The sequence below is a fragment of the Bacillus sp. 166amftsu genome, from assembly GCF_900107445.1.
In the GTDB taxonomy this organism is placed as follows: Bacteria; Bacillota; Bacilli; order Bacillales; family Bacillaceae_G; genus Bacillus_A; species Bacillus_A arachidis.
In genome coordinates this window covers 1-57,671 of sequence record NZ_FNQA01000009.1, presented here as the reverse complement: position 1 = coordinate 57,671, position 57,671 = coordinate 1, and the positions used below count along the sequence as shown (strand labels likewise).

Here is a 57,671-nt window from a genome sequence, read left to right as displayed (position 1 = left end):
AAAAAACTTTTATTGAAATAGAGAGGATTATCATTATGGCAGTGCAAACAGTTGATATTTTAGGTGTCCCTTTTTCTACAATGACAATGGAAGAGACAATTCAATATATCATGAAGCAGTTAGAGGCGGAACGAACTCATACATTCCAAGTTGTAACAGCAAATCCGGAAATCGTAATGTGTGCGAAAAAAGACCCAAGTTTTTATCAAACACTTTTGAAAACAGATTTAATTACACCAGATGGTATCGGTGTTGTAAAAGCAAGTGGTATGCTAGGAACACCATTAAAAGAGCGAGTAGCAGGTTTTGATTTAATGAGTGATTTATTTGAAGCGTTGTCGAAAGAAAATAAACCTGTATCGGTTTTCTTACTTGGGGCAAAACCACATGTTGTGAAAGGTGCTGCTGATCATTTAACAAAAACATATTCAGCTGTATCTATTGTGGGGACCCAAGATGGATACTTTAAACAAGAAGAGGAAGAAGATATTATTTCTCGTATTCAAGAAGCAAAGCCTGATATTTTACTTGTAGCACTCGGATTCCCAAGACAAGAAAATTTTATTCAAAATAATAAGCATCGTTTGCAAGCAAAGGTAGCTGTTGGTGTAGGTGGCAGTTTAGACGTTTGGGCAGGGGAAGTAAAACGTGCGCCAAAATGGATTCAAGCCATTCATCTCGAATGGTTTTACCGGCTATGTAGCAATCCGACGCGTTGGCGTCGTCAGCTTGTATTAGCTGAATTTCTAAAAGAAGTAATGCGTTCGAAAAAGTAGCGAAATATCGCTGCTTTTTTGTTTGTAAAAATTTATCCCGCTATTTGCGGGTAGTAATACTCTCACCTCAAAATTGAGCGAAAGCATTGTCCAGTTCCAGTGGCTAGAATGTTCGGTGGCTTCGCTTCTTCCTGCGAGGTAAAAAAAGACTTCTACGTCAGAAACTCCATCCCCCTCACATTCTGGACGAGCAACTTCCACTTTATACAGTATTTTTCACTAATAAAGCCATCGTCTTATGGGAATTTTAAAATAAAACTTTACAGTAAGTGTAGAAATAAAAGTATTTTACTTATACAATACACATGTGTAAAATGATGTGTAAAGACACCTGTGTAAGGAGGGTTTTTAGTGGGGGATATAAAAGAAATTTCAAAGCGCAAGCTTCTTGGAATAGCGGGTCTTGGTTGGCTATTTGATGCAATGGATGTCGGCATGCTTTCATTTGTCATCGTTGCATTGCAAAAAGAATGGGGATTAAGTAGCCAAGAAATGGGATGGATTGGAAGTGTAAATTCTATCGGAATGGCAGTTGGAGCGCTTTTATTTGGAATATTAGCAGATAAGATGGGGCGTAAGTCCGTTTTTATTATGACATTATTATTATTTTCTATCTGTAGTGGCTTAACAGCATTAACAACAACATTAGCTATGTTTCTTATATTGCGTTTTTTAATCGGCATGGGACTTGGCGGAGAATTACCGGTTGCTTCGACACTTGTATCTGAAAGCGTCGAGGCGCATGAGCGTGGGAAAATTGTTGTGTTATTAGAAAGTTTTTGGGCTGGTGGCTGGTTAATTGCAGCTCTTATTTCTTATTTTGTAATTCCCAAGTATGGCTGGCAAGTAGCGATGGTATTAAGTGCAGTTCCAGCTTTTTATGCACTATATTTACGATGGAATTTACCAGATTCACCAAGGTTTGAGAGAGTCGGGAAACAACAATCTGTTATTACAAATATAAAAGCAGTTTGGTCTGGAGAATATCGAAAAGCAACAATTATGCTATGGATCTTATGGTTCTGTGTTGTCTTTTCTTATTATGGCATGTTTCTTTGGTTACCAAGTGTAATGGTATTAAAAGGATTTAGTTTAATAAAAAGTTTCCAGTACGTATTAATTATGACATTAGCGCAGCTGCCAGGATATTTTACTGCTGCATGGTTTATTGAACGACTTGGCCGTAAGTTTGTATTAGTTACGTATTTAATTGGTACAGCATGTAGTGCTTACGTCTTTGGAGTAGCTGAATCGCTTACGATATTGCTGGTGGCAGGAATGCTATTGTCCTTCTTTAATTTAGGAGCATGGGGAGCGTTATATGCATATACACCTGAGCAGTATCCGACAGTAATTCGCGGTACTGGGGCAGGTATGGCTGCCGCATTTGGTCGTATTGGCGGTATTCTCGGTCCGCTATTAGTAGGTTACCTTGTTGCCTCGCAAGCTTCTCTTTCTTTAATCTTTACAATCTTTTGCAGCTCCATTTTAATAGGGGTGCTTGCAGTGGTTGTGCTTGGACAGGAAACAAAGCAACAAGAATTAGTATAATAAAGGAAGGAAGTCCAAATGACTTCCTTCCTTTATTATTATTGAGAAAAAGAGTAGCATATTAAATAGAAAATATAGCTAGAAAAAGGGATTATTTCTTACTAAAGCGAATGTATACAACAAGACTTATGGACAAAACAATTAGGTGGTTGGGCAGATGAGGATTTTACTTATTATGGAAGATTCAGAATGTAGAAATCAATTAATTGAGACATTTACAGAAAATATGAGAAATGTAGAATGCTTTGAAGCAGGAACAGGAATGGAATCTTTACAGATAGCAAAAAAACATACTCCTGATTTCGTTTTTTTAGATACAAAGTTAAAAGATGGCACAGGATTTGAATTCTCTAGCTTATTACAACAGCTAAGTTGTAGTGCAAAATTTATTTTTGTAGGCAGGGATATAGAAGAGGCGATAACAGCTTTTCGATTCCAAGCATTTTATTACTTAATAAGACCTTTTCGTGAGGAAGATTTACAGTTTCTTTTGCATAGAATAGAGCAAGAAAAGGGAAAGAAAATAAAAAGCCATTTGCGCAAACTTCCGATTGAAAGTCATGAGGGAATTACATATATTTTTCCAGAGGATATTATATATATAAGTAAGAATAAGGAGAATAAAACAGTTTCGATTTATACAACAAATAATCAGTATATTTCAACGTATACACTTCAAGAACTAGAAAATAAATTAACAGCATATAATTTTTTGCGTGTTCATAAAAGTTATTTAATAAATGTTATGTATGTTCAAGAACTAAAGCCTTATTATAATGGAACCTATAATCTTTATTTGGAAAGGTATGATGAGCAGGCAATTCCCGTTAGTCGAAACTATGTAAAACGACTGCGAAATAAAATTGAACTATGACAAGTTGTAAGTGAATTTCAACATGTTAACATAAGAATCCTTCATAATAAGGAAGAATTAAATTAAATATTCAGAAAATTTAGTACAATTTCCACTAAGAAGTAGTATAGGGGGGGATTGTATGTGAAGGCGCTTAAGTCAATTTTACTTTGGGGTGTAATCGCAGCTTTAGGAGCAACCGGATTTGGTGTAATTGCCTTATCACAAGGTGAAACGATTAATGCTGTATGGCTATTAGTGGCAGCTGTTTCTGTATATGCTGTTGCTTATCGTTTCTATAGTAGATTTATTGCTAGGAAAGTATTTGAATTAGATAATAATCGGCGAACACCTGCTGAGACGCTAAATGATGGAAAGGATTATGTCCCAACAAATAAATGGGTATTATTTGGGCATCACTTTGCGGCAATTGCTGGAGCGGGTCCACTAGTAGGACCTATTTTAGCAGCTCAGATGGGATATCTGCCAGGAACAATTTGGATTATTGTTGGGGTTGTAATTGCTGGGGCAGTACAAGATTTTGTTATTTTATTTGCTTCAATGAGACGTAATGGAAAATCATTAGGTGAAATGATTAAAGATGAGATCGGTCCTGTAACAGGATTGATTGCGATGATTGGTATTTTAGGTATCATGATCATTTTATTAGCAGTCTTAGCTCTAGTAGTTGTGAAAGCGCTTGTTGGTAGTCCTTGGGGAATGTTTACGATCGCAGCGACAATTCCAATCGCTATTTTAATGGGTGTTTATATGCGTTACATTCGCCCAGGACGCATTGGAGAAGGATCGGTTATCGGTATTATTTTACTCCTTTTAGCTCTTGTGGGAGGGCAGTATGTAGCTGAGAATCCTACCCTTGCAAGCATGTTTACTTTTAGTGGTGAAACAATTGCAATTATGCTTATTGTATACGGTTTTATTGCGTCGGCATTACCAGTGTGGATGCTTCTTGCTCCACGTGATTATTTAAGTACATTTTTAAAAATCGGTACGATTGTTGGGCTAGCAATTGGTATTTTAATCGTAGCGCCAAACCTACAAATGCCGGCTGTGTCTAAGTTTATTGATGGAACAGGTCCTGTGTTTTCTGGGAACCTATTTCCGTTTTTATTTATTACAATTGCTTGCGGGGCAGTATCAGGATTCCATGCTTTAGTTTCCTCTGGTACTACTCCGAAAATGATTGAAAGAGAAGGTCATGCTCAGCCAATTGGCTACGGAGCGATGTTAATGGAATCGTTCGTTGCAGCGATGGCAATGATTGCAGCTTGTGTATTAACACCAGGAACATACTTTGCAATTAACAGTCCAGCAGCTCTTATCGGGACAGATGTATCGCAAGCAGCTCAAGTTATTTCTTCTTGGGGATTTGCGATTACACCAAACGACTTAAAGGACCTGGCTGTAAATGTTGGTGAACAAACAATTTTATCTCGCACAGGAGGAGCACCAACATTAGCAATTGGAATGGCCTACATCTTTTCACAAGTAATCGGTGGAACTGCGATGATGGCGTTCTGGTATCATTTTGCTATTTTATTTGAAGCACTATTTATTCTAACTACAATTGATGCTGGTACACGTGTAGGACGATTTATGATTCAAGATATTTTAGGACACATATATAAACCATTTGCGAAAACGGATTCTACACTAGCTAATGTTATTGCAACAACGCTATGCGTGTTAGGGTGGGGGTATTTCTTGTACCAAGGTGTAGTTGATCCACTCGGTGGGATTAATACACTATGGCCACTCTTTGGAATTGCGAATCAAATGTTAGCGGGTATTGCGTTATTACTCGGAACAACGATATTGTTCAAAATGGGGAAAAAGGCGTATGTTTGGGTTACACTTATTCCAACTGTCGGCCTGCTGATTGTGACGATGACAGCCGGCTACCAAAAATTATTCCATGATAACCCGAAAATTGGATTTTTATCCCATGCAAAAGTATTTCAAAATGCCTTAGATGAAGGGAAAATACTAGCACCGGCCAAAAATGTGGGACAAATGAAGCAAATTATTTTCAATGATTATATCGATGCTGCACTTTGTGGGATTTTCATGTTAGTTGTAATAGCGGTCCTTATTTCAGCTATTCGTATATGGATTAAGGTGCTGCAAAATAAAGCAACACCATTAAAAGAAGCACCCTATATTCCAAGAGATGAAAGTGAGTCGAGAAATTATGCTTAAAAAATTGGGGAAGGTGTGGAGGACAAGAAAGCAATTTATTAGTTTGCTTGTTGGAGTACCAAGTTATGAAACGTACGTTACTCATATGAAACAGCACCATCCAGAAGAAACGATTCTATGTCGAAAACAGTTCTTTGCAGAGGCGCAAGAAGCCAGATTCAATGCGAAAGGTGGAAAAATATCAAGGTGTTGCTGAAAAAAAAAGAGCGATTCGTCGCTCTTTTTTTACTTTGTTGTTGTTTCACGTGGAACAACAGGATTTTAAGTTTGTAGTTTTTAATAGTATGGAAATGTTAGAAATAAGCTAAGTTCAGCATCATAAAAAAACGGGCTATCTATAGATAGCCTGTTTTTTTATTTCTTATACAAGTTCTTTTCCAGTTGTAAATTTACGATATGCACCATGATGTGTTGGCCCGATGTATTCGTTTAATTTGAAAGAGTGACGAATCGCTGCTGTGATGAATTCTTTTGCGATTATTACAGCATCTTTTACAGATTTACCTTTTGCAAGTTCTGCCGTAATTGCTGCAGAGTATGTACAACCTGCACCGTGTGTATTTGTTGTATTAACTTTCTCTGATTCTAAAAGATCGAATGTTTCCCCATCATATAATACATCGATTGCAGTTTCCGTACCTAGTTTGCTACCACCTTTAATTAGTACATATTTTGCACCTAAAGCATGGATTTTTTTTGCGGCTTCTTTCATGTCCTCAAGGGAATTAATTTTCACACCACTTAGTTGATATGCTTCAAATAAATTTGGTGTCACAACTAATGCTTTTGGAACAAGTACATCGCGTAAGCAGTCATTTGTTTCAGGATGCAATGCTTCATCTGCCCCTTTGCAAACCATCACTGGATCTACTACTACATTTTGTAGATTATGCTTTTCAATTGTTTCAGCAACCATTTCAATGATTTCAACAGATCCAAGCATACCAGTTTTTAAAGCATCAACACCAACGCCTTCAATTGTTGTTTCTAATTGTGGTTTTAGTGTAGAAGCAGGGATAGGGAACACGTTATGTGCCCAACCGTTATGTGGGTCCATCGTTACAATTGTTGTAAGAGATGTCATTCCGTATACACCAAGTTCTTGGAACGTTTTTAAATCTGCTTGTATGCCGGCGCCACCGCTTGTGTCAGAACCAGCGATTGTAAGTGCTTTATTTAATGTCATTGAGAAAGCCCCCTTAGGTGATATAATGAAAACTACATTTTTATCCATTATATCAATGTTATGAATAAGTACAAAGTGAAAAAGTAGTTAGCTTGGTTGAAAAGATAATGAATTTGTTACAATAAGAAATGAAAATATCGTATATAGGAGACAATTTATGTTTCAAGGGAATCGTATAAGCGAATTAGCTATATTAAAAGAAATTGCAGAAACGTTAAATACATCTAATGATACATATCACATGTTGCAAGCGGTATTAGAAAAATTATTGCATGTAACAGGATTAACAACAGGATGGATTTTTCTGGCCGATGAAAATGGTAGATATACGAAATTAATTGATTATCATTTACCAGCAGCGCTCGCGTTTCAAAATAAACGACCGATGTGTGAAGGAGAATGCTGGTGTCTGCGTCGCTTTGTAGAAGGGAAATTAGAGCGAGCAGTTAATATTATTGAATGTAAGAGAATTAATAATGCAATTGAACATAATTGGGGCGATACAGAAGGAATTCTTCATCATGCAACAGTTCCCCTAAAAGCTGGCGGTGAAGAATTCGGTGTGCTAAATGTAGCAAGCCCAGGAAAAACACATTTTTCTGAAGAAGAACTTATGCTGCTGCAATCGGTTGCTTTGCAAATTGGAACAACTTTAAAACGGACAAAATTATATGAAAGTGAAAAAAGACGTGCTCATTATTATGTGAAATTAGAACGTTTCATTCAAGAGCTAAGAAAAATCCATAAGTTAAATACATTACCAGAAGAAGTTGTAAAACAAGTGGAGGATGTATTTCAGTGGGAGAAAGTTGCGTTTTTTATAAAGGAAGAAAAGAACTTATCTATGCGAGCTTGTTATAAGAAATATGTAATGGAAAGAGATAGGGAGTTAGAGAGTACTGCAAAAGAAGCGATAGAAAAAAATCAGCCTGTTTTGTTGAAAAGACGGTCTAATGGCTCTATCATTGTTGCTCTAATACAAATTCGAAATCAAGTGTTTGGTGTTTTATGCGTGAGTTCGAAGCATGGAGGATTTGATGAGAATACCGTAGATATCGTGCAAGCGTTAACGAATCATATTTCATTAATGATTGAAAATTTACGGTTAAATGAACAGCGACGTGAACTTGCTCGGATGGAAGAACGAAACCGTTTGGCACGGGATCTGCATGATTCAGTTTCACAAAAGTTATTTTCATTAACGTTTATGACGAAGGGGACAGAAGCTGTTTTAAAGGGACAAAATGAAACGGTAGATCAATCTCTTCATGAGATAAGGGAATTAGCACAAGGTGCTTTAAAAGAAATGCGAGCACTTATTTGGCAACTTCGTCCAGCAGGATTAGAAAAAGGATTGCTACCCGCTTTAAAGCAATATGGAGAGAACTTAGGGCTGAGCATTCGTGAGCAAGTTAAAGGTGTGCGTGAGTTACCACGTGTAGTGGAAGAAACATTATGGCGAATTGGACAAGAGGCTTTAAATAATGTGAGTAAACATGCGGGGGTAACAGAGGCGACAATTTATTTGAAAGTAACAGAGAAAGAAGTGTCCTTAGAGGTAGTTGATTATGGCCTCGGTTTTATAGAAAAAGATATAAAAGAGAAGAAATCGCTCGGTATGACAACAATGCGTGAACGCACAGAGTTAATTGGCGGATGGATTACGATTGTAAGTGAGAAAAAGCGAACAAGTATAAAAGTTATCGTACCATTATAATGCGATGTGAAAATGAGGGGAACTTGTGAAGATAAGAGTATTATTAGTTGACGATCATACAGTTGTTTTAAAAGGATTAGCCTTTTTTTTAAGCACACAAGAAGATCTTGAATTGGTTGGAGAGGCGAATAATGGGAAAGAAGCTTTGGTGAAGGTTCAAGAAGTGCGGCCAGATATAGTTTTGATGGACCTGTATATGCCAGAGATGGATGGGATCGAAGCGACAGCATGCATCAAAAAGGAATATCCAAATGTGAAAGTGCTCGTATTAACTAGTTTTTCTGATCAAGCGCATGTTTTGCCGGCTTTAAAAGCTGGGGCAAGCGGATATATTCTAAAAGATGTTGAGCCTGATCAACTTGTCGAAGCGATTCGTAGCGCATATAAAGGAAATATTCAGCTTCACCCTGATATAGCAAGCGCGCTTCTGTCTCAAACTTTGCCGCAAGAAGAGAAACAGGAGTCATCAAATATTCATGTAGATGTACTAACAGCAAGGGAAAATGAAGTGTTGCAGCTCTTGGCAAAAGGGATGAGTAATAAGGAAATTGCATCCGTGTTAGTGATTACAGAAAAAACAGTAAAAGCTCATGTAAGTAGTATTTTAGGCAAATTAAATTTATCTGATCGTACACAAGCAGCTTTATATGCAGTGAAAAGTGGGATCGTATAAGACAAAAGTCTTAGGACTTAGTTCGCCTTTAGGAGGCGGACTTTTTTTATGAAAAGATACGTCTATGTGAGGAAGAAATTGTTAGGATGAGAGGATAAAATGTATTTGTAAACAACAATAATTACAAGGGATCATCCCTTTTTAGCGAGTAGATAATAAACAACGTAAGAGTAAGCAATAGGAGGAAAAAAAGGCATGACAACAGTTTTATTTGTAAAAGCTAACAACCGTCCAGCAGACCAAGCAGTTAGCGTAAAATTATATGAAGCGTTTTTAGCAAGTTATAAAGAAGCACATCCAAATGATACAGTGGTAGAACTTGATTTATACAATGAAGAATTACCATATGTAGGAGTAGATATGATTAACGGTACATTTAAAACAAGTAGAGGATTTGATTTAACAGCAGAAGAAGCAAAAGCAGTAGCTGTTGCTGATAAATATTTAGATCAATTTCTTGCAGCTGATAAAGTAGTATTTGGTTTCCCGTTATGGAACTTAACAATTCCAGCTGTACTGCACACATATATCGATTACTTAAACCGTGCTGGTAAAACATTTAAATATACACCAGAAGGACCAGTAGGCCTTATTGGAGATAAGAAAATTGCGCTATTAAACGCACGCGGTGGTGTATATTCTGAAGGACCAGCAGCAGAAGTAGAAATGGCTGTTAAATATGTAGCAAGCATGATGGGATTCTTCGGTGCAAAAGATATGGAGACAGTTATTGTTGAAGGTCATAACCAATTCCCAGATAAAGCGGAAGAGATTATTGCAGAAGGCCTTGAGAAAGCTGTTAAAGTAGCAAGCACATTCTAATTAATACAATAATCGTCGCTCAATATGCAGTATCAGTACCTTTATGGTGTTGGTACTGCTTTTTTGTTTTTTAATAAATAGTCTAGCAGAAGAACTTACGGGGTTTCGTTCTGTTATTGCCGAGTGAGTTCATCTGCTAACTTTTGTAATTGCTCTTTGTCCTGTATGAAATACATTCTCCCTTCTTTTTTTAACCAATTTTGCTGACAAAACTGCTTTAATACAAATAAAAGATGGCGATAACTAACGTTTAAGTATTCAGAGGCTTCTGTATGCTTTTCAAGGTAACAATTATTTTGCTCGGTTAACAGAATGAACGCCGCTAATCGGTTTTCTAAAGCGTAGTTATGACTTTTTGCATATTGTTCAGTTCGAGTAATTGTTTTTTCTCCAATGAATTTGCACAACTGCTGTAAAAAATGGGCGTCTTGTAATAAGAGATGGCGACAATCTTTCAAGGGAAGAGCTAAACAGATACATGGTTCCATGGCTTCGATCCCTTTTGTTAACGTCTCTACTTCAATTAATCCTAATTCTCCCATGATTGATGGCGCTTTTACAAAATTAATTAAGGAAATCCTTCCATTCTTATGGCTCATATATATTTTTACTTTTCCGGAAATTAAGTAATAGAGATAGGGAAACTCCGCTCCTTCATTACAAATGGTTTCTTTCTTTTGAAACGAATGAATTTCTATATACGGAAAAATGTCAAAAGAAAAGAATGTTTGAAAATTGAATTGCTTTACATAATTATGAATCTCATATGAATCTTTTTTGATTTTCATTTTTTCACCTCTCATTTAGTATGAGATATCTCCTATTCTTTTTACAAGCGGGAGTGATACGATTTATTTAATGACAAAAGAAACAGCGTGTTTTTATAGAAGAAAGGAAGAGAAGCAACATGAAGAAATATCAAACATTACTATTTGATGTCGACAATACATTATTAGATTTTAAAGCAGCTGAAAGAAAAGCATTACATTTGCTTTTTGAGGAACAAAAAATTCCTTTAACTAATGAAATTGAGGCACATTATAAAAAAATAAACCAAGGTCTGTGGGAATCCTTTGAAGAAGGGAAAATTGCCCGAGATGAGGTAGTGAATACGCGATTTTCAATTTTATTCAGGGAATATGGCCAAGAAGTCGATGGACCATTGTTTGAAAAGAATTATCGTAGTTATTTAGAAGAAGGGAATCAGCTCATTCATGGGGCTTTTGAATTAATACAAGGTTTCCAAAGCGAATACGATTTATATATTGTTACAAACGGTGTTTCCAAAACGCAAGACAAGCGCCTACGTAATTCAGGATTACATTCATTCTTTAAGGGTATTTTTGTTTCAGAAGATACTGGTTACCAAAAACCAATGAAGGAATACTTCGATTATGTTTTTGCACGAATTTCTAATTTTTCTGTAGAGAAAGGATTAATTATCGGGGATTCTTTAAGTGCAGATATTAAGGGTGGGCAGCTAGCTGGATTAGACACATGTTGGTTTAATCCTGAAAAGAAGTTAAACGATAGCGGGATAGTTCCAACTTATGAAATTCAAACTTTTGATGAGCTGTATGGGATTTTAAAATGTTAGTTTTTTTGAGGTCTTAAATATTATTTTGCAATAGTCCATTTGTAGTGGCAATTTTATTTGTAAAAGTAAACATTCTTTACTCAAAAGGCAGTACCAACACTTTTATTGTGATGGTACTGCCTTTTATTTGTTCATTTTACTATTCGATATTTGCACCAGCTTCCTGTTTCTTCTCACTATGGTTAGGAAGTGGAAAAACATTACCAATCATTGCAGCTCCAATCATTGGTAACAATAAATTAATTGGGAAGAACATAAGTAATAATAATGTAATAGCGATTGGCTTTCGTATTGCATAGCTTGAAATGGCTGTCGTTATAATAGCTACAGAAGCAACTGGATCTAACGGTATGACAGTAGCTACAGCATATCCAATACTTGCACCAGCAAATATAATCGGGAAAATATGTCCACCACGCCAACCTGTATTTAAACAAACTGCCGTTATACATAATTTTAAAATTCCTGAAAGAAACAGGATCCAAAATGATAACTCTGTCCATTCAGTTACTAATTCTTTTAATTGGTGTTCTCCTGAAAACAGTGTATACGGAAGTAAAGTGCCTGCAATTCCTAGAAGAATACCGCCTATAATCGCTAATGTTAGTTTATACTTTTGAAAAGGATGTACTATTTTTTCTAATATATGTTCTATTTTGAAATAAAAATAGCCTGCACCGGCACCTATACAAATAAGGGGAAGAAAGGCCACCCATTCGCGGAGTGTAAAAGATCCTTCTCCAAAATTAACAATAAAAGATCCTCGATTATCAAACTGACTAAGCAATAAATATACAGAAAAACCAGCAAAAGTAGTAGCGAGATATACAATAGTCTTTTTCTCTTTAAAAGTTTCAGCAAGTTGTGTATCCTCATGCTCGCTTGGAGCTAAATAACCGAATAGCGGTGCATTAAAAATAACACTTAAGGCAGCGCCAATCCCAATTTCCGTTAGTTCGTGCATTCCTTTTAAAGTAAATTTAAAGCGATCACCAACCCATGTACAAAGTCCACCTATAATCCCAACAAGTGCTGCTTCTGGTCCTAAGCTTGCGCCAAATACTAAAACAATAATGGCTGTTAACGTAGCTTTATGTACAAATTGGTACTCAATTCTACCTGTCTTCTTATATTCACCCATTACTTCTGGCATTAAACGTGGGTATGTGCCGAAGTACTTCTGTGACAGTCCAACAAGAACACCGCCGATTATTGTTACACAAAGTGTGTAATAAGGTGGTAATCCCAATTCCTTAGGTAAATATCCCCAAATAAACTGAATTCCAGCATTTGTGACAACTAAAAATAACCAGACTGTAGCACCAACGATAGCACCTAGAAACATACCGTACACGGTGAGTAAATAGTGCAGATTTCTCCTAATAGTCAATTGTTATGCCTCCTCTATTTATACATTATTATGAAAAGTTAGAGATTCTGATACGAAGATAATTAAGTAATGAATTGAATATGCATATTATCTTTTTAAGAGAATTACTTATTCAAAATATATTACAAAAATCAGCAGTATTATTTTATGGGGTTCTGAAACATTCGTAAATGTAATCATATTTCTGTAAATATCTTGATGACCTGTATATAAAGTGTAACATGGTTAAAAATATTATGTTGCTTGTTACGATTAAATATAGCTCTATAATTTTACATAGTGAGTAGAGTTTTTAAAAGGTATTATTTTTCTTTAAAATAGGAGTATTTTCTTCAATTTCTTAAATTTTAATTTTGAGAATGAACAATTAAAGTAGCAATACAGTCTTTTGTAAATATTCAGAAAAATAATTGACATCAGGAAATTATTGCTATAAAATCAACGGTAATTACATAGTCTTATCAAGAAAAGGTGGAGGGACAGGCCCTATGAAACCTTGGCAACAGCCGCATAGCGGAATTGTGCCAAATCCTGCAGGTAATAAGCCCTGAGAGATAAGAAAGAGACTTTAGAGCGTGTTTTTAAACTGCTTCTTTCTTGTTAGGGAAAGAAGCAGTTTTTTTATTTTCTATAAAAGAAAGGAGAATGAGAGATGGGAGAATCATGGGGAAAAGGAACCATTTGTGTGCAAGGTGGCTATACACCGGAGAACGGTGAACCGCGTGTTTTACCGCTCTATCAAAGTACGACGTACAAATACGATACGTCCGATGATTTAGCGGCACTCTTTAATTTAGAAGCAGAAGGCTATATTTATACGCGTATTGGGAATCCGACACTAGCAGCATTTGAACAAAAATTAACAGAGTTAGAAGGTGGTGTTGGAGCTGTTGCAACAGCTTCTGGTCAAGCGGCTATTATGCTTGCTGTTCTAAATATTTGTAGCAGTGGTGACCATTTACTTTGTTCTTCAACCGTTTATGGGGGAACATTTAACTTATTTGGGGTAAGTCTACGTAAATTAGGGATTGAGGTTACATTCTTTAATCCAAGCTTATCTTCTGATGAAATTGTGGCACTTGCCAATCATAAAACAAAGCTTATTTATGCAGAGTCACTGGGGAATCCAGCGATGAATGTTCTGGATTTTAAAGAGTTTTCAGCTGCTGCGAAACAGTTAGAAGTACCATTTATTGTTGATAACACATTAGCAACACCGTATTTATGCCAAGCGTTTGAACATGGAGCAAATATTGTAGTGCATTCTACAACAAAATATATTGATGGTCACGCAAGCTCATTAGGCGGGATTGTCATTGACGGAGGAAACTTTGATTGGGCAAATGGAAAATACCCTGAGTTTGTCGAACCGGATCCAAGTTATCATGGTGTAAGTTATGTGCAGAAATTTGGGAAGGCAGCATATATTGTGAAAGCTCGTGTTCAATTATTAAGAGACTATGGAAACTGTATGAGCCCATTCAATGCGTATATTAGCAACATCGGTTTAGAAACTTTGCATTTACGAATGGAGCGTCATAGTGAAAGTGCTCTTGCAGTTGCGAAGTGGCTTGCTAGCCATGAACGTATTGAATGGGTAAATTATCCGGGTTTAGAAAGTAATGAGAATTATCAGCTAGTACAAAAGTACTTAGCAAAAGGAGCGAGTGGCGTTTTAACATTCGGCATTAAAGGAGGATTAGAATCTGCGAAAGAGTTCATTGCAAATGTGAAACTGGCAACGCTTGTGACGCACGTAGCAGATGCAAGAACATGTGTGATTCATCCTGCTAGTACAACGCACAGACAGTTAACTGAAGAAGAACAGCGTTTAGCAGGTGTTACATCTGATTTAATTCGCTTATCAGTCGGTATAGAAGATGTTTCTGATATTATTGCGGATTTAGAGGAAGCATTAGTTGGAGGCAAAGCACATGCCGATCATTGTTGATAAGGATTTACCGGCTCGTAAAGTATTGCAAAAAGAAAATATTTTTGTGATGACAAAAGAACGAGCTGAAACGCAAGATATACGTGCTTTAAAAATTGCAATTTTAAACCTAATGCCAACAAAGCAGGAAACAGAAGCGCAATTGCTCAGGTTACTTGGTAATACACCACTTCAATTAGATCTGCATTTGCTCCATATGGAGTCTCATATATCTCGTAATGTAGCGCAAGATCATTTAACAAGTTTTTATAAAACATTTCGTGATATTGAGGGAGAAAAGTTTGATGGTCTCATTATTACAGGAGCTCCAGTTGAAACACTTTCTTTTGAAGATGTAGATTATTGGGAAGAACTTGGGCGTATTATGGAATATTCAAAAACAAATGTAACATCTACATTGCATATTTGTTGGGGCGCACAAGCAGGCCTGTATTATCACTATGGAATTCCGAAATATCCGCTTGAAGAAAAGATGTTTGGTGTATTTGAACATGAAGTGCAAGAACAGCACGTGAAATTGTTACAAGGATTCGATGAGCTCTTCTTTGCACCACATTCACGTCATACGGAAGTACGCGCATCTGATATTGAAAAGGTACGAGAGTTGACGTTACTAGCAACATCAGAAGAAGCAGGTGTCCACCTTGTTATGGGGCAAGATGGAAAGCATATTTTTGTTCTTGGTCATAGCGAATATAGCTGCGATACCTTAAAAAAAGAATATGAACGCGATAAACAAAGAGGGTTAGATATTAAGATTCCGAAAAACTATTTTAAACATAATAATCCATCTGAAAAGCCACTCATAAGATGGCGGGGTCATGGAAACTTATTATTTTCAAATTGGTTAAATTATTATGTGTATCAGGAAACCCCTTATATTTTATAAGATGATCATTATATAACACGTGGCAACGCTTTCTTAGTAGGAATTATTTTATATTTTTCTAAATGTTCAAAATACATTGTTTTTCAGAATTTTAACTTATATAATGGCATCTAAATACAATTTTTTAGAGGGGTGGACAGTATTATGAATGAAATTCAAGTGGGTTTATTAGGCCTTGGAACAGTTGGCAGCGGTGTGGTTCGTATTATTACGGATCATCAAGATCGTCTTATACACCAAGTAGGTTGCCCAGTGAAAATAACAAAAGTATTAGTACAAAATATTGAAAAAGAGAGAGAGGTCCAAGTACCCTCTACCCTATTAACGAAAAATGCAAATGAAATTATAGATAATCCTGATATTGATGTTGTCATTGAAGTGATGGGCGGCATCGAGGAAGCGAAAGCATATATTTTACAAGCCCTAAAAAAGGGTAAACATGTTGTTACTGCTAATAAAGATTTAATGGCATTGCATGGGGCTGAACTTTTGACAGTAGCAAAGGCAAATCAAGCCGATTTATTTTACGAGGCAAGCGTAGCTGGAGGGATTCCAATTCTGCGCAGCATTGTAGAAGGGCTTTCCTCGGATCTTATTACGAAAGTGATGGGAATCGTGAACGGAACAACAAACTTTATTCTGACAAAAATGTCTGACGAAGGGAGAGCATATGACGACGTGTTAAAAGAAGCGCAACAGCTTGGATTTGCAGAGGCAGATCCAACATCAGACGTAGAAGGTTTAGATGCAGCAAGGAAAATGACGATTTTAGCTACTCTTGGTTTTTCTACAAATGTAGAGCTTGGAGATGTAAAGGTGAAAGGGATTACTTCTATTACGGCGGAAGATATTGCATATAGTAAAAGCCTAGGATATACAATTAAATTAATCGGACTCGCGAAGCGTGATGGTGAAAAGTTAGAGGTAACGGTTGAGCCAACATTACTTCCTAATACACACCCTCTTGCAGCTGTTCAAAATGAATATAACGCAGTATATGTGTATGGTGAAGCGGTAGGAGAAACAATGTTTTATGGACCTGGCGCAGGAAGTTTACCGACAGCGACAGCGGTTGTTTCTGACCTAGTTGCAGTAATGCAAAATGTACGCCTTGGTGTAACTGGAAATAGCGCAGTTTCTCCGCAGTACGAGAAGGTATTAAAGGCGTCTGATGAAATTTTTGTGAAAAAGTTTTTACGTCTACATGTAAAAGATGAAATTGGTGTGTTTGCAAAAATTACATCCCTATTCTCTGAACGAGGTGTTAGCTTTGAAAAAATTATTCAAATGCCACTTGGAGAGAAGGGGAAAGCTGAGATTGTTATCGTAACGCACCGTGCATCACTTGCAGACTATGAATATATCTTACATACACTTAGGTCATACGAAGAAGTAGATTGTGTGAAAGCAAACTATCGAATCGAAGGAGATGCTAAGTAATGTGGAAAGGTCTGCTTGCTGAGTATAAGGAGTTTTTACCTATTACGGAAAAGACACCATCCTTAACATTGCATGAAGGCAATACACCACTTGTTTTACTAGAAAACCTTTCAAAGCGGTGGGGTGTAACAATTTACGGAAAAATAGAAGGAGCAAATCCGACCGGATCTTTTAAAGATCGCGGCATGGTAATGGCGGTAGCAAAGGCAAAAGAGGCGGGAAGCGGAGCGATCATTTGTGCTTCTACAGGTAATACGTCTGCATCTGCAGCAGCATATGCAGCTAGGGCTGGGCTATCCTGTATTGTTATCATTCCAAATGGTAAGATTGCATACGGAAAGTTAGCGCAAGCCGTCATGTACGGAGCAGAAATTATAAGCATTGATGGGAATTTCGATCATGCTTTGCAAATTGTACGTAAGCTTAGTGGTTCATCGCCAATTACACTTGTGAATTCTGTTAACCCATATCGAATTGAAGGGCAAAAAACAGCCGCGTTTGAGATCTTGGAAAAGCGCCGGATATTCTAGCAATTCCAGTCGGTAATGCAGGCAATATTACAGCCTATTGGAAAGGTTTCAAAGAGTATCATGAAAGACTAGGTACGGGTTTGCCAAAGATGCACGGTTTTGAAGCGGAAGGAGCAGCAGCGATTGTGCGTGGGCATAAGGTTGAAGAGCCAGAAACAATCGCAACAGCGATTCGAATTGGAAATCCAGCAAGTTGGAAGCAAGCCGCACTCGCTGCGGAACATTCTCAAGGTAAAATTGATGAAGTAACAGATGCAGAAATTCTTGAAGCATATAAATGTTTAGCGAAATATGAAGGAATCTTTGCTGAGCCTGCTTCATGCGCTTCTCTTGCTGGCATTCATAAACAAGTAAAAAGCGGGGAAATTGCAAAGGGAAGTCAAATTGTAGCCATATTAACAGGTAACGGTTTGAAAGATCCTAATATTGCTCTTGATACGGAGAAAATTCAGCCCGTTGTGTTACCAAATGATGAGAGAGTTGTCTTTGATTATATTCAAGGAGCGGTCTTTCAGTGAAATAGATGAAAAAAAGCCTATTGTAGCGTTATTCGCTCAATAGGCTTTTTGTATGTGGAGAATTTTTGTTCCAATTTGAATAAACGCTTGAATAATCCAGCCTGTTGTAAAGGAAAGAATAATTGTTCCAAAGTAAATAGGTCCATCTAACAAGAAACTGAGTGTCAAAAATACTAAGGCTAATGAAATTTCTGTTCTGCGAAATGTCCACTTTTTCTTTTCAGACATGGTTAAGACGAATGCTTCCTGTGGTGCAGCACAAAGCTGTGTTGATACATAAATCCCAATTCCAGCGCCAACAAATAGATTTCCGCATATAAGTGTTATATATTTTGGAAGAGAGCGAATTGAATCCATAATGAAAGTAATAGAACCAATCCAATCAACAAAAACAGAAATAAGAACCATAGTAACAATTGTTCCAATTGTAATATGTTTTTTATTTAGAAAGAGCACAATAAGTGTAAAAGCAAAGTTAATCATAAAAATCCAAAAGCCAATACTTATTCCGAAGTTTTGATATAGTGCAATAAAGAATGAATCATAAGGACTAAGGCCAAAAGAAGTGATGGTTGTCATCATATTGATTCCGAGAGAAAGAATGAGTAAGCCACCAATAAAAAATATATAGTCTAGTTTAAAGCGTATCATATGTTTCAAATCCTTTCTAAACGTGTTTGCTAAGAAAGGATATATTGTGGAAAGCTTACCAGGTCAATAGAAAATTTTTAAATAAGATTTATTGATAATGAGAGAAGGGGGAAGAAAATAAGATGACAAATATAAAAAAGATTGCTGAAATTGCTGGTGTGTCAGTATCAACGGTTTCACGCGTATTAAATAACCATCCGTATGTAAGTGATAAAAAGAGGCAGGAAATTTTAGCAATCATTGAAGAGCTAAATTACACTCAAAATGTAAATGCGATTCATTTAGTAAAAGGAAAGACGAATGTGATAGGGGTTATTTTGCCGCATGTAAATGATCAATATTACAGTGCAATTATTGAGGGGATTTCTAAAGAAACGGCTAAAAAAAATTATAATATGATGCTCTGCCAGACGAACTATAGTGCCAAAAAAGAACTGGAAACTTTACATATGTTAAAAATGAAGAAACTTGATGGTGTAATTATATGTTCGAGAATGAATGATTGTAAAACGATAGAAGAATATACAAAGTTTGGGCCGATTGTGACTTGCGAAGAAATAGAATCACAGTCTATTTCTAGTGTACACATCGATCAATATAAGGTGTTTTCACAAGGAATGAAATACGTAATAGGAAATGGACATACTCGTATTGGATATTGTATTGGCAGAAGTAATAGTGTAAATAGTCAAAAGCGAAAGCAAGCATATTGTGAAGCATTGCAGAAGATTTCTATGAAGCCTCGAGAGAAATGGGAGTTTTCAGAGCGTTTTACAGTAGAGGATGGCCGTGAAGTGATAAGAGCGTGGATCGATATGTCTGTGAAACCAACTGCATTTCTCGTTTCTTGTAATCCAATCGCAGCAGGGATGGTAACGGAAGCGAAAAAACATGGAATTCGTATTCCTGAAGATCTTTCGATTATTGGATGCGATGATCAAGAGGTGGCTGATATATTAGGAATTACAACAATTGCGCACTCAAGTAAAGCAGTTGGTACGAAAGCTTTTGAAATGTTATATGAGAAGATAGAGGATGAAAAAATAGATGTGAAGAACATTGAACTTTTGCCGCAATTAACTCTTCGTGAAACCACATAATATACATGGATACAGAATAAAAACGACATGAAATTTTTTAGGAAGAAGAGAGTATAAGATTATGCATAGAAGTGGTCAGTGCCTTTTTTTAGCCCATGCCAAGTGAAAACAAAAAGAGACAGAGTGTAGATCTCCTTTTGTTTTCATGGCCACGAATTATATGTCGGAAAATCAATAGGGGTATATGTAGAAGAGATGAAAATCGCTTTTCAAATGGGCGTTTGGTATAATATGGACAATCTACGAGGCTAAAAGGGGTTTTGACATGAGATCCAAATTAGTAAAAGGAATTTTACTCATTACAATTGCATCTTTTTGTTTATTTGCATATGGCTTTATTTCGGGGGTTAATGATGTATTAAATCCGAAAGCTTCAAATTTAACTATGAAGACAGAGCAAAAACAAGTAGAGGGGAAAAAACATCCTGGGACATTACAAGTTGTCAGTTTAGGCGATTCTTTAACACGCGGCGTTGGAGATAAAGAAGGAATTGGCTATGTGGGCCGAGTGAAAGAAAGTTTGCAGAAGGATTACAAACAAAAAGTTGCGTTAACGAATTTGGCTGTTAGTGGCGCAAAAATGCCGGATTTGTTGAAACAAATAGAAAGCAGCGGTGCTCAGTATTCCATTAAACAGGCAGATTTAATTGTTTTAACTATTGGAGGAAATGATTTATTTCCAGGCTGGGAATCACTTGAGAAGATAGACATAGAGACATACCGTCCTGATACGCAAACGTTTCAAAATCAGGCGAAGCAAATTTTAGCCGAAATTCGAAAACTAAATTCAGATAGCCCGATTTTCTGGCTCGGTTTATACAATCCTTTTGAGGATGTAGAGGATTTAAAAGGTTCTTCATCCATTGTTGTAGATTGGAATGCATCTTTAGAGAAATTAGCAATAGATAATAAAAATGTATATATAACGCCAACGTTTGATCTGTTTCAAAACCGAGGGAAAGAATTATTATACTCAGATCATTTCCATCCAAACGAAACAGGATACTCATACATGGCAACTCGTTTACTACAAAATATTGTAAATAAGCTGCAGTTAGATGGAGGAGAGGCGAAATGACGATAATACTTTCGGTGCGGGATGTAAAAAAGGTAATTGGGAAAAAGACGCTTGTAGAGAACATATCGTTTGATGTGAACCAAGGAGAAGTGTTTGGATTTTTAGGTCCAAATGGGGCAGGGAAAACAACAACAATTCGGATGTTAGTTGGTCTTATTAAAGCGACTGAAGGTACGATTACTATTGGTGGGTATAATATTAAAGAGAATTTTCGAGAAGCAATGCGACAAATTGGGAGTATCGTTGAAAATCCAGAACTTTATACATACTTAACTGGATGGGAAAATTTAAAGCAATTTGCACGTATGCTGGGCGGTATATCGGATAAACGTATTTTAGAAATTGCGAAGATGGTCCATTTAGACGAACGTATTCACGATAAAGTGAAAACGTATTCTCTTGGTATGAAGCAACGCCTTGGAATCGCTCAGGCCCTTCTTGGAAATCCGAGACTCCTCATATTAGATGAACCGACGAATGGCCTAGATCCAGCTGGTATAAGGGAACTGAGAGAGTTTATACATACGCTTGTGAAAGAAGAAAATATGAGTGTTTTCATTTCGAGCCACTTACTAAGTGAGGTACAAATGATATGTGATCGTGTTGCTATTATTCATAAAGGAAAAGTGATTACAGTTGCACCTATTGAAGAGTTGATTAAAACTGCGAGCGATCGTGTGGAATGGATTGTCACTCCGATTTCAAAGGCGAAGAGCATATTAGAGGGAGCAAAGGAAGTAAGTGAAATTAGTGTAGATAACGATCGTTTATTATGCCGAATGGATATTGCAACAATTAGTGTTTGGAATAAACGCTTTGTAGAAAGCGGAATAGATGTACATAGCGTGAAGGAGCTTGTATTTACACTAGAAGATTTATTTATTGAACTCACAAGGAGTGAGCAACATGCGTGAATTTGCGAACCTTGTTTTAAATGAATCAGAAAAAATTTATCGAAAGAAACGTATTTTTGTTGTCGTGCTCATATTGGCGATCTTAATTCCTTTGTTTGTTTATGCACAGTACCGTGAAGTGCAGACAACGCAAAAGCGCCTTGGTACGAGTGATTGGAAAGTAGCACTTCAGCAGCAAATTGTTGATTCGCAAAATCGTTTAAATAATTCTAGATTACCAGAAGAATGGCGGGATTGGCTGAAGGTAAGGGTAGAGCAGCAACAATATTATCTAGATCATGATATTAATCCGACCGCACCAGGAGCACCAACGTTTGTACGAGCATTCATTGAACAAGGAATTACATTGTTTATTCCGCTGCTTGTAATGATTGTTGCAATTGACATTGTATCGGGAGAACGAAGTGAAGGAACAATGAAAATGCTTCTAACGCGTCCGATCCGACGCTTTAAAATCCTTCTCAGTAAATATGTGACGATGTTATTATTTATCTCGCTTATATTGCTCTTGGTGGGGATTTTTTCTTATGCATTATCAGGTATTGTTTTCGGATATGCCGGGTGGAGTTTACCGATCTTGACAGGATTTGGTATTGATAAAGAAACATTGAATACAAATTTTGTCCATCTTATTCCGCAGTGGCAGTATATTTTAATGGCATATGGATTAGCGTGGTTCGTTGCAATTGTTGTGGGAACAATATCTTTTATGGTTTCTGTATTAATTCGTAATACACCAGCTGGTATGGGGGTCATGCTGGCAGCATTAATTGCAGGTGGTATCTTAAATTCATTTGCAACGTCTTGGGAAGGCGCAAAGTACATTTTTAGCGTGAATTTATCACTGACAGATTACTTATCAGGGAAGTTACCAGCATTGCAAGGTCTATCGATGAGCTTTTCATTAATGAATTTAACGGTTTGGGCTGTAGCTTCTCTGATTATTTCATTTGTTGTATTTACGAAGCAAGATATGATCAATTAAGTGAATAGGAAGTGAAGAGATGGAACATATTTTAAAGAATGATTGGGAGTCTTTACTTGCACCAGAATTTGAGAAACCATATTATCAAAAACTAAGACAGTTTCTAAAAGAAGAGTATAGTACCCATGTAATATATCCGAATACTAATGATATTTTTAATGCATTGCACTATACAAGTTATGCGGATACGAAGGTTGTCATTTTAGGACAAGATCCATATCATGGACCAAATCAGGCGCACGGGTTAAGCTTTTCTGTACAACCAGGTGTAAGAACACCGCCATCATTGCAAAATATGTACAAAGAATTGCATGCAGACCTTGGTTGCGATATTCCGAATAACGGTTATTTAGTGAAATGGGCAGAGCAAGGTGTGTTGTTACTTAACGCAGTGTTAACTGTCAGACAAGGAGAAGCGAACTCACATAAAGGAAAAGGATGGGAGCATTTCACAGATCGTGTTATTGAACTTTTAAATGAACGTGAAAAACCGGTGATTTTTATATTATGGGGACGACATGCACAAGCGAAGAAAAAACTGATTACAAACTCAAATCATCATATTATTGAATCTGTACATCCAAGTCCTTTATCAGCAAGAAGAGGTTTCTTTGGTAGCAAGCCGTTCTCAAAAGTAAATAACTTTTTATCTAGCATGGGCGAAAAGGGGATTGATTGGCAAATTCTGGATCTGTAAAAAGAAAAGTAGCTAACATCTCAGCTGTTAGCTACTTTTTTTATTGTTGTTCGTTTTTTAATTTTGCATCTAGTACGAATGTACCAAATGGGATAACAGATGCAACCAAAGCACCTAGAGCCCATGAGATAGACTTACGATGTATAATTGTTACTTGAATCACTGCAAAGATGAATAATATAAATAGAACGCCGTGAGCCATACCTGTGATTTTAACGGCCGCTGCAAACCCCGCGAAATATTTTAACGGCATTGCTACGAATAATAGTAGTAGAAAGGAAATCCCCTCGACTAATCCAATTGCTCTTAATCTTCCGATTGGTGTAGATAACATGAAATTGCCTCCTTAAAAATGTGTGCTTGTATATAGTAAATTTATATTCTTTTTCAAAATAAAATCACCTATTTTGTTCCATTATATCTGAAAACAAAGTTTACACTACGGTAATGTTGTAAAGTTCGAAATATCTTCACAAAGCTACTTATATTTTAATAAAAACCCATTTGAAGTATTTGACTTCAAATGGGTTTTGTGAATGGGTGTATATTAAACAAGAACTTCTGTTTTTAGTACAAATTTCTCTACAACTTTAGCAACGCCGTCATTCATGTTTGTGTCTGTTACGTAGTTTGCAATTTCTTTAATATCATCTGGAGCATTTCCCATCGCAACACCAAGGCCAGCGAACTCAATCATTGCTTGATCGTTGTAGCTATCACCCATTGCGATTACTTCTTCACGCTTAATACCAAGCTTTTGAATTAATTGATTTAGGCTTGTGCCTTTTGTTACACCAGCTTCTGTGAATTCTAAGAAGTATGGTTTTGATCGCATTACGCTTAGTTTTCCTTCTAATTGTTTTTGAAGTTTCTTCTCTACTTCTACAAGACGTTCAGCCTCTTTGTTCATTAATACTTTTACAACAGGTTCTTGTACAGCAGTGATAAAACTGTCTACTTCAATAATTGGCATGCCTGTAAGGTTTCCTTCAATTTCTGTATATGGATTATTTTCTTCCGTTACAATATCATCACCCATGTACGTATGAATCCAAACATCTTCTTCTTTACTAATTTCATATAAGTTGTGAACGATTTCAGGAGATAGTGTACTGCTGAACAATTCTTCATCCGTTTCGCAATTAATAATTTTTGCGCCGTTAAATGATAGGATGAAGCTACCGTATTCTTCTAAACGAAGTTCCTTGGCAATATGGCGCATACCAAATGTCGGACGGCCAGAAGCAAGTACAACTTTTACCCCTTGTTCTTGAGCGGTCATTAGGGCCTGTTTTGTACGTTCTGAAATCGTATGGTCATCACGTAATAAAGTATCATCTAAATCTAAAACAATCATTTTATAAGACATATAGAAAATTCCTTTCTTTATTGAAGTATTACTAGAAATCAGTTCTAGTAACATGATGAGGAAAAATAGTAAGACATCGAACCTCTTTAAAGGTGGTGAAGTGGATTACCATATTGTTAATATATATTATCATGGGCATATTGCCCATGATAATTCTATTCTATCGTAACAACTCTGAAAGTAGAGTGCAATAATGGAAGTTTTCCAATTTACGATGGTTGTTCTTCCTTTGAACGGGAAAATAAAACTTCAAGTAAAATAGCCATGACAGAACCAAGTACAAGACCGTTGCTTAAGAAGGATGCTAGAAATGGCGGGAGACTCGAAAATGCTTGCGGTGGGACAAACATAACGCCAATGCCCGTAAAGAGTGAAAGCCCAGCGACGCGGAATAATCGCTCTTTATTTTGTACAGTATCATATTCCCGGAAGGCAAGACCAATCATACTTGCAAATACAGGATAAATGGCAGCATAACCAACAGCGACAGGAATAGCTGCAAAGAATGCAGTAATCTTTGGAAATATGCTAATTATGATAATAAAACTTGATCCTAAAATGAAAGGTAGCCGTTTATAAATATTCGTCGTTGCAATAAACCCAGCTGAACCTGAAATAGCGACCGGTCCAATTGCTGAGAAAAGACCACCTAGCAATTGATTTATTCCTGTTATGATACCGGCATGTTTAAATCGATTTTGAATTGGACCTTCTTCATATTTAGAGACAACCCTTTGTACAACACGAATGCTTGCTAACATGTTTGTTAAAAGTAAAAGTGTTACAAAGACAACGGTAATTGCCATATTCCATTCAATGCGGGGTGGTCCAAAAACGAATAGAGATGGCAGATGAATGATATCCGTCACGGGTGTAATTGGGTTGGATAAACCGAAACATGCAAATAAGGTCCAACCAAGGATAATGCTGAAAAGAACGGAGTATTGTCCAATAATAGGTAGCTTCATAATGAAAAAAGATAGTAAAATAACAATGAGTGAAAGAATAAATACGTTTGCTTGTACTTCAGTATGTTGTCCATCAAGACCGAACATTCCTTTTAAGAAGGAGCCACTCAGCTGAGCAACAAGAAGGAATAAATATGTCCCAATAACTGTTGGTGTAAAATAACGAACAAGCTTATCGATAAGTCCAAAAACACTAAGGATAATACAGATAATACCACTTAACAAAAATGCATATTGCAAGACGCGGAGTGTTTCATTATTTGATCCAAATAATACGACACCTAAACTCGCGTAAAGTGAGAAAATTCCCCACCAAAGACCAGCGGGTCCTTCCTGAATAGGTAGTCTATGACCAAATATGGATTGTAGGAGGCCAGCAAATCCAAGAACAAATAACGTTCGCTGTACAAAAGCAATAGCCTCAGCACCTTCAAGTCCATAACTGGCAGCGACACTAATTGGTACAATAAGGCTCCCAGCTAAGATAAATAAGGCCCACTGCAGGGCAGAAAAAAATGTTTTCATTTTATCAACCTCTTTCACAGATTCCGTTTCTAGTATATACGTATTTTGTTTCCTATGGCAAAGGTTGTAGATAGAGAAAAGAGTTGAAGAAGAATATGAATGCAAGAAGACAACTATGGATTGCAGTTATATGTATGTGTTTTGTTGTAATCCTTGGGACAATTGGATTTATGATAATAGAAGAGATTAGTTTATTCCAAGCTTTTTGGATGACAATGATTACAGTACTGACGGTTGGATATGGAGATGCAGTCCCATTGACACAGGCAGGGAAGATCTTTGCGCTTCTTATTATTCCTGTTGGGGTAGGGATTGTTACATATGCAATTGGGGTAGTAGCAGCAATGATTATTGAGGGGAATTTATTTCATGCAGTGCGGAGGAAGAAAATGGACAAACAAATAGCGGAGTTACAAGATCATATTATCGTATGTGGTTGTGGTAGAGTAGGACTTCAAGTTGTACGCGAATTACAGGGAAAGAAGATCCCATTTGTTGTTGTTGATAAAGAGGAATCTGTACTAGAGAAAGAAAAGCTTTTATATGTGCATGGTGATGCGACTGAAGAACAGGTGTTACATCAGGCAGGGATTACGAGAGCAACTGGTTTAGTGGCAATTGTTGCGAATGATGCTGAAAATGTATTCATTACATTAACAGCGAGAGGGCTAAATAGTACGATTAAAATTGTGGCTAGAGCTGAAAAAACAGAAACGGAAGGGAAATTACGGCGTGCTGGTGCTAGTAAAGTGATTAATCCATCTAGTATGGCTGGAATTCATATTGCAAAAGGAATCGCAAATCCATTAACGGTTCATTACATTGATACGGTGCTTTATGGAACTGAACAGGCTTTTGCAATAGAAGAAGTTGAAATTGGTGAGAAGTCTCTTTTAATTGGAAAAACGTTGATAGAAAGCAATGTAAGAAAGCAATTTGATGTTACAATTTTAGCGATTTTACGGGGTGGAAATATTATTCATAATCCAACAGGGCAGGAAAAACTACAAGAACATGATATGATAATAGTATTTGGTCCAGTAGAGAAGCTGGGACAATTTGAGAAAGAACTACAAAGTACGAGGTGACAAGGAATGCAAGTATCTAGCGATAAGATTTTAAATAAAATGGCAAATGAAATTGCGAAAGCAAAAAGTAGTGAAGGACAGAAATCGAAAGAACATCTTTTAGTTGTTCGTGCTTTATGTGATTTATTATTAGATGAACAGGTTGAAACTTCTGCATATGTGGAGCCAAAACTACAATCACAAGCTATAACATCGCATCCGATGACGATGGCTCAGCAGCAGGTTGCACCTATTTCTTCGGGAGAACCTGTATATATGAAAGAAGCTGATGCAAACGGTAATTCTTTATTTGATTTTTAAAGGCTAAATTGTTGGCTTATATGTGAAAATTTCTTATCATAAAGATAAAAAGGGGAATTCCAATGAAAATTTTCTTCTTATTAGGTTGTATTGCAGCTGGACTATCTGTAGCATTAGGCGCTCTCGGGGCACATTTTTTAGAAAATAAGATTTCCGCAAAAATGTTAGAGGTTTGGAAAACAGGTGTTACATATCAAATGTTTCATGCTGGGGGCTTATTCGTTGTTGCATTATTAATGGATAAGATCCAATCTTCCCTATTAAGTACAGCAGGTTGGTTTATGGTGGCTGGAATTATTATGTTCTCAGGAAGCTTGTATGCATTAAGTACGACAGGCATTAAGTTTTTTGGTCCGATTACCCCTCTTGGTGGGATAGCCTTTATTATTGGTTGGATTTTAGTAGGAACTGCAGTTGTAAAGGGGTTATAAAACACAACAAAAGCTGGCATTTGCCAGCTTTTGTTTTTATCTTGGAGCATAAGTTGCAGGTTGGCTAGGTAAATACGTAATTTCTCCAGGGAATTCTACATAATCTAAGTAAATCATAAGGAGTAAGTATCGTTTTCCAGATTTCGGGTCACTGATGACAATGTGATCACGTCCAGCTGCTTCAATAATCCCTGTATAAGATTGCGTGCCAAGTGAACTACCGCGCTCATATGTCATAACAATAGTTGCAGGTTTTCCTTTGTTTAAGCGGAGGATGTTTTCAATATACGATTGCTCTAGTGGGAGCATACCTTGGGATGCTGCAAGTTGTGCTTGTGTGGCCTGTTGTTGCATTGCCTGTTGTTGCGCCGCTTGCTGTTGCGGCGTCATTTGTTGTTGAGGTTGCATATATCCCCCTGAAGGTTGATAGAAACCTGTTCCATAGTATGGATTTTGTTGCTGTGCCATTCAAAAATCCCTCCTTATTTTCATTCCTCAATATACCCCTGGACAGTCCTCACCGGATGGTTGGAAGAAGCAATGTCTTTTAAATCGTCCAGAATTTTGTTGATTGTACCAAGTTGGTGGACAAGCACCTTCGGGCCTAAAGAACCATAAAGCAAAATTTGCAGGCCAAAAACGTTGTCCTTGAATTGTACGCCTTGCAAGGGCAATGTCCTGTTCACGTGCGCGTTGATAAAAATAACCTTTCTGAGTTGCTTCAAAACCACCAGGACTTTGAAAAACCATTTGTTGTAAATTACGTATGTTTTTAAAGTCTAAACAATTCCCTCGAACGCGGTTTACACCAACGTTTCCAACCATCAACATGCCTTGTTGACCTTCTCCTTCGGCTTCGGCACGCATGAGTCTAGCTAATAATTTTACATGTTCTTCTGTATAGTTGATAACGCCCATTATGTTTCACCCCTCTTTTTGAAATGCACTTGAGAAAGAGGTTTATTTCTAGATGAAGTGTGGAACAATTACTAGTTCATACGTATGAGGAAAAGGGCTCAGATATGACAACCAAACAAAGTTTTAGGGGGAGTAATTTTTAGTGTTAGAGGGAGAAATGCAATAAAAAAAGCTAGCAATGCTAGCTTTTTATTATCAAAATAATTTTGACCACATATTTGAGAAGAAGTCACCGATTGATCGCATTGTTAAAACGAACCAATTTGCTTTTTCTACTTCCTCTGTTGTTTTTGCAGTGATTTTCATTTTCTTGTTTCCGTCTAAAAATCCATGTTGATCAGTTGATTCTAAAATGAGTGAACCTACTTTTTCACCTTTTTTGATTGGTGCAACTAATTTTCCATCTTCGGCAAGTGACTTATCTGCCTCAGTAGAAATTTGATAAGGTGGTTTACTTCCTTTTTTTGTGATTACCGTTATCTCTTTTTCAGGTGTCACAGTTACATTATCTTCTTTTCCTTTTATAACAGAAATTGTATTGTTTTTATCTATTTTTAATTTCTGTTTTTCAAAGTTATTAAAACCATAATCAATTAACGCACGGGATTCTGTAAAACGTTCATCCATTGATTTTGTTTTAATAATAACGGAGATAAGACGTAAGTCCCCGCGTTTTGCAGTAATTGTAAACCCATACCCAGCTGTATCTGAACTTCCTGTCTTTAAACCATCTGTTCCTTCGTAAGCAAAAGCGGCACCTGGTAGCATCCAGTTCCAGTTTTCCATGCGAATTGGTTTTGGATGGTTATCCGGGAAGTTTCTAAATCTTTGTTTTGTATCTTCTAACATTTCTGGATACTTTGTAATAATTGCTTTTGATAGAATACCCATGTCACGAGCTGATAAGGAATTCTCTCCATTCGGATCTGTTCCTTCGGGACGTTTTCCTTTTAAATCAGCATTATTTAATCCAGTAGCATTTACAAATTTATATTTCTTTAACCCTAGTTTTTTTGCATGTTCATTTGCAAGATTTAAGAAGTTTTTTTCACTTCCTGCAAGCAGTTCAGCTAGCGCAATGCTAGATCCATTTGCAGAGAAGATAACAATAGAATGATACAATTCTTTAACTGTATATTGTCGGCCTTTTTCGAAAGGAACGTTGGAGAAATCATTATTACGGGAAATTTCATAAGCGTAATCAGAGATGTTTACTTTTGTATCCCAAGTGATTTTTCCTTCTTTAATAGCTTCTAAAACGGAGTAAATAACCATAAGTTTTGACATGCTAGCAACAGCTAGTAATTCATCGGGGTTTTGTTCGTGCAGTATTTTGCCTGTATCTGCATCAAAAAGAATAGCAGCGGCAGCTTCTATGTGTATTTTCTCTTCGGCATGGGAGGTTGTTACTCCTAAGGAAGAAAACGACAATAGAAACACTAGTAAAATAGATGAAATTTTCCTCATATACATTATCACCTTCGCATCGTTATTGGCATATAGCCCGTATTATTTTATCATAATTTTTAATATAACAATGTTATGATTTAATGGGAAATTTGAAGGATTTTTGTCTGATGTTGTGCAAATTTAGTGAAAATAGGGGTTTTTGAAGAGTTTTTGTTGGAGAATAAGAAAAAGGAACGGAATTCGTTCCTTTTTCTTATTATACGTATAAAAATTTTGCTACTTTTTCACTTGGTAAGATGTTACCAACGAAGAATGTTCCGAATTCACCATAGCGAGCACTCACTTCATCAAAGCGCATTTCATATACAAGCTTTTTGAATTGAAGAATGTCATCAGCAAATAGTGTTACACCCCACTCGTAATCATCGAAGCCAACAGAACCAGTAATGACTTGGCGCACTTTTCCTGCATATTGACGACCAATTTTCCCGTGGCTGTACATTAGTTTTTTACGTTCTTCCATCGGAAGCATGTACCAGTTATCATCACCTTGACGACGCTTGTCCATTGGATAGAAGCAAATATGATTTGCTTTTGGTAATTCAGGGTATAAGCGTGCTAGGATTTGCGGGTTTTGGTATGGATCTTCATCAGCTGGAAGGTAATTACTTAGTTCAACAACAGATACGTAAGAGTATGCAGGAATCATATATTCAGCTAATGTTGTTTTATTTAATTCTGTTTCAATTTCATTTAACTCTTCCATTGTTGGACGTAAAATCATAAACATAATATCAGCTTTTTGACCAACAACTGTATACATTGCATGGCTGCCTTGCTTTGCAGACGCAACTTTGTTCCATTTCTCAATGACGTTTAAAAATTCAAACATTGCTTGTCCACGTTCATCACTAGATAATGTTTTCCATGCTGCCCAGTCGATAGAGCGTAAATCATGTAAACAATACCAACCATCTAACGTTTTTGCTGCTTCACTCATTTCTTTCACCTCAGTTAATGATATTTTACACGTTAACTATAGCATATATAGTTTTAAAGTCACCCATGTAAAGCTTTGATGCATAAAATTGTCACAATTAATAATGCTAGCTAGCGGAGTATATAAATCCATTTTGTTTTCACTTGGCATAGGGCAAAAAGTCCTGATTGCTGCTATGCATAGACGGATGCTCTGTTCCATCTAAAAAGGAAGGTTTTCCATCAAAATAGAAATTTGACGAGGCTGAATTTTACGAAAATATAATCATTTTTGTTTTCCCTATTTTTTAGGCGCTATAAGTTTAAAATATAGATGAAAAGAAGTATTCTTAAAGATAGAGTTTTTTAACATTTGTAGGAGGGTTTATTCGTGAGCAATTTATTTACAACAGTAAAAGAAAAAGTTCAAGGAAAAGGCATTTCGATCGTACTTCCTGAAGGAACTGATGAAAGAATTTTAGGCGCTGCAGAGCGTTTAGCAAAAGAAGAATTAGTAAAACCAATCTTAGTTGGTAATAAAGAAGAAATTAGCGCAAAAGCTGCTAGTATGAACTTAACATTAGCAGGCGTTGATATTTACGACCCAGCTACATACGAAGAAATGGATGCAATGGTGGCATCTTTCGTGGAACGCCGTAAAGGTAAAGCAACAGAAGAAGCTGCTCGTGAAATCTTAAAAGACGAAAACTACTTTGGTACAATGCTTGTATACATGGGCAAAGCACACGGTTTAGTAAGTGGTGCAGCTCACTCTACAGCTGACACAGTTCGTCCAGCACTTCAAATTATTAAAACAAAACCAGGCGTTACAAAAACTTCAGGCGTATTCATCATGGTACGTGGAGATGAGAAGTATGTATTCGCTGATTGCGCAATCAACATTGCACCAAACAGCCAAGATTTAGCTGAAATTGGTATTGAAAGTGCGAAAACTGCTGAGTTATTTGGCATCGATCCACGTGTTGCAATGTTAAGCTTCTCTACAAAAGGTTCTGCGAAATCTCCAGAAACAGAAAAAGTTGTAGAAGCAACTCGTATTGCAAAAGAAATGGCTCCTGAATTAACATTAGACGGTGAGTTCCAATTTGACGCTGCGTTCGTACCATCTGTAGCTGAGAAAAAAGCACCGGGTTCTGTTATTAAAGGTGATGCTAACGTATTCGTATTCCCAAGCTTAGAAGCTGGTAATATCGGTTACAAAATTGCACAACGCTTAGGTAACTTCGAAGCAGTGGGACCAATCTTACAAGGCTTAAACATGCCGGTAAACGATTTATCTCGCGGATGTAACGAAGAAGAAGTGTACAAGCTAGCTCTAATTACAGCAGCTCAAGCACTATAATTGAAAAGCCCCGCTATCATAGCGGGGCTTTTCTTACTTTTCAAGACCAAGTGCTTTATTGTTACGATCAATGATACGTTGTAAATTCATTTCGTATAAAGGAATTTCATCTACTGCTAATTGCGATGGTGTTAATTTGGGTGCGAAATGTTGCAATGTTTTGAATAAACGCATCATTAAATCTTGAACTGTAATTGTTTCGCCAAGTAGTTCAGATAAAGAAGCCATTGTACTCGGTACAATTTCAGGATACGTGAATCTTGTTTCTTCTCCTTGAATTGCTAAGTTGTAAAAATCTCGAACAAGTGCCGCACGTTCAGAACCGCTTCCTGTAGCGCATAAGTAAATTTGTACAGCTACACCTCCACGAATGCGGCGCTGTGAAATACCTGCGAATTTTTGATCACGAATGCTTAAATCATAGCTGCCGGGACAATAAGAGCCAACAATTTCTTTTGCCTCGATATCAACATCGTAATCTTTTAACATTTCTTTAATTAAATGCCACATTGTATCGTATCCAAGGTCGATATCAATTCCTTTTTCCGTTTCTTGAAATAGAAGCGATACATTTAAAACCCCTTCATCAAGTACGACTGCAAGACCACCTGAATTACGAACAATGACATTGAAATCCTTCTGTTTTAAAAAAGAGATTCCTTCCTGTAAATGAGGAAGCCGAGAATCTTGAATACCAAGAACAATTGTATTGTGATGAACCCAAGAGCGCATTGTCGAAGCAGATGTACCATTTCCAATTGCTGTGCACAATGTATCGTCCATAGCGAATGATTGAAGTGCATGGAAGGTAGGTCCTAAACTAGACTGATCCACAATACGCCACTCTGGTTGAGATAAAATCGAACGGGAATTGCCCATATAACTAACCCCTTATTTATAAAATGACAATCTTTATTATAACAAAATAAAAAGGATGCGGTTAGCGCATCCTTTTTATTCTGCAATTTTTTCTAAATTGCCGTTTCGATCCATGCGAAACGAGGTTGGTGTGGGCTCTTCATCGTCCATTAATGCTAATTTACGAGCACGGTTCATAATGTTCATAAGCGTTTCGTAATCTTCTTGTACTGTATTAGATTGTTGCTCTAGTTTTTCTAGTTTCTTTTCTAATTCTTCATTGCGAAGTATTTGTGCTTTTATTTCTTGTTTTAATCTCGTATTCTCGTTTTCAAGCGCTGTTACTTTCATGTTTGAAGACCCAACTGTTTGTAAAAAGTAAATGACATCTTGCATTGTAATAGAAGTTTTAGAAACAGTTTGCTCTGGATATGGAGTAGCCGTTTGTATAGCAGGTTCCTCATCATGGGTAGGAATGGCTGCTGAAGCTGGTGGTGTATAAAGAAGGCGTTTTTTGGCCTGTTCACCACTAGCAGCACGCATTTTATCTTTTCGATGTCTTTTTGCTAGTTGCAGAGCTTGTTCATAGCTATAACGAACAACTGCATTCCAACGAAAACCACAAGCAGCTGAGGTGCGATTTAGCTGATCTCCAACTTCTTCAAAGGCATTTAATTGTGTGCTTCCTTCTCGAACATGACGCAGTACGGTTTCAGCAAGTAATAAATCATCTTCGTCTGTCCAAGCATCTTGTCTTACTTTCATAGATTCAACTCCCTTTCTTTTTATAAACTTCCTATTTTTATAATGGACAAAAGAAAATGCTTTTATACAAAGCTTTTAAAAATATGGTAGATTTCGATGGAAGTAAGAAATGGGTATACGAATGAAGGGCGTTCATAAAGGGAAAAATGAAGGAGGAAGTAAGGCTTTCTATTGTGGGAAATCATAGGAGAAAACTTGCATCAAGCCCCAAAGAACGGTAAAATACCATTTAGTGTTTATTGTTAAATGTACTTGTGAAAAGTTTAAAATAGAGGAAGTGTTATATCAAATGGGAAACGAATTTCGTGTGTGTGATGATTGTCAGGCGACGAACATTAAGACCTTGATACCAAAGCTCAAAAAAGTAGATTCATGTGCCAATATTGAGGTTGGATGTCAATCTTATTGTGGACCAGGTCGTAAAAAATCATTCGCTTTTGTGAATAATCGTCCAGTTGCAGCACCAAATGAAGATGAATTGATTAAGAAAATTGAGGCGAAATTAAATAAGTAAGAAGAAGAGTGAATATTTTACTCTTCTTTTTTTATTGTTAAAATTAAAAATTATTTTGGGATAACGAAATGAAATAAACATGTATGAATGAATAAATTTCATAGTATGGTATTGGTTTGATATTAATTACATTAGTTTTATATTGCAAAATAATGGTTGACAGCTTTTTATAACGGTAGGTAGAATAGAAAGTGTGATTATGAGAATCATTATCAGAATAGGTAGGTAACCCGATTTTCTTGTTTTGTTGTTTCTTGAGAATGAATTTCATTTTCTTAAATATATGTTGTTGGTTAGGGTGGTTGAGGGATGGAAGCAAGCGCGAGGAATTTTGAGCAACAAGAAGCAAATGTGAAAGAGATTAAGAGCAGACCGCTTATTGCTTCTATTATTTTAATAGCAGGAACAATTTTGTTAGCTTTAAGCATGGCAACCTCAATTTCATTTGGTGCAGCGGATATTAGTTTGAAAACTGTATGGCAAGCTGTCTTTCAGTTTGATGGTTCTTTGACGCATCATAATGTAATCTGGGAGTTGCGCATGCCTAGAGCAATTGGTGGTGTTGTTGCTGGTGCCTTTTTAGCTGTATCAGGTGCAATTATGCAAGGAATGACACGAAATCCACTCGCATCGCCATCATTAATGGGGATTACTGATGGAGCAGTATTTGGAATTGCAATTATGTATGCATTTTTTCCTAATTCACCGTATTTAATGTTTGTTATCGCTTCTTTTGTTGGAGCGGCATTTGGTGCAAGCATTGTATACGGAATTGGCGCTTCTTCACCAGGTGGACTAACACCTGTTAAGTTAGCGTTAGCCGGAGCGGCGATTAGTGCATTACTTGGGGCTATTTCATCTGGAATTGCGTTGTATTTCAATCTTGCTCAAGAAGTAAGCATGTGGAATGCAGGCGGCGTTGCTGGTGTGAAATGGCAGAGTATCGATATGCTACTGCCAATTGGACTTGTTTGTCTCATTATCGCGATTATGATGTCGAGATATATTACAATTTTAAGTTTCGGTGAAGAAATTGCGATTGGGCTTGGACAAAATACAACATTAATTAAATTTATCGGAACTGTGCTTGTTCTTGTGTTAACGGGTTCAGCGGTATCTATGGCAGGATCTGTTGGATTTGTTGGGCTTGTAATCCCTCATATGACACGTTTTCTTGTCGGTTCAGATTATAGATGGGTTATTCCATGTTCTGCTGTATTAGGCGGATTGTTAATTGAATGTGCGGATATGTTATCTCGTATTATTAATCCGCCGTTTGAAACACCAATTGGGGCGATTACAGCACTAATTGGGGTGCCATTCTTCCTCTACTTAGCGCGTAATGAAGGGAGAGGAAAAATGTGAAGACAACCGTCTTAACAAAAAAGAACATTTCAGTTTTAACAATTTTATCTTGTTTAATTATTTCAGTATTTCTTATTAGTTTAAATACAGGAACGTTTAAAATTCCGCCAATAGATGTATTAAAATCATTGGTTGGACTTGGTGCGGAAGATCAGTCAGTCATTTTATTCGAGTTTCGTATGCCGCGTATGGTTATTGCTATATTAGTTGGTTCAGCATTAGCTATGTCAGGTGCAATTATGCAAGGATTATCACGAAATCCACTTGCTGATCCTGGAATTATCGGTATTAATGCCGGAGCGGGATTGACAGTTGTCGTTTTCGTATATTTCTTTTTTGGAAAAGTAGGGACCGGTACTCTGTTGTCTGTATTCATTCTGCCATTTTTCGCATTAGTGGGTGCAATAGTAGCGGCAGTCATTATTTATGTATTAGCATGGAAGGACGGCGTTTCATCAACCCGTTTAATACTTGTTGGTATCGCAGTAGCAGCTGGTTTTAGTGCAGTTAGCTTAATTTTTTCAATGAAAATGACGTCGAATGATTTCCGTTTTGCAACGATTTGGTTAGCGGGAAGCTTATGGGGAACAGACTGGAAATTCGTATTAAGCGTACTTCCATGGATGCTTATCTTTTTACCAATTGCGATTCGTAAAGCACACGTATTAAATGTAATGAACCTAGGAGATGTAGCGGCGGTTGGGCTTGGTGTAGATGTCGAGAAAGAAAGACGTAAATTATTATTTATCGCTGTTTGTTTAGCCGGGGCATCCGTTGCTGTTGCGGGTGGAATTGGTTTTATCGGTTTAATGGCACCGCATTTAGCAAGGCGCCTCGTTGGTGGAAAGCACCAAATTATGTTGCCGACAGCGGCATTAATTGGAACATTCCTGTTGTTATTTGCAGATCTCATTTCACGAAGCGTATTAACAACATCAGAAATACCAGTCGGTCTTGTTATTTCTGTAATTGGTGCACCATATTTCATTTATTTACTTATGAGAACAAAATAAAGGGAGGCTTTTTGTATGGCAACTTTAGCGGTTGATTCGGTATCTGTTGGCTATAATGAAGGATTAATTATTGATGGATTATCAGTGGAAATTCCAGAAGGGAAAATTACAACAATTATTGGACCAAATGGGTGCGGGAAATCCACATTGTTAAAAACAGCTTCTCGTATTTTGAAAGCAAAGCGAGGTACTGTTTACCTAGATGGAAAAGCAATCGAAAAACAGCCAACAAAAGAAATCGCAAAGAAAATGGCGATTTTGCCACAAACTGCAGAAGTGCCAACTGGTCTTACTGTGTTTGAACTTGTTTCTTACGGCCGCTTTCCTCATCAAAAGGGATTTGGCACATTGAAGGAAGAGGATTACCGTTACATTCACTGGGCGCTTGAAGTGACAGGAATGACAGAATTTGCGAATCGTCCAGCAGAAGCTTTATCAGGTGGTCAACGTCAACGCGTTTGGATTGCAATGGCTCTTGCGCAAGGTACGGATTTACTCGTACTAGACGAACCAACAACATACTTGGATATGGCTCACCAACTTGAAGTACTAAATTTATTGAAAAAATTAAATCAAGAAGAAGGCAGAACGATTGTTATGGTTATTCATGATTTAAATCATGCATCTCGTTTTTCAGATCATATGATTGCACTCAAGGCTGGTAAGTTAATGAAACAAGGAACGCCAGATGAAGTAATGACAAGTGAGACACTGCGTAATGTGTTTGAAATTGAAGCGCAAATCGTCCCATGTCCTGTAAACTGTAAGCCGATTTGTTTAACATACGACTTAATGATGGTTAATAATCAGTTACGTAAGAAAGCATAGACGGAATCTTCCCCTCTTATTTTAATAGAGGGGAGGGATTCTAATGGACGTTGAGCTTCTCATTCAAGGTGGGAAGTTGAACGCCCGTTAGAACGGGTTATAAACAATGTTTAATAAGAATATATTAATTAATAGTTGTATATGGTTTCTTATAGTTATATGTAACTTATAAGAGAAATACATCCAGAAGGAGTGGAAATATGAAGAAATTCAAAGTGGCATTTCTAGCAATGGTACTAGTAGTTACTTCTGTACTATTTGCAGCTTGTTCCTCTGATAAGAAAGAAGAAAAGAAAGCAGATGCGAAGGTTGAAGAGCGCACTGTACAACATGCAAAAGGGGAAATTAAAATTCCTGCAAATCCAAAGAAAATTGCTGACCTTAGTGGTTCAACAGAAGAATTGTTAATCTTTGGTATGAAACCTATTATTACAGCGAATACATCTCAGGAAAAAATTGATGCACATATTGCAGATCAATTAAAAGGTGTAAAACCAGTTGGTTCTGCTTGGGGAGATAAAATTAATATCGAAGCAGTAGCTGCCGCAAAACCTGATTTAATTCTTGTGAACGATCGTCAAGAGAAAATTTATGATCAATTATCTAAAATTGCACCAACAGTTATGCTAAAAACTCCATTAGATCAATGGCGTCCAAAGTTTGAAGAGTTAGGTAAAATCTTCGGTAAAGAAAAAGAAACAACTGCATGGTTTAAGAAATATGATGATAAAGCAAGCGGATTACACGATAAAATCGTTGCAAAAACTGGCGATGCGACATTCATGAAGATGGCTGCATATCCAAATGCATTCCGCGTATACGGTGACTACGGTTACGGTAGTGTACTCTTTAAAGATTTAAAATTACCAGCAGTTAAAGGTACACCAACTGATAAGCCGCTCGTACAAGTACAAAAAGAAGCGCTAATTGATTACAATCCAGACTACTTATTCGTATTCACAACTGGCGATGGTTCTCAGCGCTTAAAAGAATTCCAAGAAGAAACAATTTGGAAAAACATGAATGCTGTTAAGAACAACCACGTATTCACAATTAAGAATGAAGACCTAAACAAAGGGTACTTCCCACTTGGTAAAGAAATGATCCTAGACGAAGTTGCTGAGTTTGTTTTAGGAAAATAATATATAAAGAAAATCACTTTTGCTTTTACGAAGGTGATTTTTCTTTATATAACAGCAAATTTATCATTTCAACAGAGAAAATCATCTTCTCTAAACAAAGTGAAGTAGGGGGAGTTCAATGATTTACACAGTCTTTCGTTTCTTTCTGTCTCCTATTTCGTTTATAATATAAAGTAAGAATGCAGTAAGGAAGGAGGGTGTCGATATTGGTATATTTAAACGACAAACTCAGCGAAACAAAAGTGTTTAAAGACCCAGTACATAAATATGTACATGTGCGCGATCGCGTCATTTGGGATTTAATCGGAACGAAGGAATTTCAACGTTTGCGCCGTATTAAACAACTTGGAACGACATTTTTTACATTTCATGGTGCGGAACATAGTCGCTTTACTCATTCATTAGGTGTATATGAGATTATTCGTCGTATGATTGATGATGTGTTTGATGGCAGACCAAATTGGAATGCAGAAGATAGATTGTTATGTTTATGTGCAGCACTCTTACATGATGTGGGACATGGCCCGTTTTCTCATTCATTTGAAAAGGTTTTTTCATTAGATCATGAGAAGTTTACACAAAAAATTATTGTTGGTGATACGGAAATCAATGATGTATTAAGCCGTGTAGATCAGGAGTTTCCGCAAAAAGTAGCAGATGTCATTGCAAAAACGTCTGATAATAAATTAGCGATTAGTATGATCTCTAGCCAAATTGATGCGGATCGTATGGATTATTTGTTAAGAGATGCCTATTTTACTGGCGTGAAGTACGGGAATTTTGATATGGAACGTATACTCCGTGTTATGCGCCCATACGGAAATCAAGTAGTGATTAAAAATAGTGGTATGCACGCTGTTGAGCATTATATTATGAGCCGTTATCAAATGTACTGGCAAGTATATTTCCATCCAGTAACGCGCAGTGCAGAAGTGATTTTAACAAAAATTTTACACCGTGCAAAAACATTGCATGAGCAGTATTACACATTTAAGTATCATCCTGTACATTTCTATTCTTTATTTGAAGAAGAAGTAACGGTAGAGGATTATTTAAAGCTAGATGAGAATGTAATGTGTTACTACTTCCAAGTATGGCAAGATGAGGAAGATCAAATTTTAAGTGATTTATGTCGCCGATTTATGAACCGAAATCTCTTTAAATATGTAGAATTTACAGAGAATCATGGTTTAGATAATTGGATGGAATTAAGTCGCTTATTTAAAAAGATTGGGCTCGATCCAGAGTACTATTTAGTTGTGGATTCAACATCGGACTTACCGTATGACTTTTACCGTGCTGGAGAAGAAGAAGAGCGGCTTCCAATCTTACTTCTTATGCCGAATGGAGATCTCAGGGAGCTTTCACGTGAATCTGATATTGTAGAAGCGATTACAGGTAAGAAGAGAACAGATCAAAAACTCTTCTATCCACATGATTTAATCTATGAAGATGGAAGAAAAGGAAAATATAAAGAAAAAATTATTGAGTTATTAGAAGGAAAGAAATAAGAAGCAGTCATAGGACCGCTTCTTATGAAAGAAACCTGAATTTATTTGTCGCTTAAGCGTTTTCCGCCAACTGCATAATGATTTTTAGACATTTCTTCGATGAAAACAACGATGTTTTCTTCTGGAGCACCAGTTGTTTCGCTTACTGCTGCTGTTACTTTCTCGGCAAGAGCTTTCTTTTGTTCTTCTGTGCGTCCTTCTAGCATTTTCACTGTTACGTATGGCATGTACAATCGCTCCTTTTATGTAAGTTACAATCTTATTATAACGGATTATGAAGAAGAACAATCAGAAAAACAAATATTTTCTTTTTTTGACATAATGAAGAGGAGATGAAGTATGGAGAATTTCTTTGTATATCCACTGCACCAAATACCATTGGTAGCAATGGCTATTATTATTGCATTGTCTGTGCATGAATTTGCGCATGCATATGTTGCATACAAGTTTGGAGACGATACGGCGAAAAGACAGGGACGTTTAACGTTGTCGCCAATGTCTCATTTGGACCCAATTGGGATGATTGCCATATTAATTATTGGATTTGGTTGGGCACGCCCAGTACCTGTTAATCCATATAACTTTAAAAAACCACGTCTTGCGGGTGTTTTAGTATCGATTGCAGGACCGATTAGTAACTTTATTTTAAGTGCTATAGGCTTAATTATTTGGTACAGCCTGATAAGATTTGGAGTGCTAAACGCTATTCCGTTTGCGGTGGCAGATACATTACGTCAATTCTTTCAAATTTTTATTACTCTTAATATTGTTCTACTTGTTTTCAACTTATTACCGATTCCACCGCTTGATGGATATCGTGTGATTGAAGATTTAGCACCAGCAAATATTCGTGCAAAAATGACGCAATATGAGAGATATGGAGCGATCGCTTTATTAATTCTTGTTATTACACCGCTTGATCGCTATACTATTCAGCCGATCTTCCAAGTGGTAATTCCGCACGTACTAGGTTTTTTAGAAAGTATAATTGCGCCTATATTCGGCCTTATATAGTAAATGAGTGAGGAGGAGTTTACATATGACAGAGAAGAAGAAAAAAATCGGTTTTAATATCGTGAAGAACGATTCGACAGATGGACATGGTGGTTTCGGTGTTGGAGCGCTGAGCTTAGAAAATATTTCACCTGTTTTTGTAGATGTAATGGAACAAAATGCATTTGTTGATATTGGTGCAATGCACGCGCGTAGTACTGTGGAAAAAGGGATTAAGTTTTTAACAAACAAAGATGAGGTTCCAAACGGCAAACCATATTGGCTTGTGTGGGTAACGATTGAGAGAACAGTAAAAGGTGCTTATTATGCAGGTGTAACAGCTTGTGAAATGACAGTTGACCGTGAAATTCGCCGTGGTTATAAATCACTTCCAGAGCACGTAAACAAGATGGATAAATCATTAAAACGTCACATCATGGTTGATCATATGGATGAGCCATCTAAAAAGGTGCTTGGAACATTCTTGAAAGAGCATAATGAAGCAATTTGGAACGAATCTAGTGAAGAATTGCGCCATGCATTATTAGGAGAATAAAGTTAAAGGCTACCAGAGGAATTCCTGGTAGCCTTTATTTTAATATTTTATGTTGTATATTGTTGGAACGTTGCTATGTTTTACCATGGAAAATATCTTTTCCACCAGCTTTCTTTTTTCTTCTCTTTACTAGCCTTCTCGAATTCTTCTTTGTCATCAACATGAGCCATGCAATATTCAGTCGGTTCGGTTCCTTTTGTAAAATACATTTTCACAGAAGCAGGACAGCCTTTCGTTGCGATTTTTCCATTTTCGGGATTGATATTTACAGCAACGACGTCACTTGGTTGTTTGAAATCTTTTTTAGGCTGACCGTCTAGCCCTTTTTCCATTGTATCGGCCCAAATCTTCTTGGCGTATCCTTGCTCTGCCGGATTTGAGATGGATTTAGGCTGATCGTACCCGACCCAAACACCGGTTACAATTTGCGGAGTAAAGCCAATCATCCAACTATCCGTTTCTGTGGATCCAGATTTCCCTGCGTATGTGCGCGATAGTTTTTGAAGAAGGGATTGTCCTGTAACGGAGGCATAGCCACTCAAATTTTTATTGAACATTCCCGTCATCATCTCTTCCATTACAAACGTATTGTTTTTATCGAGCACCTGTTTACTTTCTAAATGCGCATCATATAAAATGTTTCCTTCGTTATCGACAACGCGGCGAATAAGGGTGGGTTTAACTTGCTTCCCGCCGTTCGCAAACATGCTATACGCACTTACCATTTCAATTGGTTTTACAGGGGAAGTACCAAGTGCAAGAGATGGTACATCTTTTAGTGAACTTGTAATACCAAATTGTTTAGCGGTTTTCGCAAGGGAGTCTTCTCCTAAAAATAAATGTGTTTTCACGGCATATACGTTATCTGATACTGCAAGAGCTTGGGCCATCGTTACAAAATCATCGGCATAGTAGTCTTTATAATTTTTTGGTTTATATTTAGAAACACCGTCGCCTAATGTAAATACTGTATATTCACTTTTTAAGCGAGTTGCTGGTGTAAATCCTTTTTCAAGTGCAGCGTAATATAGAAACGGCTTAAAGGTGGATCCTGGTTGGCGAGATGCTTGAGTCGCTCGGTTAAATTGACTCTCTTTATAATCTTTTCCGCCCACAAGAGCTGCTACTTCTCCTGTTTTCGGATTCATTGAAATAAGAGCCGTTTGTATATTTGTCGTTTCCGGAATCGTATCTTTTACAGCTTGCTCCGCTATTGTTTGTAGCTTCTGATCAAGCGTGGTGTAAATACGAAGCCCACCACGGTGCAATGTTTGTTCATCTAGTCCAACGTCGTGAAGAAGCGAGTTTTGCACAGCGTCTTGGAAATAAGGGGCTATTTGTGCTACTTCTTTTGTTTCTAATGAAGCAAACGTAAGCTTCTCTTTTTTTGCAGAGGATGCTTGCCCCTTTGTAATATAACCTTGCTCTACCATTTCATCTAAAATGATTGATTGTCGTGTTTTTGCCCGTTCTTCCTTTAAGTAGGGAGAGTATACACTGGGACCTTTTGGGATACCAGCTAACATACTTGCCTCTGCTAATGTTAAGTCACTAGCAGATTTATTAAAGTAAAGACGAGAAGCGGCTTCAATACCATAAGCACCGTGTCCGTAATAAATCGTATTTAAATACCCTTCTAAAATATGATTCTTGTTGTAATTGACCTCAAGACGAATCGTATATATTGCTTCTAATGCTTTTCGTTTCCAAGTCTTATCATGATCTAAATATAGATTACGGGCGTATTGCTGCGTAATGGTACTAGCACCTTGAACTTTTGCCATTGCTTTTATATCGGCAATGATTGCGCCGATAATTCGTTTTATATCGAAGCCATGATGATCATAGAATCGTTGGTCTTCGATAGAAAGTGTCGCTTTTCTTATATAAGGAGAAATTTGATCAAGAGATACGCTATAGCGTTTTTGTATCCCATTACTTTGTCCCATTACAGTATCATCATTCGCATAAAAGGTGCTTGTTTGCGGAACGACGATGGGAGGTGGCCCCATAATCTTTGCTGCTATGATGATAATAAAAAAAGAAAAAACGAAAAAAAGTACGCATGAAAAAAGTGCGGTGAAGAAAAGACGTTTATATTTTTGAAGTTTTGGATTTACAGTTTGGCCCATCTTTTTCATCCCCCTCATCATATACTTTTACCTTGCTATTCAAGGGCAGGAATCCCTCGTCGATTAATACTAGTATTGAGGGTTTTTTCGTATTTTAAACACAAAACAAAAAAGAGCTCCTTTCTTAAGAAAGGAGCTCAAAAGCACGCATAGGCCAATCTGTAATAATAACATCTACGCCGTAATCAATCATAGTTTGTAAATCTTTATATTCATTGATTGTATAGGGGCGGAATACATAGCCTTGCTGCTGTGCAGTTTGCACAAATTCTTTTGTTAGTAGCTGAAAGTTAGGGTGTAATCCGGCTGCTTCTCTTTTCTTCGCTTCAGCAAGTGGATCGGCAATTGGTTCATCATATAAGATGGCTCTTGGAATTTCAGGTGCGAGTTCTGCAAGAGAAGAAACAGATTCATGATTAAAAGATGAGAATATAATTTGATTAGAAAGATGATATTCACGAACAAGATCCACAACTTTCTCCTCGATATTTGGATAGTGAATTACATCTGTTTTTAGTTCAATGTTTAACTGTAAATTTGTCGTAGATAACCAAATGAATACTTCACGTAAGGTTGGGATTTTCGCTTCGTGGAAAGAAGGATTTTTATGGCTACCCGCATCAAGAACTTGTAATTCTGCTACTGTTTTTTCAGAGACCAATCCAGTTCCATTTGTTGTACGATCAACAGTTTCATCGTGAATTACAACAAGCTCACCATCTTTCGAAAGGTGAATATCAAGTTCGATGCCGTGGGCACCAACGCGCTCCGCTTCTTGGAAAGCGATCATTGTATTCTCTGGATGTGTACCTTTAACTCCACGATGGGCAAAAATAAGTGGTTGTTTCATTTGAAAATCTCCTTATAAGTTCATTTCTTTCATTATGAAACTGTAGTGAATAAAATACAATCTATATGCCAAACATTTACAAAAACATAACAGTTGCATAAAAGTTAACGTTAACGTAAAATGTAATAATGTGATGGAAGGGGGAATATACATGTATAAGATCGATGAAGTAACAAAGCAAGTTGGTTTAACAAAACGTACACTTCGTTATTATGAGGAAATTGGTTTAATTCATCCACCGGAGCGCAGTGAAGGAAACATTCGCCTTTATACGGATGAGGATGTTGTCCGTATTAAAAAGATTGTAGAGGCGAAAGAAGTACTAGGAATCACACTTCAAGAAATGCAGCATTTCTTATCGTTAAAAGAGCGCATGGAGCAAAGACGAAATAGTGACAATCCACGTGATCGCGATGTGATTCGAGAAATTAAGAATATGCTCGAGAAACAAGTACAAACGCTAGATACAAAAATGAAACAAATGGAGCGCGTGAAAGCAGAATTAGAGAATAGTTTAGAGCGTGCAACTAGATTTTTGGATGAAACAAAAGGAGAGTAATGAATATGGAGAGCCAACAAAAATTCGGAAGATTAATTACAGTGTTGGCTACTTTTCTTGCCTTTTCAGGCATCGGAGTAGTCGATCCTATTTTGCCCATTATTGCTGAGAAGATAGGGGCAACACATTGGCAAGTGGAGATGTTATTTACAGCTTATATTTTAACGATGGCAATTATGATGCTGCCAGCTGGTTTATTCGCAGCGCGGTTTGGTGATAAGAGAATGATGACGATTGGTCTCGCAATTGTAACTGTGTTCGCTTTTATATGCGGTGTATCACAAACAATTACACAGTTATCTCTTTTCCGTGCAGGATGGGGATTAGGTAATGCAATGTTCTTCGCAACAGCGATGACATTATTAATTGCACTTAGTAAAGAAGTACATGAAGCGGTTGGTTTATATGAGGCGGCAATCGGTTTAGGGATGGCCGGTGGTCCATTATTAGGTGGTTTACTCGGCGGATATTCTTGGCGTTATCCATTTTTCGCGACAAGTCTTTTAATTTTACTAGCATTTATTCTTGTTTTCTTTTTTGTAAAAGAACCGGAGCGAAAAGTAAAGCGTAAAGCAGCTGGTGTAGGGGAATTACTTAACTTGATTAAATATAAACCGTTTATGCAAGGTGCTATTTCAGGTATGTTATATTATTATGGATTTTTCGTTGTGTTAGCATATTCACCACTTATTATGCATTTATCAGCAATTCAGCTCGGTTTTGTATTTTGTGGATGGGGTTTAGCGCTAGCATACGGATCTGCGATATTAGCACATAAACTGGAAGGTAAATATGAGCCGAAAGCATTGCTACGTTTTAGTTTATTTGTATTTGCGATTTTGTTAATTGCATTATTCTTTGTGAAAGTTATGTGGTTACAAATTGTTCTTATTGTATTATCAGGATTAGCATCTGGACTAAATAACGCTTTATATACAAGCTATGTCATGGATATTTCACCTTATGAAAGATCTATTACATCCGGCGTATACAATTTCGTTCGTTGGCTTGGCGGAGCAATTGCACCAATTTTATCAGGAATTATCGGTCATGCGATTTCACCGCAAAGTCCGTTTTTAGTTGGAGGAATTGTTGTTTTAGTTGGTTGTGTGATGATTTTACTTCCTGTTAAAGAAACTATAAACGCAGAGACAGAAACCCTTTCATAAGAAAGGGTTTTCTTTATTGTTAAATATAGTGTTTTTGCAATTTACGAACGAAAGTAATTTTACCAAAATATATTTTCGGTATTTTTGTACTTTTAACTATACATTTTGTATGTTTTGTTTTATTTTTGTTAGGGGACATTAATGATGTCCCTATTATAAATTTGCAATGAAAGGCGTGATTGTACGATGGAACTATGGTTCACTGAAAAACAAACAAAACATTTTGGAATTACGGCGCGTATTAACCGCACATTACATACGGAGCAAACAGAATTTCAAAAGCTTGATATGGTTGAAACTGAAGAATTTGGAAACATGCTTATTTTAGATGGTATGGTTATGACAACAGAGAAGGACGAGTTTGTGTATCATGAAATGGTAGCGCACGTACCTTTATTTACACATCCAAACCCTGAGAACGTATTAGTTGTTGGCGGTGGCGATGGCGGTGTAATCCGTGAAGTATTAAAGCACCCAAGTGTAAAGAAAGCAACACTTGTTGAAATCGACGGTAAAGTAATCGAGTACTCTAAACAGTACTTACCATCAATTGCAGGTGCTCTAGATAACGAACGTGTTGAAGTGAAAGTAGGAGACGGCTTTTTACACATCGCGGAAAGTGAAAATGAATATGACGTAATTATGGTTGACTCTACAGAGCCAGTAGGACCAGCAGTAAACTTATTTACAAAAGGATTCTATGCTGGAATCTCTAAAGCGTTAAAAGCAGACGGTATTTTCGTTGCTCAAACGGATAACCCTTGGTTTACACCAGAATTAATTTCAACTGTGTTTAAAGACGTTAAAGAAATCTTCCCAATTACACGTTTATACACAGCGAATATCCCAACATATCCAAGTGGAATGTGGACATTTACAATTGGATCTAAAGAGCACGATCCATTAGAAGTAAGCGAAGAGCGTTTCCACGAAATTGAAACGAAATATTACACAAAAGAACTGCATAAAGCAGCATTCGTATTACCGAAATTTGTTGGAGACTTACTTAAATAGAAAAGCGGAGGCGGCTTGTTCAGAATAGGAGGGGGATGGAGCTTCAGACGTAGAGGCGATTTTTGCCTCGTAGGAAGAAGCGAAGCCACCGAGTATTCTAGCCGCAGCAGCTGGACAAATAGAAAAGCGGAAGCAGCTCATTCAAGGTGTGCGATAGAACGGACATGCTAGCTGCTGACGCTATTATAATAAAATAATCTTCTATCGCTAAAAGAAGATTGAGGTAAATCGAGAAAGAGGAGTATAGCACTCCAAATTTGAGAAATAATGAAAGGTTGGGATACCTTAAGTTCCACATAAGGAGGAAAAGAATATGCGTTTTGATGAAGCTTATTCAGGTAAAGTATTTATTAAAAGTCATCCAAGTTTTGAAGATGCAGAGGCCGTAATTTATGGGATGCCAATGGATTGGACAGTAAGTTACCGTCCAGGCTCTCGTTTTGGTCCTGCACGTATTCGTGAAGTATCGATTGGACTAGAAGAGTACAGTCCATATTTAGATCGTGAACTAGAAGATGTAAAATATTTTGATGCTGGTGATATTCCGCTACCATTCGGAAATCCACAACGCAGTATAGACATGATTGAAGAATATGTAACAAAACTATTGGATGCCGGTAAGTTTCCACTAGGTCTTGGCGGTGAGCATCTAGTGTCTTGGCCAATTTTTAAGGCAATGGCAAAAAAATATCCGGATTTAGCAATCATTCATATGGATGCTCATACTGATTTGCGCGAGTCATATGAAGGAGAGCCTTTATCTCACTCTACACCAATTCGTAAAGTGTGCGATTTAATTGGTCCGGAAAACGTATATTCTTTCGGAATTCGTTCTGGAATGAAAGAAGAATTCGAATGGGCAAAAGAAGTGGGCATGAACCTATACAAATTTGACGTGTTAGAACCGTTGAAAGAAGTATTACCAAAGCTTGCAGGACGCCCAGTTTATGTCACAATTGACATCGACGTATTAGATCCAGCGCATGCTCCTGGAACAGGAACATTAGAAGCTGGTGGTATCACATCGAAAGAACTATTAGATTCCATCGTAGCAATTGCAAATTCAAATATAAAAGTAGTTGGAGCAGACTTAGTAGAAGTAGCTCCAGTCTATGATCATAGTGATCAAACACCAATCGCAGCAAGCAAATTCGTGCGGGAAATGCTTCTTGGTTGGGTAAAATAAAAGCGGAAACGGCTCGTTCAGAATGGAAGAAGCGAAGCCACCGAGCATTCTAGCCGATTTGCAGCATCGATATCGACGATTCGACACAACATATCGACCGTTCTTTAAAATTCGAAAACCAGCTGCAAACAATCTGTATTAAAAGAGGAGCTAGTCCCATTTAGTGGGGCTAGCTCCTCTTTTTTTATGCAACTTTTTCTTCTGTAGAGATTCCGCGAATTTCATCAGCGGAACGAATTGGGTACTTACGGAAAATAATAGTTCCGATGTAACCGATAATTGTGGTAACAATTCCACATAATATAGCTGCAATCGCTACTTTTATTCCATCGTTGAATCCAAAGAGAACAAGGAGTCCTGGAATTGGTGATGCCGTACCGGGTGCATTGTTTATAAGTTGGAATAGGGAGGTAATAATACCAGCAAGTGCACCACCAACAAAGTTTGTTGTATAAATTGGAATTGGATTCGCTGCGACAATATCAGCTTGTGTTAATGGTTCAATTGCGACAGCGATTGTATCTTTCTTTGAACAAATCTTTAAACGTTTAAAGAAAATAAAGTTCATTGGAGCAGAGGCTGCTACTGCAAGACTACCAATAGCCATTGGTAAACCTGTTAAACCAAGCATCGCAGTTAGAGCCATGGAGCTTAATGGAGATGTAGAGATAACTGTGATGAGCCCGCCGAGCATAATCCCCATAATAACCGGGCTTTCTGTAGTTGCAATTGAAATAATAGAACCAATTTTTCCAAGTGTTGCATTTACAACGGGATCCATGAGCATAGCCATTCCGCGTGAAAGAGGTGCTGCAATGAATAAAATTGCAAGGAATTCTACGCCAGCTGGCAATTTTTTCTCGAGAAATTTCACGACAAAGGCACAAATATAACCAGCAAAAAAGCCTGGTAAAATACCAAATCCACTTGTGGCAATACCGATTAAAACAGCATATACAGGAGATACACCAATTGCGAGTGCTACCAAAATTGCAGCTGCGACACCGCTCATACTACCAGAGGCCTGTCCAACTGATTGTAAAAAGCTGTTATGAAACATTTCTCCACCGATATAACGATGGAATGCTTCAATAAGAAAGCTTGCGATCGCAGCGTTGGCCAAAGCGCCCATTGCCTTCATTCCGTAAGGAGCACGGTAGCTAAACAGTGTGAAAAGAAAAAGTACAACGAGTAGTAGTGCTAAACCTTGTAAGATAGCCATTTGAAAACTGTCTCCTTTTTGATATTTATTATAAAAATTTGTATTATTCAATAATAATACAAAAGTTGTTTAAACGGAAAATTTTTTTATTAAGAACATACTACAAATATTTTTCCTTACAATTGTGTAAGGAAAGTGTAATACATTTCAATGGTGTATAGTATGTCCCATTCTGTATAATACAGATATCAATATGTGATTAATCAGAAGGATATATAAATAGGAGGCCATGTATGAAATTGGTAATAAAAGTGTTAGCTGTATTTGCCATTATTTTAGGTGGTACAGCGTATTATTTACAAACAAAAACAGAAGGTGTTCAGGCGTTTGTCGATAACTTCTTTTCAAATAAAGAAATACAAGATTATTATGCGGTTATAAATAAGGGCGAGAAGATAGACGATGAATATTTATATACATTAAATGGTTACTCAGAGAACGGGAAACAGCAAACAATTAAAAAGATGGTGAACCATCAATTGCACTCAGGTGATTTTATAAAAATTTACGCGAAAGGCATGCAGGGGAAAGGTTGGGCTGAAGTTTCAAAAGAAGAAATCCCAGAAAGGGCTTTAAAGAAATTACAGAAAGTGTAAAAGGAGCGAATTGTGCGCTCCTTTTTTAATGTGTTAAAACTGTAATAGATGTGTTTGTTTGACTTGAAATAATTTTTGCGCGCCCGCCAATTGGAAAAGTAAAAATTGGGGTTGTATGCCCAAAGTTAGCATTTGCAATTACAGGAATATGGGACAGTTCTTGTTTTGAATAAGTCATTTCTTGAATATCTTCTATGACAGCTTCAGAATCTTTTTGTAGTCTTCCAAGTACAATGCCTTTTATATGTTCAAAGTCTGTTTGTTGGATGAGAGAGTGTAGGTAACGATCGAAAGTTTTAACTGTAGCTTTTCCAGTTAAAGAGTCTTCTTCTAAAAATAATATTTTATCTCGTAAGCTTGGCATATATTTTGTGCCTTGCAACAAATTAAAGGTACTCATATTACCACCAATAATTTTTCCAACTGCTTCACCTTCATGCAAGGAGATATAACCTTCATTTTGGAAGAAAGTTCGATTTTCTTGATCCATATACCAAGGGTCATCGCTCCACGTTTCAGCAGGTTGTATTTCTATCGACTCTTCAGAAGTCATGCATTTTAAAAAGTAATCTATTGTATAATCAAGCCCTTTCTCCATTCCGAATGAAGAGAAGTGGGGACCCGAATATGTAATCAGACCAGTCTTTGCATAAATTGCATTACCTAAAGCAGTAATATCAGAATAACCACATAAAATTTTGGGATTGCTGCCAATTAAGTCGTAATTTAGATGGCTTAGTAGCCCGTTGGAATTATATCCTCCAAGTGTTGTCAAGATTGCTTTTACGCTTGGATCAGCGAAAGCTTCGTGAAGATCATGGATACGGGAAGAAACAGAGGAGGAAGTAAAACGGTCAATTTCTTCCGCATTTTTTGAAAATGTAACGCGAAATCCCATAGCTGCTAGTCGTTTCATAGCAAGCTTTCGGTTATAATCTGAAACAATACTTAAACTAGAAGACGGTGAAATAACTCGGATTTCATCTCCCTTTTTTAACTTTGGCGGTATCATTTTTCACATCTCCTTTTAATGAAAGAAAATTTAGATTTAAAAGATATTTTATCATAGGGGATAGATCTTTATAAATTGTTTTTTTGAAACAGGGTTTTCCTGATTTTTCAGCAGACAGACAGAGGTTTTTTTTGATATGATAGAAAAAGTGATTTATTATAAAGTTTATTTAATATCTATAACATGTTGAAAGGTGTGCAAGACGTGGAGAAACAACTTGCAGGCTTGCCAGTACACGTTCATTTCGTAACAGAAATCCGTGAAGGGGCACGAAAGGAGACCGTTGCTTTTGAGGCAAATGGTCAATACTATGTAAAAGGTCAAGGTACATACGTAACGTTTCAAGAGCCGAACGAACAAGGCGAAGTAAAGACAATCATTAAAATTCAAGGTGAACAAGTTCTTATTATGCGTTCAGGTGCTGTTTCGATGCGTCAGACGCATGTGAAAGGTGAATGGACAACTGGTACGTATACGAGTGAGCTTGGTACGTTTGCATTGCAAACGAAAACTGATAACGTTCTTTTTAAATGGTCGGACGAGAAGAAAAAAGGACAACTCTTTTTAACGTACGCATTGCTTCTGGGTGAACAAGAAGCTGGCCGATATACAATTACGATTAATTTGAAGGAGGCAAAATAATGAACTCTTTAGAACAAGTAAAAGAATTGATTAAAGAAGAAATTAAAGCTGCCGTATTGAAAGCAGAATTAGCAACAGAAGAACAAATTCCAAACGTTGTATTAGAATCTCCAAAAGATAAAACACATGGTGATTTCTCTACAAACATGGCGATGCAGCTTGCGCGCGTAGCAAAAAAAGCTCCTCGTATGATTGCAGAAGAATTAATTGCAAACTTCGATAAAGCAAAAGCTTCTATTGAAAAGATTGAAATTGCTGGTCCTGGTTTTATTAACTTCTACATGGATAACAGCTACTTAACAGATCTAATCTCAGCAATTGTTAATGCTGGTGAGGCTTATGGTGAGACGGATACTGGTAAGGGTGAAAAAGTACAAGTTGAGTTCGTATCTGCAAACCCAACAGGTGACCTTCACTTAGGACATGCACGTGGTGCGGCAGTAGGTGATACGTTATGTAACGTATTAGCTAAAGCAGGATATGATGTATCTCGTGAATACTACATCAACGACGCTGGTAACCAAATTCATAACTTAGCGCTTTCTGTTGAAGCTCGTTACATGCAAGCATTAGGTTTAGAAAAAGAAATGCCAGAAGACGGCTACCATGGTGCGGATATCATCGGAATCGGACAACGCTTAGCTGAAGAGTTTGGCGACCGTTATGCAAAAGCTGATGAGAAAGAAAGCTATGAATTCTACCGTGAGTACGGTTTGAAATACGAATTAGCAAAACTTCAAAAAGACTTAGAAAGCTTCCGTGTTAAGTTTGATGTATGGTTCTCTGAAACATCACTATACAAAAACGGAAAGATTGATCAAGCTCTTGCAGTATTAAAAGAGCGTGATGAAATATTTGAAGAAGATGGAGCAACTTGGTTCCGTTCTATGACTTATGGTGATGATAAAAACCGTGTATTAATTAAAAATGATGGTTCTTACACATACTTAACGCCAGATATCGCGTATCACCGTGATAAATTAGAGCGCGGATTTGATAAATTAATCAACATTTGGGGTGCTGACCACCACGGCTACATTCCTCGTATGAAAGCTGCAATTCAAGCGCTTGGTTACGATAAAGAGACGTTAGAAGTAGAAATCATCCAAATGGTACAACTATACCAAAATGGTGAAAAAGTAAAAATGAGTAAGCGTACAGGTAAAGCCGTTACACTTCGTGAGCTAATGGAAGAAGTAGGCGTGGACGCAATGCGTTACTTCTTTGCAATGCGCAGCGGTGACTCTCACTTAGACTTTGATATGGACTTAGCGGTATCAAAATCTAACGAAAACCCTGTATACTATGCACAATACGCTCATGCACGTGTATGCAGCATCCTTCGTCAAGGTGAAGAGCTTGGATTAACTACAGGCGGAGATGTAAACTACAAACTTGTTGCTTCTGAAAAAGAAGTAGACTTACTGAAAAAACTTGGTGAATTCCCAGCGGCAGTTGCCGAAGCAGCGCAGAAGCGCCTGCCACACCGCATTACAAACTATGCGTTTGAATTAGCAGCTACGCTTCATAGCTTCTACAATGCAGAAAAAGTATTAAACCAAGATAATTTAGAATTAAGTAAAGCTCGTTACGAATTAATGCGTGCAGTACGCATCACACTTCAAAATGCATTAGCATTAGTTGGTGTATCTGCGCCAGAGAAAATGTAATAGGAAAAAAGATACCTATTTTTGTTTATAAATGATATACAAGTTGATATAAAACGTCTGATCGGTCTATAGACCGATCAGACGTCAAAGAAAGAAACACACCGAAAAGTCATATAGGGAGAACCTCACGTATGGCTTAATAACAGGAAGCTGCAACAGAAAAAGAGATGGCAAAGCTATCTCTTTTTCTGTTGCAGTTTTTTACTCTAATGTATGTGACAAAAATATGTTGTGGTGATAAAAGGAAAATAGAAAATCACCAATTAACTATTGCTTTTTTAGAATGATTCTAGAATAATAGGTTGTTGGGGGGTAAATTCATCAAAAAGCCGTACATGTCGTATTAGTTGATGGAATGTTACCAGGAAATGGTGTAATCGTTGTGAATAACATTGTTACAACCATGCGAAATACTAAACTAACACTGCATCTAATCAAGTATCTACACAAATTAGTAATGAATCATGAAAACTTCCAACCTAGTCAAAAAACTAGGGATTTTATGTCTAAAATAGTACATATAGTCCAACTAAAGTTTTCATGATTTGATAAAAATAATGAAAGGATATAAATCTCTCGATTTTGATATTATCATCACTTATATATAAATTTCTCGATGTTAAAATGTAATGTCACCTTAGAAAAGCTAACGCTTCTTAGCGAGTAAGTGAAATGTATGTATAAGTTCATTTTAATTCTTCGACATAGTCATAGATCTATTAGGCAAATTACTTTTTCTCGACACTCATTTATAGACTCCAAAAATGAAAAGGCTGAATTTCATATTTCCGCACGATTCACATGTAATTATTTTCCAGTAAAACTCTTTTTTAGTTACCCCCAAAATTCGTTCCATTGTATTCAGATTTGGAGAATAGGACTTTTATCTTCATAGGTAAACAATACTTCGTTCGGAGCGTTTTTAATCATATAGCGCTTATATTGGAACGCTTCTTGTTTTTCTTGTCAGATTGTTTCGGTGTGTAGTTCAGTTGTGTAACGAAACATAAAATGTTTTAACATATGGCTAATTTTACTTCGACTCATGATGACAGAAAACGAAGACATATCTTCAATGACATCCTTTAGAGTACGAGTATCCTAGCACGTTTCACAGCTATAACATTCTTCGGCTGGTGTGCTAAATTCGATTGTACGCTGTACTTCTTGTCATTCTTCAGGAGGATAAGTATGGAAGGTGGCCAAATGCATATTTACTATGAAATAGTTTGCCCATACTTGCCCGCACTGAAAACTTTTACGTACTGAGCAATCGTTCCGCGATGGATATGGAGAAGTTTTGAAACCCCTACAGCATAATAAATAAGATGAATGATGGTCATGAGTTTTATCGTGAATGCTTGTTGAATTGTCTTCTCCTGACTTTGAGGTTATCCTATGACCTGTTCATGTGTTTTTGTAATTTGAATTCCTTTATCTATTTTTGGTAAGTAATATAGACCGGAAATAACACAGTTTAGACATGTCGGAGAAATTAGATGAATCGATATACAAAGCAAATTTCAAGTCTCTAAGTAATAGAAGAGTTGAAAAAAGAGAAAAAGATGATAATAGCTATCAAACATATTTAAGGAAAATGGCTTAATGACATTGAATAATAGAATCTTTGTCATAGTATGTTTGTATCAGGATTTATATGCATTCAATTTTATAGGGAGGAATCACACAAAGTATGTATTTAAAAAGAATAACTTCGATTTTTTCGATTATAATGATTTTGATGTTTACTATAGGTCAGAGTTTAATGCCTATAATCGCAAATGCACAAGAGTTAAATACATTAGGACTTGTGGATAGCTTTAAGATTGATAAGACAGATTTACAGAGCGGAGAACTGACCAAAGTAACTGTAAACTTCAGTGAAAAAGATGGAGTTAGGCTGAAACCTGGAGACACATTAACATTAACGCTGCCTCCAGAATTAAGCGGCATGAGTACAACGTTTAATTTAGGTGATTATGGTACTTGTAAAGTAACGTCAGGTACTGTGGTATGTACATTTAATGAAAAAGTAGATGCATATGAAAATATTACAGGGTATTTAAATTTTAGAGTGCAAGCTACTCAAGTAGGAACTGATGAAAAGAAAGAAATTGAAACAAATTTTGGTACAAATGTAGATAAACAAGCTGTAACAATTACCGGCCCAAAAGGTGGTGGTGGTGGTACAGAGCCTGGAGAGGGACCATTTTTTTATAAAACTGGTGATATGCTCTCAGGGGACGATGAAGTACGTTGGTTCTTGAATATAAACCTAAATAAAGAAAAGCTAAGTCGTGATATTGTTGTGTCTGATCGTTTGCAAGAAGGTCAAACACTTAATAAAGATAGTTTCAGGGTAGATATTAATAGTGATCTAGGCCGTCAAAATTTATCACTGCAAGAGTTTGAATCTCAAGGTTATGGAAAGATTACGTTTACTAGTGATACCACATTTAAAGTTTTGCTTTATAAGGATAAAGCAAATCTTACCTCCTTTTCGATTGCTTATACAGCTACTATAACGGAAGCCGGAAAGAAGCAAGAATTCTTTAAGAATGATTATACGATTGATTACCAAGTTCTAGACAAAGAACCAGTTACTGATTCAGGTAGTCACTCGGTCGAAAATATGGCAGCTGGTGGTGGTGCTGAAGGTAACCAGGTTCCAAAAGGAAAGCTAAAAATTGTTAAACATATTGAAGGAAATAAAGAAAAAGTAATCCCGAATGTTTCGTTTAAGTTGTATAAAGAGTCTGGTGAACAAGTTGGGGGCGAATATAAAACAAATGAAAAAGGGATAGTTGAAACTCCTAAATTATCACCAGGTAAATATTATGTGCAAGAAGTTTCGGCTCCAGACTATATTGATTTCGATCCTCAGAAAAAAGTAGAGTTTGAAATAAAATCAGATGCTGAAAATGGAGTCGAACTGGATATTCCAAATAAAGTGAAAACTATATCTGTTTCAGGAACGAAGATATGGAATGACAACAACAACAAGTTTGGCAAACGCCCAGAAAGCATCACGGTTCAATTGCTTCAAAATGGAACAGAGTTGAAAACACAAGAAGTGAAAGCTGACCAAGCTGGTAACTGGAACTTCGATTTCAAAGATCTACCAAAGTACGATGAACAAGGAAACGAGTACAAGTACACAGTAGGTGAAGTAAAAGTAGACGGCTA

At 37.0% G+C, this 57,671-nt stretch carries 56 protein-coding genes, 1 pseudogene and 1 riboswitch (1 of these 58 running past the window's edge); of the genes and pseudogenes, 39 read left to right on the top strand and 18 right to left on the bottom strand.

Annotation, left to right across the window (positions count from 1 at the left end; all coding sequences use genetic code 11):
- From BLV40_RS18745 to BLV40_RS18710, 6 genes are all read left to right on the top strand, one after another.
- Positions 1 to 21, top strand: partial view of a glycosyltransferase family 4 protein gene (locus BLV40_RS18745; RefSeq protein ID WP_090692753.1) — the 3' end only. The gene continues 1,083 nt to the left of window position 1, outside the view; only the last 21 of its 1,104 coding nucleotides appear in the window; its start codon lies off the left edge, out of view; its stop codon occupies positions 19 to 21.
- 14 nt (positions 22 to 35) lie between these two features.
- Positions 36 to 776: a WecB/TagA/CpsF family glycosyltransferase gene (locus BLV40_RS18740; RefSeq protein WP_026592111.1), complete on the top strand. Its 741-nt coding sequence runs from the start codon at positions 36 to 38 to the stop codon at positions 774 to 776.
- Positions 777 to 1,127: 351 nt separating this feature from the next.
- A complete protein-coding gene (locus tag BLV40_RS18725; RefSeq protein WP_090692749.1) occupies positions 1,128 to 2,327 on the top strand; it encodes an MFS transporter in 1,200 nt (399 codons plus the stop codon).
- 157 nt (positions 2,328 to 2,484) lie between these two features.
- A complete protein-coding gene (locus tag BLV40_RS18720) occupies positions 2,485 to 3,201 on the top strand; it encodes a LytR/AlgR family response regulator transcription factor (protein WP_090692745.1) in 717 nt (238 codons plus the stop codon).
- 123 nt (positions 3,202 to 3,324) lie between these two features.
- Positions 3,325 to 5,400, top strand: coding sequence for a carbon starvation protein CstA (cstA, locus tag BLV40_RS18715; protein ID WP_090692741.1), 2,076 nt, complete (start codon positions 3,325 to 3,327; stop codon positions 5,398 to 5,400).
- Positions 5,393 to 5,596, top strand: coding sequence for a YbdD/YjiX family protein (locus BLV40_RS18710; RefSeq protein WP_026592107.1), 204 nt, complete (start codon positions 5,393 to 5,395; stop codon positions 5,594 to 5,596). Before cstA ends, BLV40_RS18710 begins: the two co-directional genes overlap by 8 nt.
- Before the next feature lie 165 nt (positions 5,597 to 5,761).
- Here BLV40_RS18710 and pdxK read toward each other — a convergent pair whose 3' ends face one another.
- Positions 5,762 to 6,586 (bottom strand): pyridoxine/pyridoxal/pyridoxamine kinase, encoded by an 825-nt coding sequence (gene pdxK / locus BLV40_RS18705; RefSeq protein ID WP_090692739.1) that lies wholly within the window; start codon positions 6,584 to 6,586, stop codon positions 5,762 to 5,764.
- Positions 6,587 to 6,743: 157 nt separating this feature from the next.
- Between pdxK and BLV40_RS18700 the strand changes: the two genes are divergently transcribed.
- The 3 genes from BLV40_RS18700 (at position 6,744) to BLV40_RS18690 (ending at position 9,798) form a co-directional block, all read left to right on the top strand.
- A complete protein-coding gene (locus BLV40_RS18700) occupies positions 6,744 to 8,303 on the top strand; it encodes a sensor histidine kinase (protein ID WP_090692735.1) in 1,560 nt (519 codons plus the stop codon).
- 25 nt (positions 8,304 to 8,328) lie between these two features.
- Positions 8,329 to 8,976 carry a response regulator gene (locus BLV40_RS18695; RefSeq protein ID WP_026592104.1) on the top strand — a complete coding sequence of 216 codons (648 nt, stop codon included), beginning with the start codon at positions 8,329 to 8,331 and terminating at the stop codon, positions 8,974 to 8,976.
- A gap of 195 nt (positions 8,977 to 9,171) precedes the next feature.
- Complete coding sequence (locus BLV40_RS18690; RefSeq protein ID WP_026592103.1) at positions 9,172 to 9,798, top strand: FMN-dependent NADH-azoreductase; 627 nt, start codon at positions 9,172 to 9,174, stop codon at positions 9,796 to 9,798.
- A gap of 113 nt (positions 9,799 to 9,911) precedes the next feature.
- On the opposite strand, the gene yeiL is transcribed toward BLV40_RS18690, so the two are convergent.
- Positions 9,912 to 10,586 (bottom strand): transcriptional regulator YeiL, encoded by a 675-nt coding sequence (gene yeiL, locus BLV40_RS18685; protein WP_090692841.1) that lies wholly within the window; start codon positions 10,584 to 10,586, stop codon positions 9,912 to 9,914.
- Positions 10,587 to 10,705: 119 nt separating this feature from the next.
- Between yeiL and BLV40_RS18680 the strand changes: the two genes are divergently transcribed.
- Positions 10,706 to 11,395 (top strand): YjjG family noncanonical pyrimidine nucleotidase, encoded by a 690-nt coding sequence (locus BLV40_RS18680; protein WP_090692732.1) that lies wholly within the window; start codon positions 10,706 to 10,708, stop codon positions 11,393 to 11,395.
- Positions 11,396 to 11,534: 139 nt separating this feature from the next.
- On the opposite strand, the gene BLV40_RS18675 is transcribed toward BLV40_RS18680, so the two are convergent.
- Positions 11,535 to 12,785 carry a chloride channel protein gene (locus BLV40_RS18675; protein ID WP_090692727.1) on the bottom strand — a complete coding sequence of 417 codons (1,251 nt, stop codon included), beginning with the start codon at positions 12,783 to 12,785 and terminating at the stop codon, positions 11,535 to 11,537.
- Positions 12,786 to 13,240: 455 nt separating this feature from the next.
- Positions 13,241 to 13,346, top strand: a riboswitch (SAM riboswitch).
- A 91-nt stretch (positions 13,347 to 13,437) separates the two neighbouring features.
- On the opposite strand from BLV40_RS18675, the gene BLV40_RS18670 reads away from it, so the two are divergent.
- The 4 genes and pseudogenes from BLV40_RS18670 (at position 13,438) to thrC (ending at position 18,113) form a co-directional block, all read left to right on the top strand.
- Positions 13,438 to 14,736 carry a bifunctional O-acetylhomoserine aminocarboxypropyltransferase/cysteine synthase gene (locus tag BLV40_RS18670; protein ID WP_090692724.1) on the top strand — a complete coding sequence of 433 codons (1,299 nt, stop codon included), beginning with the start codon at positions 13,438 to 13,440 and terminating at the stop codon, positions 14,734 to 14,736.
- Positions 14,720 to 15,625: a homoserine O-acetyltransferase MetA gene (metA, locus tag BLV40_RS18665; RefSeq protein ID WP_026592098.1), complete on the top strand. Its 906-nt coding sequence runs from the start codon at positions 14,720 to 14,722 to the stop codon at positions 15,623 to 15,625. The genes BLV40_RS18670 and metA overlap by 17 nt, the downstream gene beginning before the upstream one ends.
- Before the next feature lie 144 nt (positions 15,626 to 15,769).
- Entirely contained in the window at positions 15,770 to 17,065 is a 1,296-nt protein-coding gene (locus BLV40_RS18660; protein ID WP_090692721.1) for a homoserine dehydrogenase, read from the top strand.
- Positions 17,065 to 18,113, top strand: a pseudogene (gene thrC, locus BLV40_RS18655) (threonine synthase). The gene BLV40_RS18660 and the pseudogene thrC overlap by 1 nt, the downstream one beginning before the upstream one ends.
- A 36-nt stretch (positions 18,114 to 18,149) precedes the next feature.
- Here the strand turns inward: thrC and BLV40_RS18650 are convergent.
- Positions 18,150 to 18,764 carry a YczE/YyaS/YitT family protein gene (locus BLV40_RS18650; RefSeq protein ID WP_090692718.1) on the bottom strand — a complete coding sequence of 205 codons (615 nt, stop codon included), beginning with the start codon at positions 18,762 to 18,764 and terminating at the stop codon, positions 18,150 to 18,152.
- Positions 18,765 to 18,886: 122 nt separating this feature from the next.
- Between BLV40_RS18650 and BLV40_RS18645 the strand changes: the two genes are divergently transcribed.
- From BLV40_RS18645 to BLV40_RS18625, 5 genes are all read left to right on the top strand, one after another.
- Entirely contained in the window at positions 18,887 to 19,864 is a 978-nt protein-coding gene (locus BLV40_RS18645; protein WP_090692714.1) for a LacI family DNA-binding transcriptional regulator, read from the top strand.
- Between the two features lie 265 nt (positions 19,865 to 20,129).
- Positions 20,130 to 20,942, top strand: coding sequence for an SGNH/GDSL hydrolase family protein (locus tag BLV40_RS18640; RefSeq protein ID WP_090692710.1), 813 nt, complete (start codon positions 20,130 to 20,132; stop codon positions 20,940 to 20,942).
- Entirely contained in the window at positions 20,939 to 21,856 is a 918-nt protein-coding gene (locus BLV40_RS18635; protein ID WP_026592092.1) for an ABC transporter ATP-binding protein, read from the top strand. Before BLV40_RS18640 ends, BLV40_RS18635 begins: the two co-directional genes overlap by 4 nt.
- Positions 21,849 to 22,841: an ABC transporter permease subunit gene (locus BLV40_RS18630; RefSeq protein ID WP_090692705.1), complete on the top strand. Its 993-nt coding sequence runs from the start codon at positions 21,849 to 21,851 to the stop codon at positions 22,839 to 22,841. The genes BLV40_RS18635 and BLV40_RS18630 overlap by 8 nt, the downstream gene beginning before the upstream one ends.
- Positions 22,842 to 22,860: 19 nt before the next feature.
- Positions 22,861 to 23,538, top strand: coding sequence for a uracil-DNA glycosylase (locus BLV40_RS18625; protein WP_090692702.1), 678 nt, complete (start codon positions 22,861 to 22,863; stop codon positions 23,536 to 23,538).
- A 40-nt stretch (positions 23,539 to 23,578) separates the two neighbouring features.
- Here BLV40_RS18625 and BLV40_RS18620 read toward each other — a convergent pair whose 3' ends face one another.
- The 3 genes from BLV40_RS18620 to BLV40_RS18610 form a co-directional block, all read right to left on the bottom strand.
- On the bottom strand, positions 23,579 to 23,872 hold the full coding sequence (locus tag BLV40_RS18620) for a DUF3817 domain-containing protein (RefSeq protein WP_026592089.1): 294 nt from the start codon (positions 23,870 to 23,872) through the stop codon (positions 23,579 to 23,581).
- Between the two features lie 213 nt (positions 23,873 to 24,085).
- Positions 24,086 to 24,907, bottom strand: a complete 822-nt coding sequence (locus BLV40_RS18615; RefSeq protein ID WP_090692839.1) for a Cof-type HAD-IIB family hydrolase — start codon at positions 24,905 to 24,907, stop codon at positions 24,086 to 24,088.
- Between the two features lie 209 nt (positions 24,908 to 25,116).
- On the bottom strand, positions 25,117 to 26,400 hold the full coding sequence (locus BLV40_RS18610; RefSeq protein ID WP_139265570.1) for a purine/pyrimidine permease: 1,284 nt from the start codon (positions 26,398 to 26,400) through the stop codon (positions 25,117 to 25,119).
- Between the two features lie 95 nt (positions 26,401 to 26,495).
- Between BLV40_RS18610 and BLV40_RS18605 the strand changes: the two genes are divergently transcribed.
- From BLV40_RS18605 to BLV40_RS18595, 3 genes are all read left to right on the top strand, one after another.
- Complete coding sequence (locus tag BLV40_RS18605; protein ID WP_139265569.1) at positions 26,496 to 27,488, top strand: potassium channel family protein; 993 nt, start codon at positions 26,496 to 26,498, stop codon at positions 27,486 to 27,488.
- Positions 27,489 to 27,494: 6 nt separating this feature from the next.
- The gene (locus BLV40_RS18600) at positions 27,495 to 27,788 is read left to right on the top strand and encodes a YwdI family protein (RefSeq protein ID WP_090692693.1); all 294 of its coding nucleotides are present in this window, start codon (positions 27,495 to 27,497) and stop codon (positions 27,786 to 27,788) included.
- 62 nt (positions 27,789 to 27,850) lie between these two features.
- The gene (locus BLV40_RS18595) at positions 27,851 to 28,219 is read left to right on the top strand and encodes a DUF423 domain-containing protein (protein ID WP_090692691.1); all 369 of its coding nucleotides are present in this window, start codon (positions 27,851 to 27,853) and stop codon (positions 28,217 to 28,219) included.
- Between the two features lie 36 nt (positions 28,220 to 28,255).
- Here the strand turns inward: BLV40_RS18595 and gerQ are convergent, their stop codons facing one another.
- From gerQ to hemQ, 4 genes are all read right to left on the bottom strand, one after another.
- Positions 28,256 to 28,687 carry a spore coat protein GerQ gene (gene gerQ / locus BLV40_RS18590; RefSeq protein ID WP_026592083.1) on the bottom strand — a complete coding sequence of 144 codons (432 nt, stop codon included), beginning with the start codon at positions 28,685 to 28,687 and terminating at the stop codon, positions 28,256 to 28,258.
- Between the two features lie 27 nt (positions 28,688 to 28,714).
- Entirely contained in the window at positions 28,715 to 29,137 is a 423-nt protein-coding gene (locus BLV40_RS18585) for a cell wall hydrolase (RefSeq protein ID WP_026592082.1), read from the bottom strand.
- Between the two features lie 195 nt (positions 29,138 to 29,332).
- Entirely contained in the window at positions 29,333 to 30,610 is a 1,278-nt protein-coding gene (locus BLV40_RS18580) for a serine hydrolase (RefSeq protein WP_139265568.1), read from the bottom strand.
- Between the two features lie 193 nt (positions 30,611 to 30,803).
- Positions 30,804 to 31,547 carry a hydrogen peroxide-dependent heme synthase gene (hemQ, locus tag BLV40_RS18575; protein WP_026592080.1) on the bottom strand — a complete coding sequence of 248 codons (744 nt, stop codon included), beginning with the start codon at positions 31,545 to 31,547 and terminating at the stop codon, positions 30,804 to 30,806.
- 369 nt (positions 31,548 to 31,916) lie between these two features.
- Here hemQ and pta point away from each other — a divergent pair, with 369 nt between their 5' ends.
- The gene (pta, locus tag BLV40_RS18570; protein WP_090692686.1) at positions 31,917 to 32,888 is read left to right on the top strand and encodes a phosphate acetyltransferase; all 972 of its coding nucleotides are present in this window, start codon (positions 31,917 to 31,919) and stop codon (positions 32,886 to 32,888) included.
- 33 nt (positions 32,889 to 32,921) lie between these two features.
- Here pta and BLV40_RS18565 read toward each other — a convergent pair whose 3' ends face one another.
- Together BLV40_RS18565 and BLV40_RS18560 are read right to left on the bottom strand one after the other, a co-directional pair.
- Entirely contained in the window at positions 32,922 to 33,767 is an 846-nt protein-coding gene (locus BLV40_RS18565; RefSeq protein ID WP_090692684.1) for an octanoyl-[GcvH]:protein N-octanoyltransferase, read from the bottom strand.
- A gap of 75 nt (positions 33,768 to 33,842) precedes the next feature.
- Positions 33,843 to 34,511 carry an RsfA family transcriptional regulator gene (locus tag BLV40_RS18560; RefSeq protein WP_026592077.1) on the bottom strand — a complete coding sequence of 223 codons (669 nt, stop codon included), beginning with the start codon at positions 34,509 to 34,511 and terminating at the stop codon, positions 33,843 to 33,845.
- Positions 34,512 to 34,800: 289 nt separating this feature from the next.
- Here BLV40_RS18560 and BLV40_RS18555 point away from each other — a divergent pair, with 289 nt between their 5' ends.
- From BLV40_RS18555 to BLV40_RS18530, 6 genes are all read left to right on the top strand, one after another.
- Entirely contained in the window at positions 34,801 to 35,025 is a 225-nt protein-coding gene (locus BLV40_RS18555; protein ID WP_017153617.1) for a YuzB family protein, read from the top strand.
- 309 nt (positions 35,026 to 35,334) lie between these two features.
- The gene (locus BLV40_RS18550; RefSeq protein WP_090692682.1) at positions 35,335 to 36,390 is read left to right on the top strand and encodes a FecCD family ABC transporter permease; all 1,056 of its coding nucleotides are present in this window, start codon (positions 35,335 to 35,337) and stop codon (positions 36,388 to 36,390) included.
- Complete coding sequence (locus BLV40_RS18545) at positions 36,387 to 37,403, top strand: FecCD family ABC transporter permease (RefSeq protein ID WP_090692679.1); 1,017 nt, start codon at positions 36,387 to 36,389, stop codon at positions 37,401 to 37,403. The genes BLV40_RS18550 and BLV40_RS18545 overlap by 4 nt, the downstream gene beginning before the upstream one ends.
- A 15-nt stretch (positions 37,404 to 37,418) precedes the next feature.
- On the top strand, positions 37,419 to 38,231 hold the full coding sequence (locus tag BLV40_RS18540; RefSeq protein ID WP_026592074.1) for an ABC transporter ATP-binding protein: 813 nt from the start codon (positions 37,419 to 37,421) through the stop codon (positions 38,229 to 38,231).
- Positions 38,232 to 38,431: 200 nt separating this feature from the next.
- On the top strand, positions 38,432 to 39,373 hold the full coding sequence (locus BLV40_RS18535; RefSeq protein ID WP_026592073.1) for an ABC transporter substrate-binding protein: 942 nt from the start codon (positions 38,432 to 38,434) through the stop codon (positions 39,371 to 39,373).
- A gap of 206 nt (positions 39,374 to 39,579) precedes the next feature.
- Positions 39,580 to 40,884 carry an HD domain-containing protein gene (locus BLV40_RS18530; RefSeq protein WP_026592072.1) on the top strand — a complete coding sequence of 435 codons (1,305 nt, stop codon included), beginning with the start codon at positions 39,580 to 39,582 and terminating at the stop codon, positions 40,882 to 40,884.
- Positions 40,885 to 40,925: 41 nt separating this feature from the next.
- Here the strand turns inward: BLV40_RS18530 and BLV40_RS18525 are convergent, their stop codons facing one another.
- Positions 40,926 to 41,111 carry a 2-hydroxymuconate tautomerase gene (locus tag BLV40_RS18525; protein ID WP_001147171.1) on the bottom strand — a complete coding sequence of 62 codons (186 nt, stop codon included), beginning with the start codon at positions 41,109 to 41,111 and terminating at the stop codon, positions 40,926 to 40,928.
- A gap of 112 nt (positions 41,112 to 41,223) precedes the next feature.
- Between BLV40_RS18525 and BLV40_RS18520 the strand changes: the two genes are divergently transcribed.
- Positions 41,224 to 41,898, top strand: a complete 675-nt coding sequence (locus BLV40_RS18520) for a site-2 protease family protein (RefSeq protein WP_026592071.1) — start codon at positions 41,224 to 41,226, stop codon at positions 41,896 to 41,898.
- A gap of 25 nt (positions 41,899 to 41,923) precedes the next feature.
- A complete protein-coding gene (locus tag BLV40_RS18515) occupies positions 41,924 to 42,433 on the top strand; it encodes a YwhD family protein (protein WP_026592070.1) in 510 nt (169 codons plus the stop codon).
- Between the two features lie 80 nt (positions 42,434 to 42,513).
- On the opposite strand, the gene BLV40_RS18510 is transcribed toward BLV40_RS18515, so the two are convergent.
- Together BLV40_RS18510 and BLV40_RS18505 are read right to left on the bottom strand one after the other, a co-directional pair.
- Positions 42,514 to 44,565, bottom strand: a complete 2,052-nt coding sequence (locus BLV40_RS18510; RefSeq protein WP_090692677.1) for a transglycosylase domain-containing protein — start codon at positions 44,563 to 44,565, stop codon at positions 42,514 to 42,516.
- 124 nt (positions 44,566 to 44,689) lie between these two features.
- A complete protein-coding gene (locus BLV40_RS18505) occupies positions 44,690 to 45,415 on the bottom strand; it encodes a glycerophosphodiester phosphodiesterase (protein WP_026592068.1) in 726 nt (241 codons plus the stop codon).
- A gap of 151 nt (positions 45,416 to 45,566) precedes the next feature.
- Here BLV40_RS18505 and BLV40_RS18500 point away from each other — a divergent pair, with 151 nt between their 5' ends.
- From BLV40_RS18500 to speB, 4 genes are all read left to right on the top strand, one after another.
- The gene (locus BLV40_RS18500; RefSeq protein ID WP_090692674.1) at positions 45,567 to 45,974 is read left to right on the top strand and encodes a MerR family transcriptional regulator; all 408 of its coding nucleotides are present in this window, start codon (positions 45,567 to 45,569) and stop codon (positions 45,972 to 45,974) included.
- 5 nt (positions 45,975 to 45,979) lie between these two features.
- On the top strand, positions 45,980 to 47,143 hold the full coding sequence (locus tag BLV40_RS18495) for an MFS transporter (RefSeq protein ID WP_026592066.1): 1,164 nt from the start codon (positions 45,980 to 45,982) through the stop codon (positions 47,141 to 47,143).
- A gap of 186 nt (positions 47,144 to 47,329) precedes the next feature.
- Positions 47,330 to 48,157: a polyamine aminopropyltransferase gene (gene speE / locus BLV40_RS18490; protein WP_026592065.1), complete on the top strand. Its 828-nt coding sequence runs from the start codon at positions 47,330 to 47,332 to the stop codon at positions 48,155 to 48,157.
- 313 nt (positions 48,158 to 48,470) lie between these two features.
- The gene (gene speB / locus BLV40_RS18480) at positions 48,471 to 49,343 is read left to right on the top strand and encodes an agmatinase (protein WP_003209245.1); all 873 of its coding nucleotides are present in this window, start codon (positions 48,471 to 48,473) and stop codon (positions 49,341 to 49,343) included.
- Positions 49,344 to 49,527: 184 nt separating this feature from the next.
- Here speB and BLV40_RS18475 read toward each other — a convergent pair whose 3' ends face one another.
- The gene (locus tag BLV40_RS18475) at positions 49,528 to 50,565 is read right to left on the bottom strand and encodes a PTS sugar transporter subunit IIC (protein WP_026592064.1); all 1,038 of its coding nucleotides are present in this window, start codon (positions 50,563 to 50,565) and stop codon (positions 49,528 to 49,530) included.
- Between the two features lie 233 nt (positions 50,566 to 50,798).
- Here BLV40_RS18475 and BLV40_RS18470 point away from each other — a divergent pair, with 233 nt between their 5' ends.
- Positions 50,799 to 51,161, top strand: a complete 363-nt coding sequence (locus BLV40_RS18470; RefSeq protein ID WP_026592063.1) for a YxeA family protein — start codon at positions 50,799 to 50,801, stop codon at positions 51,159 to 51,161.
- Between the two features lie 25 nt (positions 51,162 to 51,186).
- Here the strand turns inward: BLV40_RS18470 and BLV40_RS18465 are convergent, their stop codons facing one another.
- The gene (locus BLV40_RS18465; RefSeq protein WP_090692668.1) at positions 51,187 to 52,173 is read right to left on the bottom strand and encodes a S66 family peptidase; all 987 of its coding nucleotides are present in this window, start codon (positions 52,171 to 52,173) and stop codon (positions 51,187 to 51,189) included.
- A gap of 204 nt (positions 52,174 to 52,377) precedes the next feature.
- On the opposite strand from BLV40_RS18465, the gene BLV40_RS18460 reads away from it, so the two are divergent.
- The 3 genes from BLV40_RS18460 to BLV40_RS18450 form a co-directional block, all read left to right on the top strand.
- Complete coding sequence (locus tag BLV40_RS18460) at positions 52,378 to 52,815, top strand: YwiB family protein (protein WP_090692665.1); 438 nt, start codon at positions 52,378 to 52,380, stop codon at positions 52,813 to 52,815.
- On the top strand, positions 52,815 to 54,485 hold the full coding sequence (gene argS, locus BLV40_RS18455; RefSeq protein WP_090692661.1) for an arginine--tRNA ligase: 1,671 nt from the start codon (positions 52,815 to 52,817) through the stop codon (positions 54,483 to 54,485). Before BLV40_RS18460 ends, argS begins: the two co-directional genes overlap by 1 nt.
- A 1,741-nt stretch (positions 54,486 to 56,226) precedes the next feature.
- On the top strand, positions 56,227 to 57,671 hold a 1,445-nt coding region (locus tag BLV40_RS18450), incomplete at its 3' end, for a Cna B-type domain-containing protein (protein WP_244525427.1).

Bases quoted from the DNA above. Each gene is read 5' to 3' on its own strand.
- speB (WP_003209245.1), top strand. From the start codon at position 48,471: ATGCGTTTTGATGAAGCTTATTCAGGTAAAGTATTTATTAAAAGTCAT.
- BLV40_RS18710 (WP_026592107.1), top strand. From the start codon at position 5,393: ATGCTTAAAAAATTGGGGAAGGTGTGGAGGACAAGAAAGCAATTTATT.
- BLV40_RS18470 (WP_026592063.1), top strand. From the start codon at position 50,799: ATGAAATTGGTAATAAAAGTGTTAGCTGTATTTGCCATTATTTTAGGT.
- BLV40_RS18650 (WP_090692718.1), bottom strand. From the start codon at position 18,764: ATGATACGCTTTAAACTAGACTATATATTTTTTATTGGTGGCTTACTC.
- BLV40_RS18525 (WP_001147171.1), bottom strand. From the start codon at position 41,111: ATGCCATACGTAACAGTGAAAATGCTAGAAGGACGCACAGAAGAACAA.
- BLV40_RS18630 (WP_090692705.1), top strand. From the start codon at position 21,849: ATGCGTGAATTTGCGAACCTTGTTTTAAATGAATCAGAAAAAATTTAT.
- BLV40_RS18635 (WP_026592092.1), top strand. From the start codon at position 20,939: ATGACGATAATACTTTCGGTGCGGGATGTAAAAAAGGTAATTGGGAAA.
- BLV40_RS18640 (WP_090692710.1), top strand. From the start codon at position 20,130: ATGAGATCCAAATTAGTAAAAGGAATTTTACTCATTACAATTGCATCT.
- BLV40_RS18475 (WP_026592064.1), bottom strand. From the start codon at position 50,565: ATGGCTATCTTACAAGGTTTAGCACTACTACTCGTTGTACTTTTTCTT.
- BLV40_RS18560 (WP_026592077.1), bottom strand. From the start codon at position 34,511: ATGAAAGTAAGACAAGATGCTTGGACAGACGAAGATGATTTATTACTT.
- BLV40_RS18510 (WP_090692677.1), bottom strand. From the start codon at position 44,565: ATGGGCCAAACTGTAAATCCAAAACTTCAAAAATATAAACGTCTTTTC.
- speE (WP_026592065.1), top strand. From the start codon at position 47,330: ATGGAACTATGGTTCACTGAAAAACAAACAAAACATTTTGGAATTACG.
- BLV40_RS18535 (WP_026592073.1), top strand. From the start codon at position 38,432: ATGAAGAAATTCAAAGTGGCATTTCTAGCAATGGTACTAGTAGTTACT.
- yeiL (WP_090692841.1), bottom strand. From the start codon at position 10,586: ATGAAAATCAAAAAAGATTCATATGAGATTCATAATTATGTAAAGCAA.
- hemQ (WP_026592080.1), bottom strand. From the start codon at position 31,547: ATGAGTGAAGCAGCAAAAACGTTAGATGGTTGGTATTGTTTACATGAT.
- BLV40_RS18520 (WP_026592071.1), top strand. From the start codon at position 41,224: ATGGAGAATTTCTTTGTATATCCACTGCACCAAATACCATTGGTAGCA.
- BLV40_RS18600 (WP_090692693.1), top strand. From the start codon at position 27,495: ATGCAAGTATCTAGCGATAAGATTTTAAATAAAATGGCAAATGAAATT.
- BLV40_RS18660 (WP_090692721.1), top strand. From the start codon at position 15,770: ATGAATGAAATTCAAGTGGGTTTATTAGGCCTTGGAACAGTTGGCAGC.
- BLV40_RS18555 (WP_017153617.1), top strand. From the start codon at position 34,801: ATGGGAAACGAATTTCGTGTGTGTGATGATTGTCAGGCGACGAACATT.
- BLV40_RS18595 (WP_090692691.1), top strand. From the start codon at position 27,851: ATGAAAATTTTCTTCTTATTAGGTTGTATTGCAGCTGGACTATCTGTA.
- BLV40_RS18515 (WP_026592070.1), top strand. From the start codon at position 41,924: ATGACAGAGAAGAAGAAAAAAATCGGTTTTAATATCGTGAAGAACGAT.
- BLV40_RS18500 (WP_090692674.1), top strand. From the start codon at position 45,567: ATGTATAAGATCGATGAAGTAACAAAGCAAGTTGGTTTAACAAAACGT.
- BLV40_RS18625 (WP_090692702.1), top strand. From the start codon at position 22,861: ATGGAACATATTTTAAAGAATGATTGGGAGTCTTTACTTGCACCAGAA.
- BLV40_RS18540 (WP_026592074.1), top strand. From the start codon at position 37,419: ATGGCAACTTTAGCGGTTGATTCGGTATCTGTTGGCTATAATGAAGGA.
- BLV40_RS18610 (WP_139265570.1), bottom strand. From the start codon at position 26,400: ATGAAAACATTTTTTTCTGCCCTGCAGTGGGCCTTATTTATCTTAGCT.
- metA (WP_026592098.1), top strand. From the start codon at position 14,720: ATGCCGATCATTGTTGATAAGGATTTACCGGCTCGTAAAGTATTGCAA.
- BLV40_RS18465 (WP_090692668.1), bottom strand. From the start codon at position 52,173: ATGATACCGCCAAAGTTAAAAAAGGGAGATGAAATCCGAGTTATTTCA.
- BLV40_RS18605 (WP_139265569.1), top strand. From the start codon at position 26,496: ATGAATGCAAGAAGACAACTATGGATTGCAGTTATATGTATGTGTTTT.
- BLV40_RS18615 (WP_090692839.1), bottom strand. From the start codon at position 24,907: ATGTCTTATAAAATGATTGTTTTAGATTTAGATGATACTTTATTACGT.
- BLV40_RS18740 (WP_026592111.1), top strand. From the start codon at position 36: ATGGCAGTGCAAACAGTTGATATTTTAGGTGTCCCTTTTTCTACAATG.
- BLV40_RS18700 (WP_090692735.1), top strand. From the start codon at position 6,744: ATGTTTCAAGGGAATCGTATAAGCGAATTAGCTATATTAAAAGAAATT.
- BLV40_RS18585 (WP_026592082.1), bottom strand. From the start codon at position 29,137: ATGGGCGTTATCAACTATACAGAAGAACATGTAAAATTATTAGCTAGA.
- BLV40_RS18505 (WP_026592068.1), bottom strand. From the start codon at position 45,415: ATGAAACAACCACTTATTTTTGCCCATCGTGGAGTTAAAGGTACACAT.
- BLV40_RS18550 (WP_090692682.1), top strand. From the start codon at position 35,335: ATGGAAGCAAGCGCGAGGAATTTTGAGCAACAAGAAGCAAATGTGAAA.
- argS (WP_090692661.1), top strand. From the start codon at position 52,815: ATGAACTCTTTAGAACAAGTAAAAGAATTGATTAAAGAAGAAATTAAA.
- BLV40_RS18690 (WP_026592103.1), top strand. From the start codon at position 9,172: ATGACAACAGTTTTATTTGTAAAAGCTAACAACCGTCCAGCAGACCAA.
- gerQ (WP_026592083.1), bottom strand. From the start codon at position 28,687: ATGGCACAGCAACAAAATCCATACTATGGAACAGGTTTCTATCAACCT.
- BLV40_RS18720 (WP_090692745.1), top strand. From the start codon at position 2,485: ATGAGGATTTTACTTATTATGGAAGATTCAGAATGTAGAAATCAATTA.
- BLV40_RS18645 (WP_090692714.1), top strand. From the start codon at position 18,887: ATGACAAATATAAAAAAGATTGCTGAAATTGCTGGTGTGTCAGTATCA.
- BLV40_RS18580 (WP_139265568.1), bottom strand. From the start codon at position 30,610: ATGTATATGAGGAAAATTTCATCTATTTTACTAGTGTTTCTATTGTCG.
- BLV40_RS18680 (WP_090692732.1), top strand. From the start codon at position 10,706: ATGAAGAAATATCAAACATTACTATTTGATGTCGACAATACATTATTA.
- BLV40_RS18495 (WP_026592066.1), top strand. From the start codon at position 45,980: ATGGAGAGCCAACAAAAATTCGGAAGATTAATTACAGTGTTGGCTACT.
- pdxK (WP_090692739.1), bottom strand. From the start codon at position 6,586: ATGACATTAAATAAAGCACTTACAATCGCTGGTTCTGACACAAGCGGT.
- BLV40_RS18670 (WP_090692724.1), top strand. From the start codon at position 13,438: ATGGGAGAATCATGGGGAAAAGGAACCATTTGTGTGCAAGGTGGCTAT.
- BLV40_RS18620 (WP_026592089.1), bottom strand. From the start codon at position 23,872: ATGTTATCTACACCAATCGGAAGATTAAGAGCAATTGGATTAGTCGAG.
- BLV40_RS18565 (WP_090692684.1), bottom strand. From the start codon at position 33,767: ATGGGCAATTCCCGTTCGATTTTATCTCAACCAGAGTGGCGTATTGTG.